This is a genomic window from Arthrobacter sp. E44 (genome assembly GCF_041877125.1).
Lineage (GTDB): Bacteria > Actinomycetota > Actinomycetes > Actinomycetales > Micrococcaceae > Arthrobacter.
This window is the reverse complement of sequence record NZ_JBHDJA010000001.1, coordinates 228,767-286,437: the sequence shown is the minus strand read 5'-3', so window position 1 is coordinate 286,437 and position 57,671 is coordinate 228,767. Positions and strand designations below refer to the sequence as shown.

At 62.4% G+C, this 57,671-nt stretch carries 46 protein-coding genes and 1 other RNA gene (2 of these 47 running past the window's edge); 17 read left to right on the top strand and 30 right to left on the bottom strand.

Annotated elements, in window-relative coordinates; all coding sequences use genetic code 11:
- On the bottom strand, window positions 1-26 hold the 5' end (the start) of the coding sequence (locus ACETK3_RS01250) for a S1C family serine protease (protein WP_373992388.1). 958 nt of this gene lie to the left of the window's left edge; 26 of the gene's 984 nt are visible here — the first part of the coding sequence; the start codon lies at window positions 24-26; its stop codon lies off the left edge, out of view.
- A 190-nt stretch (window positions 27-216) separates the two neighbouring features.
- On the opposite strand from ACETK3_RS01250, the gene ACETK3_RS01245 reads away from it, so the two are divergent.
- Entirely contained in the window at window positions 217-681 is a 465-nt protein-coding gene (locus tag ACETK3_RS01245) for a pyridoxamine 5'-phosphate oxidase family protein (protein WP_373992387.1), read from the top strand.
- Window positions 682-738: 57 nt separating this feature from the next.
- On the opposite strand, the gene ACETK3_RS01240 is transcribed toward ACETK3_RS01245, so the two are convergent.
- A complete protein-coding gene (locus tag ACETK3_RS01240; RefSeq protein WP_373992386.1) occupies window positions 739-1,794 on the bottom strand; it encodes a zinc-dependent alcohol dehydrogenase family protein in 1,056 nt (351 codons plus the stop codon).
- 11 nt (window positions 1,795-1,805) lie between these two features.
- Window positions 1,806-2,741 carry a hypothetical protein gene (locus tag ACETK3_RS01235; protein WP_373992385.1) on the bottom strand — a complete coding sequence of 312 codons (936 nt, stop codon included), beginning with the start codon at window positions 2,739-2,741 and terminating at the stop codon, window positions 1,806-1,808.
- 150 nt (window positions 2,742-2,891) lie between these two features.
- Here ACETK3_RS01235 and ACETK3_RS01230 point away from each other — a divergent pair, with 150 nt between their 5' ends.
- Window positions 2,892-3,362 carry a pyridoxamine 5'-phosphate oxidase family protein gene (locus tag ACETK3_RS01230; RefSeq protein ID WP_237428508.1) on the top strand — a complete coding sequence of 157 codons (471 nt, stop codon included), beginning with the start codon at window positions 2,892-2,894 and terminating at the stop codon, window positions 3,360-3,362.
- Between the two features lie 49 nt (window positions 3,363-3,411).
- The gene (locus tag ACETK3_RS01225; RefSeq protein ID WP_373992384.1) at window positions 3,412-4,431 is read left to right on the top strand and encodes a zinc-dependent alcohol dehydrogenase family protein; all 1,020 of its coding nucleotides are present in this window, start codon (window positions 3,412-3,414) and stop codon (window positions 4,429-4,431) included.
- 37 nt (window positions 4,432-4,468) lie between these two features.
- On the opposite strand, the gene ACETK3_RS01220 is transcribed toward ACETK3_RS01225, so the two are convergent.
- The 3 genes from ACETK3_RS01220 to ACETK3_RS01210 are packed head-to-tail and all read right to left on the bottom strand — an operon-like array spanning window position 4,469 to window position 9,198.
- A complete protein-coding gene (locus ACETK3_RS01220) occupies window positions 4,469-5,494 on the bottom strand; it encodes an ATP-dependent 6-phosphofructokinase (protein WP_236798857.1) in 1,026 nt (341 codons plus the stop codon).
- On the bottom strand, window positions 5,491-8,676 hold the full coding sequence (locus tag ACETK3_RS01215; protein ID WP_237428509.1) for an HAD-IA family hydrolase: 3,186 nt from the start codon (window positions 8,674-8,676) through the stop codon (window positions 5,491-5,493). The genes ACETK3_RS01220 and ACETK3_RS01215 overlap by 4 nt, the downstream gene beginning before the upstream one ends.
- 57 nt (window positions 8,677-8,733) lie before the next feature.
- Window positions 8,734-9,198, bottom strand: a complete 465-nt coding sequence (locus ACETK3_RS01210; RefSeq protein ID WP_237428510.1) for a pyridoxamine 5'-phosphate oxidase family protein — start codon at window positions 9,196-9,198, stop codon at window positions 8,734-8,736.
- A 292-nt stretch (window positions 9,199-9,490) separates the two neighbouring features.
- On the opposite strand from ACETK3_RS01210, the gene ACETK3_RS01205 reads away from it, so the two are divergent.
- Together ACETK3_RS01205 and ACETK3_RS01200 are read left to right on the top strand one after the other, a co-directional pair.
- Window positions 9,491-11,638 (top strand): acyltransferase family protein, encoded by a 2,148-nt coding sequence (locus ACETK3_RS01205; protein WP_373992383.1) that lies wholly within the window; start codon window positions 9,491-9,493, stop codon window positions 11,636-11,638.
- Between the two features lie 83 nt (window positions 11,639-11,721).
- Window positions 11,722-11,871: a hypothetical protein gene (locus ACETK3_RS01200; protein ID WP_237428512.1), complete on the top strand. Its 150-nt coding sequence runs from the start codon at window positions 11,722-11,724 to the stop codon at window positions 11,869-11,871.
- Between the two features lie 37 nt (window positions 11,872-11,908).
- Here the strand turns inward: ACETK3_RS01200 and ssrA are convergent.
- The 13 genes from ssrA to ACETK3_RS01135 all read right to left on the bottom strand — a co-directional run bounded on the left by ssrA (window position 11,909) and on the right by ACETK3_RS01135 (window position 22,289).
- Window positions 11,909-12,277, bottom strand: a transfer-messenger RNA (tmRNA) gene (gene ssrA / locus ACETK3_RS01195).
- A gap of 73 nt (window positions 12,278-12,350) precedes the next feature.
- Window positions 12,351-12,824, bottom strand: coding sequence for an SsrA-binding protein SmpB (smpB, locus tag ACETK3_RS01190; RefSeq protein WP_373992382.1), 474 nt, complete (start codon window positions 12,822-12,824; stop codon window positions 12,351-12,353).
- 82 nt (window positions 12,825-12,906) lie between these two features.
- Window positions 12,907-14,346, bottom strand: coding sequence for a M23 family metallopeptidase (locus tag ACETK3_RS01185; protein WP_236798862.1), 1,440 nt, complete (start codon window positions 14,344-14,346; stop codon window positions 12,907-12,909).
- A 27-nt stretch (window positions 14,347-14,373) separates the two neighbouring features.
- On the bottom strand, window positions 14,374-15,288 hold the full coding sequence (gene ftsX / locus ACETK3_RS01180; protein WP_236798863.1) for a permease-like cell division protein FtsX: 915 nt from the start codon (window positions 15,286-15,288) through the stop codon (window positions 14,374-14,376).
- Window positions 15,285-16,073 carry a cell division ATP-binding protein FtsE gene (gene ftsE / locus ACETK3_RS01175; protein WP_236798864.1) on the bottom strand — a complete coding sequence of 263 codons (789 nt, stop codon included), beginning with the start codon at window positions 16,071-16,073 and terminating at the stop codon, window positions 15,285-15,287. Before ftsE ends, ftsX begins: the two co-directional genes overlap by 4 nt.
- Window positions 16,074-16,260: 187 nt before the next feature.
- Window positions 16,261-17,376, bottom strand: a complete 1,116-nt coding sequence (prfB, locus tag ACETK3_RS01170; protein WP_236798865.1) for a peptide chain release factor 2 — start codon at window positions 17,374-17,376, stop codon at window positions 16,261-16,263.
- A gap of 95 nt (window positions 17,377-17,471) precedes the next feature.
- Window positions 17,472-17,918: a pilus assembly protein TadG-related protein gene (locus ACETK3_RS01165; protein WP_236820040.1), complete on the bottom strand. Its 447-nt coding sequence runs from the start codon at window positions 17,916-17,918 to the stop codon at window positions 17,472-17,474.
- Complete coding sequence (locus tag ACETK3_RS01160) at window positions 17,915-18,340, bottom strand: hypothetical protein (protein ID WP_236820042.1); 426 nt, start codon at window positions 18,338-18,340, stop codon at window positions 17,915-17,917. The genes ACETK3_RS01165 and ACETK3_RS01160 overlap by 4 nt, the downstream gene beginning before the upstream one ends.
- A gap of 142 nt (window positions 18,341-18,482) precedes the next feature.
- A complete protein-coding gene (locus ACETK3_RS01155) occupies window positions 18,483-18,899 on the bottom strand; it encodes a TadE family protein (protein ID WP_236820044.1) in 417 nt (138 codons plus the stop codon).
- Window positions 18,900-18,902: 3 nt separating this feature from the next.
- Window positions 18,903-19,199, bottom strand: a complete 297-nt coding sequence (locus ACETK3_RS01150) for a hypothetical protein (protein ID WP_236798869.1) — start codon at window positions 19,197-19,199, stop codon at window positions 18,903-18,905.
- 74 nt (window positions 19,200-19,273) lie between these two features.
- A complete protein-coding gene (locus ACETK3_RS01145; protein ID WP_236820046.1) occupies window positions 19,274-20,215 on the bottom strand; it encodes a type II secretion system F family protein in 942 nt (313 codons plus the stop codon).
- Entirely contained in the window at window positions 20,212-21,069 is an 858-nt protein-coding gene (locus ACETK3_RS01140) for a type II secretion system F family protein (protein WP_236798871.1), read from the bottom strand. The genes ACETK3_RS01145 and ACETK3_RS01140 overlap by 4 nt, the downstream gene beginning before the upstream one ends.
- Entirely contained in the window at window positions 21,066-22,289 is a 1,224-nt protein-coding gene (locus tag ACETK3_RS01135; RefSeq protein WP_236820048.1) for a CpaF family protein, read from the bottom strand. The genes ACETK3_RS01140 and ACETK3_RS01135 overlap by 4 nt, the downstream gene beginning before the upstream one ends.
- Window positions 22,290-22,812: 523 nt before the next feature.
- Between ACETK3_RS01135 and ACETK3_RS01130 the strand changes: the two genes are divergently transcribed.
- Window positions 22,813-25,044 carry a hypothetical protein gene (locus tag ACETK3_RS01130; RefSeq protein ID WP_236798881.1) on the top strand — a complete coding sequence of 744 codons (2,232 nt, stop codon included), beginning with the start codon at window positions 22,813-22,815 and terminating at the stop codon, window positions 25,042-25,044.
- A 585-nt stretch (window positions 25,045-25,629) separates the two neighbouring features.
- Window positions 25,630-27,813, top strand: coding sequence for a GH25 family lysozyme (locus tag ACETK3_RS01125; protein WP_373992381.1), 2,184 nt, complete (start codon window positions 25,630-25,632; stop codon window positions 27,811-27,813).
- Between the two features lie 54 nt (window positions 27,814-27,867).
- Here the strand turns inward: ACETK3_RS01125 and rfbA are convergent, their stop codons facing one another.
- A complete protein-coding gene (rfbA, locus tag ACETK3_RS01120) occupies window positions 27,868-28,734 on the bottom strand; it encodes a glucose-1-phosphate thymidylyltransferase RfbA (protein ID WP_236798883.1) in 867 nt (288 codons plus the stop codon).
- A 55-nt stretch (window positions 28,735-28,789) separates the two neighbouring features.
- On the opposite strand from rfbA, the gene rfbB reads away from it, so the two are divergent.
- From rfbB to ACETK3_RS01100, 4 genes are read left to right on the top strand one after another with little or no spacing between them, the layout of a single operon-like run.
- Entirely contained in the window at window positions 28,790-29,788 is a 999-nt protein-coding gene (gene rfbB / locus ACETK3_RS01115; RefSeq protein ID WP_236798884.1) for a dTDP-glucose 4,6-dehydratase, read from the top strand.
- A gap of 3 nt (window positions 29,789-29,791) precedes the next feature.
- Entirely contained in the window at window positions 29,792-31,216 is a 1,425-nt protein-coding gene (locus tag ACETK3_RS01110; protein WP_237428513.1) for a bifunctional dTDP-4-dehydrorhamnose 3,5-epimerase family protein/NAD(P)-dependent oxidoreductase, read from the top strand.
- Window positions 31,213-31,944 carry a glycosyltransferase family 2 protein gene (locus tag ACETK3_RS01105; protein WP_236798886.1) on the top strand — a complete coding sequence of 244 codons (732 nt, stop codon included), beginning with the start codon at window positions 31,213-31,215 and terminating at the stop codon, window positions 31,942-31,944. The genes ACETK3_RS01110 and ACETK3_RS01105 overlap by 4 nt, the downstream gene beginning before the upstream one ends.
- Before the next feature lie 8 nt (window positions 31,945-31,952).
- Window positions 31,953-32,366 (top strand): DUF2304 domain-containing protein, encoded by a 414-nt coding sequence (locus ACETK3_RS01100; protein WP_236798887.1) that lies wholly within the window; start codon window positions 31,953-31,955, stop codon window positions 32,364-32,366.
- A gap of 59 nt (window positions 32,367-32,425) precedes the next feature.
- Here ACETK3_RS01100 and ACETK3_RS01095 read toward each other — a convergent pair whose 3' ends face one another.
- Window positions 32,426-33,307, bottom strand: coding sequence for a glycosyltransferase (locus ACETK3_RS01095; RefSeq protein WP_236798888.1), 882 nt, complete (start codon window positions 33,305-33,307; stop codon window positions 32,426-32,428).
- Between the two features lie 238 nt (window positions 33,308-33,545).
- Here ACETK3_RS01095 and ACETK3_RS01090 point away from each other — a divergent pair, with 238 nt between their 5' ends.
- The 4 genes from ACETK3_RS01090 to ACETK3_RS01075 all read left to right on the top strand — a co-directional run bounded on the left by ACETK3_RS01090 (window position 33,546) and on the right by ACETK3_RS01075 (window position 37,614).
- Window positions 33,546-34,475, top strand: coding sequence for a glycosyltransferase (locus tag ACETK3_RS01090; RefSeq protein WP_236820053.1), 930 nt, complete (start codon window positions 33,546-33,548; stop codon window positions 34,473-34,475).
- A complete protein-coding gene (locus ACETK3_RS01085; RefSeq protein ID WP_236820055.1) occupies window positions 34,472-35,215 on the top strand; it encodes a glycosyltransferase in 744 nt (247 codons plus the stop codon). Before ACETK3_RS01090 ends, ACETK3_RS01085 begins: the two co-directional genes overlap by 4 nt.
- Window positions 35,212-36,261, top strand: a complete 1,050-nt coding sequence (locus tag ACETK3_RS01080) for a glycosyltransferase (protein WP_236820057.1) — start codon at window positions 35,212-35,214, stop codon at window positions 36,259-36,261. The genes ACETK3_RS01085 and ACETK3_RS01080 overlap by 4 nt, the downstream gene beginning before the upstream one ends.
- Window positions 36,262-36,402: 141 nt before the next feature.
- Window positions 36,403-37,614, top strand: coding sequence for a lipopolysaccharide biosynthesis protein (locus ACETK3_RS01075; protein ID WP_236798892.1), 1,212 nt, complete (start codon window positions 36,403-36,405; stop codon window positions 37,612-37,614).
- 17 nt (window positions 37,615-37,631) lie between these two features.
- On the opposite strand, the gene ACETK3_RS01070 is transcribed toward ACETK3_RS01075, so the two are convergent.
- From ACETK3_RS01070 to glf, 5 genes are all read right to left on the bottom strand, one after another.
- Window positions 37,632-39,653: a DUF6541 family protein gene (locus tag ACETK3_RS01070; protein ID WP_373992380.1), complete on the bottom strand. Its 2,022-nt coding sequence runs from the start codon at window positions 39,651-39,653 to the stop codon at window positions 37,632-37,634.
- Window positions 39,654-39,759: 106 nt separating this feature from the next.
- Window positions 39,760-40,485 (bottom strand): ABC transporter ATP-binding protein, encoded by a 726-nt coding sequence (locus ACETK3_RS01065; protein WP_236798894.1) that lies wholly within the window; start codon window positions 40,483-40,485, stop codon window positions 39,760-39,762.
- Window positions 40,486-41,367, bottom strand: a complete 882-nt coding sequence (locus ACETK3_RS01060) for an ABC transporter permease (protein WP_236798895.1) — start codon at window positions 41,365-41,367, stop codon at window positions 40,486-40,488. It lies immediately after the preceding gene.
- Window positions 41,364-43,388, bottom strand: coding sequence for a glycosyltransferase (locus ACETK3_RS01055; RefSeq protein ID WP_236798896.1), 2,025 nt, complete (start codon window positions 43,386-43,388; stop codon window positions 41,364-41,366). The genes ACETK3_RS01060 and ACETK3_RS01055 overlap by 4 nt, the downstream gene beginning before the upstream one ends.
- Window positions 43,385-44,572, bottom strand: coding sequence for a UDP-galactopyranose mutase (glf, locus tag ACETK3_RS01050; RefSeq protein WP_237428515.1), 1,188 nt, complete (start codon window positions 44,570-44,572; stop codon window positions 43,385-43,387). Before glf ends, ACETK3_RS01055 begins: the two co-directional genes overlap by 4 nt.
- 226 nt (window positions 44,573-44,798) lie before the next feature.
- On the opposite strand from glf, the gene ACETK3_RS01045 reads away from it, so the two are divergent.
- Window positions 44,799-48,875, top strand: coding sequence for an FtsK/SpoIIIE domain-containing protein (locus ACETK3_RS01045; RefSeq protein ID WP_237428516.1), 4,077 nt, complete (start codon window positions 44,799-44,801; stop codon window positions 48,873-48,875).
- A 59-nt stretch (window positions 48,876-48,934) separates the two neighbouring features.
- Here the strand turns inward: ACETK3_RS01045 and ACETK3_RS01040 are convergent, their stop codons facing one another.
- Complete coding sequence (locus ACETK3_RS01040; RefSeq protein WP_236822042.1) at window positions 48,935-49,327, bottom strand: hypothetical protein; 393 nt, start codon at window positions 49,325-49,327, stop codon at window positions 48,935-48,937.
- 322 nt (window positions 49,328-49,649) lie between these two features.
- On the opposite strand from ACETK3_RS01040, the gene ACETK3_RS01035 reads away from it, so the two are divergent.
- Window positions 49,650-49,898 carry a WhiB family transcriptional regulator gene (locus tag ACETK3_RS01035; RefSeq protein WP_003804966.1) on the top strand — a complete coding sequence of 83 codons (249 nt, stop codon included), beginning with the start codon at window positions 49,650-49,652 and terminating at the stop codon, window positions 49,896-49,898.
- Window positions 49,899-50,065: 167 nt separating this feature from the next.
- Here ACETK3_RS01035 and ACETK3_RS01030 read toward each other — a convergent pair whose 3' ends face one another.
- The 3 genes in view from ACETK3_RS01030 to ACETK3_RS01020 are tightly spaced (at most 55 nt apart) and all read right to left on the bottom strand, a layout consistent with a single transcriptional unit that may run on beyond the window.
- On the bottom strand, window positions 50,066-51,532 hold the full coding sequence (locus ACETK3_RS01030; RefSeq protein ID WP_237428517.1) for a sensor histidine kinase: 1,467 nt from the start codon (window positions 51,530-51,532) through the stop codon (window positions 50,066-50,068).
- Window positions 51,533-51,559: 27 nt separating this feature from the next.
- Complete coding sequence (locus tag ACETK3_RS01025; RefSeq protein WP_237428518.1) at window positions 51,560-56,413, bottom strand: NAD-glutamate dehydrogenase; 4,854 nt, start codon at window positions 56,411-56,413, stop codon at window positions 51,560-51,562.
- Between the two features lie 55 nt (window positions 56,414-56,468).
- Window positions 56,469-57,671: the 3' portion of a P-loop NTPase gene (locus ACETK3_RS01020; protein ID WP_237428519.1), read on the bottom strand. The gene runs 102 nt beyond the window's last position; the window shows 1,203 of its 1,305 coding nt (coding positions 103-1,305); its start codon lies off the right edge, out of view; it ends in the stop codon at window positions 56,469-56,471.

Genomic DNA, 57,671 nt, shown 5'->3' with positions numbered 1-57,671 from the left:
TGCTGGGGTTCCGGCGCCTGCTCCACGGCGCACCTCCTGCCTGCGTTTCCGCCCTGATCCGCCATCGTCCGTTTTATACGCTTGTGGCGGTGGTTTGCCCTGTTGGGGCCTTATAGAAGAAAACGACGGCCGGCGCATCTCCAGTCCCGGCTTCGCTACGCCTTGGGTGAACCGCCACCCGTGCGCGGCTGCTGTCCAGGCCCTAGGATCGGTACCATGACTGATTCCCCTGCAGGATCTCAAACAGAAATCCTGCCCGCCGATGAGTGCTGGAAGTATCTTCGGTCGTCCTACATCGGCAGGCTGGCGGTCATCAACGGTGACGTTCCGGAGATCTTTCCCGTGAATTTCTCCGTGACTGGGGAAACGCTGGTCTTCCGCACCGCACCGGGCACGAAGCTCCGCGCGCTGCTCAGCGGTGCAGTTGCCGCCTTCGAGGTGGACGGGCTCAATCCCTATGCCACGGAAGTCTGGAGCGTGGTGGCGAAGGGCAGGCCGGAACCCTTCGACGAAACCCGGATGTCCCTCCCGGACGGTGACGCCGACCGGGAACCGTGGCAGCCCGGTATCAAGGACCACCTGGTGGCCCTCACGCCCACGGACCTCACCGGGCGCAGGTTCGCGGTAAGGTCACGGACGCGGTGGTGGCCTCCAGTGGATTTTTCCGCCGACTGGTTGTAGGAACTGGCTTTCGGTTCGGCCCGCTTTGGACCGGATGCTCCCGTTTAGCTGGACGCTTCAGGGCTTGAGGACCACTTTGAGCGCTTTGGTTTCGGCAGCGCGGGAGAAGGTGTCGTAGGCATCGAGGAACTGATCGAAGCCAAAATGATGGGTGGCGAACTTTTCCGCACGGATCTTTCCCTGTGACACCAGCTTGAGCAGCATGGGCGTGGTGTTGGTATTCACCAGGCCCATGCTGATGTTGATGTTCTGGATCCAAAGATCCTCGAGGTGCAGTTCCACCGGTTTTCCGTGCACCCCCACGTTGGCCACCGAACCGCCCGGCCGGACAATCTCGGTGCACATAGCGAACGTTGCGGGCACGCCCACCGCTTCGATGGCCACGTCGACGCCGTAGCCGCCTGTGAGGGCAAGGACCTGTTCCTTCCAATCAGCGCTGCCGGAGAGGACCGTGTCCGTCGCCCCGAACTCCTTTGCTTTGTGGAGGCGGTTGGCGTCCAGGTCAATGGCCACCACGGTGGCGGCGCCATACAGTCCTGCCGTGGTGATCGCCGCCAGGCCCACCGGCCCTGCACCCACCACAGCCACGCTGTCCCCGGGCTTGACCCGGCCGTACTGGACACCTATTTCGAATCCGGTGGGAAGGATGTCCGAGAGCATGACTGCTTGTTCGTCGCTGACGCCGGGAGGCAACAGGTGCAGCGAGTTCTCGGCGTAGGGCACGCGGACGTACTCGGCCTGGGTACCGTCGATCAGGTGGCCAAAGATCCATCCGGTGCCTTGCTGGCCTTCTGCTCCCAGGCAGTGCGAGTACAGGCCTGTCTTGCAGTTGATGCAGTGGCCGCAGGACTTGATGCACGAGATGATGACGCGATCGTTGGCTTTCAGGCCCGTCACGGAGGGGCCGGTTTCCACGACGGTCCCCACTCCCTCGTGGCCCAGGATCCGGCCCTTCTGCACGGCGGGTACGTCACCTTTGAGGATGTGCAAGTCGGTACCGCAGATGGTGGTGGTATCGATTTTGACGATGGCGTCGCCGGGTTGCTGGATGCGGGGATCGGGGACGTCGGTCCAGGACTTTTCGCCGGGTCCGCCGTAGACGAGGGCTTTCATGGGCTAATTCCTTAATGTGAGGGCCGGCTTTGCGGCCGCCTGCCGGTTTGGGATGGCTGGCGATGCGGTGGCTGCGTTGAGGCGGGTGGCGTTTGTGTGTGTTGGCTTTCGGCGGGATGCGTTTCGCCGGGCTTGCGGCCCGCAAGGCGTTCCCCCGGTGTCCATACGGTCCGGAGTTTGGCCAGGTGCACGGTTGCCAGCACCAGGAACAGCGCCGAGAGTGCAAGCGCCTGCAGGAGTGCGGCCCCGTCCGGTGCTGCCCCGAACAGGGGCTTGACCAGTTCGCCCACCGCCAGGGAGAAGATGAGCGTGAAGCCCAGAACCTGCAGGGCCGGCAGGAGCAGCAACCCTGTCCGGTGGTTCCGGTATGCCAGGAAGGACAGGATCAGGAACCCGGGCATGATGAAGCAAAGGTCCAGGATGAAGATTGAGTAGAGGGAGTCGATTTGATCGCCCGTCGCCATGAGGGGCAGGAGCATCCCGATCCAGAGGGGATAGAAAATCAGGGGCTGAAGAATGGCACCCGAAGCCGACGTAATCCTCACCGCGCGGGGCAGGGATACCGACGGGTTTGCGCGGTCCAGGCTGGCTCCGGCCGTGGCCAGCGCCCAAAAAGACAGTGCGAAGACGGCCATGTACAGCAGGTAGAAGCCGTTGTAAGTCCGCTCGATGACGTAGATTCCGTAGGCGTAGAAGAGGTAGCCGAGGAGCCCAAGGGCCACAATTTGGTGCTTGGTCCTTTGCGGCCCGGCTGCATATGCCAGGTACAGCAGACCGAGCCCCGCCCCCAGGGAGAGCAGGTCCTGGGAGTACGCCCCGGGCACAAGCCTTGGGGCGACCACGCCGTCATAGATTTCCATTCGCAATATTCCTGTTGCTGCAGCGCCCAGCGCCAGCAGTCCGGCAACAGCCCAGAGCAGGCGGTTGAGGAACAGATGCGTCAGCATGGCCACCTTTCGCAGGAAGAGTCAGGTTCCCGGGGGTCTCCCACAGCGTCGCATTCGCCCTGGCCGGCCTCCAAGGGCCATAGGTCCTTCCTTCCATGCCAGGCCTTTATGCCCTTTCCGCAAGCAGGAGAGTTGCCTACGCTGTGGCCTATGACTGACAACACGAACGTACCGGCGCCGGAAATCCTTGACGCGGCGGAATGCTGGACACTCCTCTCCCAAACCGGGGTGGGGCGGCTCGCCGTCATCGCCGACGGCCACCCCGACGTCTTCCCCGTCAACTACAAGGTGGACGGCCAAACGCTGGTGTTCCGCACCGGCAGCGGCACCAAGCAGCAGGCAATCCAGTCGGATGCCGCGGTTGCACTGGAAGCCGATGCTGTCAGCCCGCAGTTCGGCCTTGCCTGGAGCGTCGTTATCAAGGGCAAGGCACAGGAGACCACGCCCACGGGCCCCGACCTCGACGACATCCGCCGTGCCCTGTTTCCCTGGCAGGGCGTAGGGCAGGAGCACTTCATCCGCATCACGCCGGAGTCCATCACGGGGAGGCGTTTTACAGTAAACGCGCCGCTGCTGTGGCAAACCCCGCTGGACGACGCAACCCGCGCCGGCTTCGAATAGGCGGCCGCCGGGCAGGAGACGCCGGCAGGACAACGGACAGGAGAACGCTGTGCGGGCATGGTGGGTAAACCAGCCGGGGCCCATATCCACCCATCCACTGCTGCTGGGTGAGCGGCCCACCCCCAGACCGGCCGCCGGCGAACTCCTGGTGGAAGTGAGCGTTTGCGGCGTCTGCCGGACAGACCTCCACCTCGCTGAAGGAGACCTGGCACCGCGGCATCCGCACGTGGTGCCAGGCCACGAAGCAGTCGGCGTCGTTATTGAAACGGGGGCGGATTGCACGCGGTTCACGGTAGGTGACAGGGTTGGCGTGGCGTGGCTCGGCGGGACCTGCGGCCGGTGCCCCTACTGCCGCCGAAGTGAAGAGAACCTTTGCTCGTCACCCGTCTTTACCGGCTGGGACAGGGATGGGGGCTACGCAGAGCACCTGACGGTAGCGGAGGACTTTGCCTACCCTCTGCCTGCCTCATTTACCGACGAACAAGCTGCGCCGTTGCTGTGTTCCGGAATTATCGGGTACCGCGCCCTGAAACGTGCAGCCCTGCCGGTCGGCGGGCGCCTGGGCATCTACGGCTTTGGCAGTTCAGCCCACATCACCGCGCAACTGGCACTCAAACAGGGCGCCTCTGTGTTCGTCATGACCCGGTCCCCGGGCGCACGGTCACTGGCGTTGGACCTGGGAGCGGAGTATGCAGGGGACGCGTACGCCGAACCGCCGGTACCGCTCGATTCCGCCATCCTGTTTGCACCGGCAGGTGACCTCGTTCCCGTCGCCCTGCGTGCCCTCGACCGCGGCGGGACGCTGGCAATCGCGGGCATCCACCTGAGCGACATCCCGGCCCTGGATTACGCCAGGGAGCTCTTTTTTGAACGGCAGGTGCGCAGCGTGACAGCCAACACCAGGAGGGACGGGCAGGAGTTCCTGACCCTCGCAGCCCGGCTTTCCCTGGCCCTCACCACCACGGTGTACCCGTTTGCCGCTGCCGATAAGGCCCTGGAAGACCTGGCGGCGGACAGGATAACCGGGTCGGCGGTCCTGCGGGTCCGCCCCGAACAGGCTGTGCAATAGTTTCTGCAGGCCGCCCGATTCCCGTCACTGCGCCACCTCAGCCGAACAGGACGGCGGCCTCCTTGTAGCGCGCCTCGGGCACCACTTTCAGTTGTCCCAGCGCCTCGTCCAGGCCGACATTCACGATGTCCGTGCCACGCAGCGACACCATGGTGCCCCACCGTCCCGCTGCTGCGGATTCGACCGCGGCCAGGCCCAGGCGGGTGGCAAGGACACGGTCGAAGGCCGTTGGCTCGCCGCCGCGCTGAATGTGGCCCAGGACCGTGGCCCGGGTTTCGATGCCGGTCCTCATCTGTAGTTCCCCTTCAAGCAGCAGCCCGATGCCTCCCAGTCGTGGCCTGCCGAAAGTATCCAGGCCGCGGGGGGCGTAAGGCGCAGGGTGCCCCTCGGGTGCGAAGGCTTCGGCCACCACCACAAGGGGAGCCCTGCCGCGGTCGCGGGCGGATACCACCCATGAACAGACCTGGTCCAGGGATACGGGATGCTCCGGTATGAGGATGGCGTGCGCGCCGGAGGCCATCCCGGAATGCAGGGCTATCCACCCTGCGTTGCGGCCCATGACTTCCGCCACCATGCAGCGGTGATGGGATTCGCCTGTGGTCCGCAGGCGGTCCATGGCTTCCGTGGCAGTCTGGACTGCGGTGTCAAAGCCAAAGGTGTAGTCCGTAGCGCCAAGGTCGTTGTCGATGGTCTTGGGCACCCCCACCACGTTGATGTCCTGCGCGCACAGTTCCCGGGCGGCCGCCAGCGTCCCCTCTCCCCCGATGGCGATCAGGCCTTCCAGGCCGTTGCGCCGAAAACAGCTCCGCACGCCATCGATTCCCTTCCCTACCAGCGGGTTGGTTCGCGACGTGCCCAGGATGGTTCCGCCCAGGCGCGAGATCCCACGGACGCTCGTCCGGGGCAAAGGAACGGCGTCCTGTTCAAGGACACCCCGCCATCCGTCCCTGAACCCCAGGAATTCGTATCCGTGCGCCACGTCCCCGCCCAGTACGGCTCCGCGGATGACCGCATTGACCCCCGGGCAGTCACCACCACTGGTGAGGATTCCCAGCCGTTTCACGACGCCGCCAGTCCGGGGGCCCGGGCAGGCAACGGGAAGTGCCGGGTCCGGCCGGGAGGCAGGACAACGTCGGTGCCGTACACATGCACCTTGATGGGGCCGGCGTCGCCAGGGGCGGAGGCGATGCTCATCCGCCCATCCTTGAGATGCACCCGAAGCCGGTGCCCCCGGTACAGGACTTCGAAGGCCACGCCGCGAAGACCCGTGGGCAGGTTGGGGGCGAACACGATGGTCTCCCCGCTGAACCGCAGGCCCGCGAAGCTGCGCTGCACCACGTCGATCGTGCCGCCCATTGCGCCTAAATGGATCCCCGCGCGGGTGGTGCCGTGCTGGGTGTCGTCCAAATCGGCGTCGAGCGCTTCCCGGAAGCTGTCCCAGGCCCTGTCCGCGTCCAGGCCTGCCAGGACGGATGCGTGTGCAACCCTGCTTAGCGTGGAGCCATGGGCCGTCCTGGCGAGGTAGTACTCAATGGTCCGGTTGAGTTGTTCCTGCCCGAACCCGTAATGCAGCCGCTGAAGCATGCTGACCAGTCCTTCGTGGCCCAGCAGGTACGGCAGCATCAGGACATCCGCCTGTTTTGCCAGTTTGTAGCAGTTGGTCGCGTCGTTCTCGGCTTCCAGGATCAGGTCCAGGCGTTCAATGTCACCGTACTCGTCCCGGTAATGCTCCCAATCAAGCTCCTTCAGATCCCCGTAGCCTTCGAACTGGCTGATGACGCCGTCACTGTGAAAGGGGACGTACATCGCGCTTCCCATGTGCGCCCACCCGGCTGTTTCCTCATCGGTGACACCGAGGCGTTCCATGAGCCCGGCACGCTCGCTGCCATGGAGGAAGGACATGATGCCCGCCGCCTGGGCGCAGACCCACGCGGCCATGACGTTGGTGTAGGCATTATCGTCCAGGCCTGGTTTGTCCCGGCCAGGGTACCCCGTGTGGTATTCGTCCGGTCCCACCACGCCGCGCAGGTGGTACCGGCCGCCCTGCTCGTCGTAGCAGGCCAGGGATCGGAAGAACCTGGCAACCTCGATCACCAGCTCGGCCCCCTTTTGGAGGAGCCAAATCTTGTTCCCAGTGGCCTGGAAGTACTGCCAGGCGTTGAAGGCAACGGCCAGCCCCGAGTGGACCTGCAGATGCGAGTGGTCCTTCACCCACCTTCCGGACCTTTCGTTGTACAGCCATTTTGGCGTCTCCTCGGTCCCGTCACTGCCGCTCTGCCATGGGAACTTGGCTCCTTCCAGTCCCGCCATCACTGCAGCATGCCGGGCAGCGGGAAGCCGCCGCCACCGGTAATCGAGCACGGAGCGGGCAATGTCGGGCGTCCTTGAGGTGAGCACCGGCAGGACGAACAGCTCATCCCAAAAGACGTGGCCGCGGTAGCCTTCGCCATGCAGGCCGCGCGCGGTGACGCCGGCGTCGAGTTCGGCCGTGTGGTGGGTCAATGTCTGCAACAAATGGAAGATGTGCAGGTTAAGAACCAGTTTCACCTGGACCGGAGCATCGATGTCCACCAAAAACGGCCGGACTTCGCGCCGCCAGGCATCCTCGTGCGCCGCCAGCAACGCATCATAGTCACCGCCTGCGCGCCCGAGCACGGCCCTGGCCTCAGTCGCCGGGGAGGAGATAGCACGGTCGCGGGACGTCACCACGGCCACTGTCTTGGTGATCCGCGCCGTCGCGCCTGCCTCAAGGGAAAGCAGCAGGGTATGGAAATGGAACGCGCCTTTCCTGCCGCCCTCGCTTCCTTTCGCCGCCTGGGACAGGGATGTCCGATAGGCTGCGGCGATGCGGATCAGGCTTTGCGTGGTTTCCACTTCGACGACGGAGGTTCCGTCGGAAGGCAGCTCCAGGCTGGAGCCACGCGGGGCAGTCATGTCAGCGAGATGGGTGTCGGAGCCCTGGGCGTGTTCAGGCAGGTTGGCGTTGCGCACGGCGGCATTTATGCCGCTGCGGACTTCCAGGTCACCTCTCCAGCCCAGCGCAGTAATCACCGTTTCAAGGACAAGCAGGTGGGGTTCTGCCATGGATGCAAAGCGGGTCTGCACCACTTCCAGGCGCCGGTGGTCTGCGCCCTCCAACAGCAGCCTCCGTTCGAGCAACGCCTTTCTAAGGTCCAGGACACGGCGCTCGCGGATGACGGTCATTCCGCCTTCCGACCACCACGGCTGGCCGGACAGGCGCAAATCAAGCGGCAGGCAATCGGGTGCGTTAACCATGTGTTCTTCCAGCAGCGTCTCGCCGGCGGCCTTGGCGAGGACCCGGTTGTAAACGCCCGCAAGATACATCCCCGCGTAGCTGAAGGGTCCGCCCTCGGGTGCCGCTCCCCGCACGCCCATGTAACCGTTGCCCATCGTGGTCAGCGCTTCCCGGTGCCCCTCGTGCGCGGCGTCGAAACCTTCGTAGACGAGGTGCCATGCGTTGCCGATGACTTGTCCCAGGTCCAGCTCTCCCACGTCGTTGAGGACGATTCCGGCACCGGCCGCTTCGAGCTGGCGGCGGTTCCCGGTGCGGTCGATTCCCACCACGAGGCCGAAGCCGCCGCGCCGGCCGGCCTCGACCCCCGCCGCCGAATCCTCCACCACCACGGCGTGTGCCGGAGCCACCCCCAGCCGTGATGCGGCCTCAAGAAAAACGTCCGGTGCCGGCTTTCCGCGCAGACCCAGCCCGGCCGCCGTCGTTCCGTCCATCACTGCCTGGAACAAATCATGGATGCCTGCCGCTTGCAGGACCAGCGAGGCGTTCCGGCTTGAGGTGACCACGGCGGTTGGCACCGCCGCGCCCGCAAGCCGTTGCAGCAGTTCCAGTGTTCCGGGGTAGCTCTGGACGCCGTCATCGCGGAGGTGCTGCAGGAAGTATTCGTTCTTCCAGGCCCCCAGGCCGAATCCGGTCCAGGCTCCGGCCTCGTCGGTCTCTTTCCCCTTTTCAACCTTGACTCCGCGGGCGGCGAGGAACCGCACCACCCCTTCCTCACGCGGCATCCCGTCAATGAAGGTGAGGTAGTCAGCCCTGCTGAGGGGGGCACGGTTGGCGTCCGCCGGAACCCTGGGGTCATGCAGGATCCGCTCAAACGCGTCTTTCCATGCTGCCTGGTGGACCAGCGCCGTGTTGGTGACCACCCCGTCGAGGTCGAAAATGACGGCGTCGAATGGTGGTTTGGCGGCAGCGGCGGTGGGCGACCCGATCATAGGTAAGTGGTACCAGCAAGCCCGGGTTCCGGAAAGGGCCGATGGGCCCGGCGCCGACTAAGCAGTGTCCCTGCGTGCCGCGTGTCCCACATGGTTCCACCACGTAAGCGGGGATGTGATGGTGAAGCGCCGTCCGCTGACGGAGGTGGGGACGATTCGGACGAAGTGATCCTTTTCGCCAGCCTGCCAAGGGAAAAGTGTCAGCCCGGCCCCCGCCAGGAGTTCCTCTGAGGGCTCCAGGGTGACCGCTCTGCCCTTGACCAGCACGCTCCATGCCTTGGATGCGTCATGGCCGTCGGCTTCAAGCGCGACGGCTAGCGGTCCCCCGGCTGCGCGCAGTTTGGTACCTTCCCCGGTGCGGAAAACAACTGACTGTTGATCCACCTTGTAATTGACCGGGAAGACTTCCGGATACCCGTCCACCAGTACGGCCAGGTGTCCGACGGACACGCCCCGGAGGAGGTCCCAGCACGTTCCTGCATCCAGGACTTCGGTAGGCGTTTGCAGCGCGTCGTTGTGCATGCTCCGAAGATAGCGGGGCGGCGGCCCGGAGTACTAGAGCATTTCGGCCCGGCCCGGGTGCAGGCCACATTTCGGCGCGGACTCCCGGTGCATATAGCCAGCAGCAATTCGCGCCATGCCCGGTGCTAAAGTACAACCGGGTAATTCTCTTCCCTTACCTGGTCAAAATCGGGCCCTTTTCTTGGCTTTATCGACTGCACGTCGCGCGTGAAACGAGCACCGGTCGTAAACAGGTGTCGGCGTCGAGGGGGCAGGGCTTGCATTCACTTGACAGAAAAATTGAGGAGTACGTGTGACCGGACAGGTCTTGCTATCCAGGGCTGACGTGCGGCGGACAGAAGCGGCCAGCGCTACCCGCAAGGACATTCAGGCCCTTCGCGCCTTGGCCGTCGGACTCGTGGTGCTCAATCACCTGTGGCCACTAAGACTTCCAGGTGGTTATGTCGGCGTCGACGTCTTCTTCGTGATTTCGGGATACCTGATTACCAAGCACTTGCTTGGGGAACTGGAGCGCTCGAACCGGATCGACCTCGGGAAGTTCTATTCACGGCGGATCAGGAGATTGCTTCCGGCCGCAACCCTTGTCGCCGTAATTTCGCTATTGGCCGCGTGGGCCCTGCTGCCTTTCTCTCGCTGGGTCTCAATCGCACAGGAAACAATGGCGTCCGTTCTCTACGTTGAAAACTGGGTCCTGGCGGCCAAGTCCGTGGATTACTCTGCGCATAACGAAGTCGCGTCGACCGTGCAGCACTTTTGGTCCTTGTCAGTGGAGGAGCAGTTCTATCTGCTCTGGCCGCTGCTCCTTCTTGGGCTGTTCTTCGCTGCGGCCCGGCTCCGTGTCCGCCGGCGGGTGTTTCTCGCGCTGGGTGTTACTGTCGTCAGCGCCCTGGCCTGGGCTTTTTGTATCTGGTTCACATACACAAACAAGAGCCCGGCCTACTTTGTCACGCCTGCCCGTGTATGGGAGTTCGGCGCGGGAGCCCTGATTGCGATCGGTGGCCCCCAAGCATTGGCGGCTTTACGTCTGCGGCTGCCGAGTTATCATCTGTCTGTGTCCGGCGCGGCACAATGGCTCGGATACTGTTTGATAGCGTATTCCGCGTTTTCCTACAACGAGCAGACGTATTTCCCTGGTATCGCTGCGGCAGTCCCCGTCGTCGGCACTGCGCTCGTGATCGCCTCCGGACCCAACAGCCCGTTCTGGTCCCCTAACCGGATTTTCGCCGTCAAGCCCATCCAGCTGGTGGGTGACGTGTCCTATTCCCTTTATCTGTGGCACTGGCCACTGATCGTTTTGGCCCCGGCACTTTTGGGCCACTCCCTGTGGACCAAGGACAAAATACTTGTACTGGTCCTCGCCATTGCGCTGGCCTATGTTTCCAAGAAACTTGTTGAAGACCCGGGCCGCACTAAACTCCTGCGCGCGGCCAAACCAGTTCACGTCGTCCGATATATGGCAGCGACTATGGCATTTGTCTGCGCCCTTGGCGGCGGTCTCCTGCTGAGCTTTGGCAAGGCCCAGGAAGCCGAAACTGCGAAGCTTCAGTCACTCTCCGGAGGGCCCTGTTACGGGGCGCGCAGCCTGGACCCGAAAAACAATTGCAGCGATCCGTTCGGGGCTGCCCAAGTCGCAAATGTGGGTCCGAATGAAGCACCACGTTTTGACGCTCCCGAATGTCACCCTGCAGCTGACCCCATAGTCTTCGAAGACCAGAAGATCCTGACGGACTGCGATTTCACCGGGGGCGCGCAATCCGCAGCAACCGTATGGCTGATCGGTGACTCGCACGCGGAGCAATGGAAAGGCGCGTTATACGAGCTTGCAAAGCTTCACAAGTGGAAGCTAAAGGAGTCCATGGTCGGCGGCTGTCCATTTGTGGATGTAAAGCGAGTCGCCTTCATGGGAGACCCAGCCACCGATCCTCACTCGCAACTGCGATGCTTGTCGTGGAGTCAGCAGGTTACGGACCGAATTGTCCGGGAAAAGCCCGACATGGTTTTCGTTTCATCATTTGGAGCCGGCGAAAGCATAGATGACGGCACCGGCCGCTCCCAGCTTGACCAGTACAACGATGCGGTAACCAAGCGATTCAGAGAATGGACTGACGCCGGTTCACGGGTCTTCGTCTTCCGGGATCCCCCGCTGACCCTGCGGCACAGCAGCCCGGACTGCGTCGCGCTCAACCAGCAACACCCGATTAGCTGCGCAAACGCGCGGGCCGAGGCTTTGCTGCCGGACCCTGTCGCTGATGCCGCCCACCGCATCGGCAAACCTAATGTGAAAGTCCTCGACCTGTCCGATCAGTTCTGTGACGACCGCAGCTGCTATGCAGTGATAGGTGGCCTCCAGGTTTACGCCGATTATGACCATGCGGCACGCAGCTACATCCGCTCCCTCGTGCCCGTGCTGGCTCAGAGGTTTAACGAGGCCCAGCAATAAGTCCTCCTACGGCACCCCGGCCAGTTGACCGGGGTGCTCGCCACATCGGCATCGGTTGCGCCGACGCCCGCAAACATGTGCGGATGCTCGTCCACAACGACGTCACCATCAGCGACGCCACCACCGGCGGGATCATCCGCGAACTCACCATCGACCGCGCCAAGGAACCGCCAGCCCAGAAAAACAGGGCAAAGAAAAACACCCCGGTCCGAAGACCGGGGTGCTACCGATGACTCGACTCATCCGTGAAGGATGGCTCGAGTCACCATTGGGTGGAGATGGGGGGAATTGAACCCCCGTCCGATGTCGTGTTGTCAGGGCTTCTCCGGGCGCAGTTTGCGTCGGATTTTCTCGGCCCCAGCCATGCTGCAAACAGCTGGCTGATCCGGGCCCAGTCATCTAAAAGTCCCGTTTACTCCGATGACGGGAGCAAACAGCAGTGGCTATCTAAATGACGCCAGGATCCGGGGCGATAGCAACCCCGGGCTGACGGACTGTCTTACTGCTTAGGCAGCGAGAGCGAAGTCAGTGCGCTTAGATTCGGCACTTATTGGTTTGCAGAAAGCGTTTACGAGATAATTCTGCATCCTCGGCCCGCTTCACCTGTCGCGACTAACACCGTCGAAACCGATCATCCCCGTATTTTGTTACCAAACCGGCTGGCAAGCCTGCCGGACTATCCATACTAACGCATACCCCGGCGAAATAATTCCTACCGGCGACGGTTGCGTTCGCGCATCTCACGCTGCGCCTCGCGATTGTCCTGCTGCTCCCGCAGCGTCTGCCGCTTGTCGTACTCGCGTTTACCGCGGGCCACGGCGATTTCCACCTTGGCGCGGCCGTCCACAAAGTAGAGCTGCAGCGGAACGATGGTGTAGCCGGCTTCCTGGACCTTGCGGGAGATCTTGATGAGCTCCTCGCGGTGCAGCAGCAGCTTACGGCGGCGGCGTGCAGCGTGATTGGTCCAGCTGCCCTGGTTGTACTCCGGAATGTGGATGGCTTCCATCCACAGCTCGTTGTTATAGAACGTGCAGAATCCGTCCACCATGGAGGCATGGCCCTCGCGCAGGGACTTCACTTCGGTGCCCATCAACGCGATGCCGGCCTCGTAGGTGTCCAGCACATGGTAATCGTGCCGGGCCTTGCGGTTGGTGGCCACCACCTTACGGCCACTTTCTTTAGGCACGGGAAAACTCCTCAAGTTCAAGTTGGCAGCTCCCCGCCTGGCGGCGCAGAGCTATCCCAGTCTACGGCAGGGGTGTTCTCCCCTACAGCAGCCCCATGGGATCTACAGCCTTGCCGTTGAGCCATGTTTCGAAGTGGGCGTGGCAGCCGGTGGAGTTACCGGTGCTGCCGGAGTAGGCAATGAGCTGGCCTTGGGAGACGCGCTGCCCATTCGAGACGACGATGCTGGAGTTGTGGTAATAGATGGTGGTCAGGGTGTTCCCCTGCACCAGGCCATGATCAATCTTGACGCGCCACCCGCCACCGTCGGCGGAGTTCCAGCCGGAGCTAAAGACTTCCCCGGCCGCCGCCGCGTACACGGGGGTGCCACAGGCGGCACCGAAGTCGATTCCCGTGTGCATATAGCCGCCGGTGCCGTAGAAGTCGATCGTTCCCGGCGGAGTTGTGCGGTAGCCAAAGCCTGAGGTGATGGGGATGCTGCCGTCGAACGGGTGGCGGAGGCCAAAGGCCGACGGCGACCCTACCGCGGGCGGTACATACGGCTGAACGGGCGGCGCCGGGCGGTTCGCTGCCGCGGCTGCGGCTGCTGCAGCGGCGGCAGCTGCAGCAGCAGCCTCTGCCTGCCGGCGCTGCTCCGCTTCCCACGCCTCCCGGGCTTTTCGGTCACGTTCTGCGATTTCGTTGGCAACTTGGTTCTGGTTGGCTTGGACACCGGCAAGTTTGGCCTGAATTCCGGGCTTGGCGGCCTGGAGCTCAGCGTCAAGGCGCGTGGTATCCGCAATTAGTTGGTCTACCTGCGCCTTCTTCGCCGCAGCTTCGTCACGCGCCGCCTTTTCCCGTTCCAGAGCGGCGTCGGCTTTGGCCTTGAGGTCCTTGATTTCCACTTCCACGGCCTGAAGGCGGGCTTCAGAGTTTACGTTGGTGGCGTTCTGCTGGTTGAGCTTGTCCATGGCCGCGTTCTGGCTGCGCATGGCCTGGTCAGCCAGGTCCATGGTTTCAGTCAGGCTGCTGCCGCTGTTGGAGCCGAAGAACAGCGACAGGTTGGAGGGAACGCCGCCGGATTTGTAGGCTTGCGTGGCAATCTGGCCGATCAGTTTCTTGGTATCGGCGATCTTCTGCTTGTCCGTTTCAAGCTGCTGGGTGATCTTCGCCTTGTTCTGCTGGGCCATGTCCACACGCGCGGCCAGTGCCTCCGATTCCTTCACCGCGCTGGCCACGCGACCCTGCGCGTCGAGCAGCGCCTGCTGGGCACCCGGAAGCTGGCCCTGGTAAATCACCAGGTCCCCGGCGGCCTTTGCAATCCGGGAATCGACAAATTCGAGGGAAGCCTGCACGCGTGCGGCTTCTGCTTCGAGCGCAGCTTTGCGGTCCTCGAGGTCGTCGGCGAAGGCGACGGGCGTCGCAACGGCCATCCCCGCGGACAGCAGAATGGTGAGCACACCGCTGATGACCCCCAAACGGCGTCCGGCGGTCCGCCCTCGGCTGTGCCGAGGACGGGGCAAGGGTTGATCAATCAGGTTCATGGGCATTCCTTGGTCGGTGTGCACAGCCTAAACGCGCAAATATCTACGTAAGGTCAAGAGAGACGAAATTCCTGCCAAGGATCCGCCAAGGACCAGCAGCGCCGGAGCGAGGATCAGGGTCTGGCCGGATGAGATGAAGGCCGTATCGGGGTATTGCCGCGACATGTAGTCGCCGAGGAAGAACTGCGCCACCGCCCACAGGGTGCCCGAGGCCAGGGCAGCACCGATCACTGCTGCGATGACGCCTTCCAGGATGAACGGCAGCTGGATCACCGTTTTTGAGGCTCCCACGAGCCGCATGATTCCGGTTTCCCGGCGTCGGCTGAAGGCGGAGAGCCTGATGGTGGTGGCGATCAGCAGGATGGCGCAGACGATCATGACACCTGCGATGCCCACTGCCACCAAGGAGGCGCCGTTCATCACCGAGAACAGGCGTTCGAGCAGCTGGCGCTGGTCAATGACCGTTTCCACGCCCGGCTGGGACGAGAACGTCTCGCTGATGATCTGGTACTTCTGTGGATCCTTCATGTTGATCCGGAACGATGCCGGCAGCTGGTCCGGCGTCACGGAATCGACGATGGGCGAATTGGAGAACTGGTCCTTGAAGTGCTTGTAGGCCTCATCCTTGGACTCAAACTGGAAGTCGTTGATGTACTGCGCCACAGCCGGGGACTCCAGGAGAGCGTTGAGGCCCTGTTGCTGCTCAGGGGTGACAGGCCCGGACGCGCAGCCCGGCGCCGTCGAACCTTCACTGCACAGGAAGATGGCCACCTGGACTTTGTCGTACCAGTAGCCTTTCATCTGGTTGATCTGCATCTGCAGCATGCCGGCGGCGCCCACGAAGGTAAGGGACACGAACGTCACCAGGATGACCGAGACCACCATGGAAAGGTTGCGGCGCAGACCGCTGCCGATCTCGGACAGGATGAACGCGAGCCTCATCGCTGGGCCTCGCCTTCGGCACCGTTACCCGGCAGGCCGCCGTCGGGCGTTTCCCTGCCGCTGGCGTCCTTCAGGCGGCGGGACTGGCCGACGACCGGAATCATCGATGTGTACAGGGCCTTGGCTTCGTCGCGGATCACAACGCCGTTTTTGAGCTCGACCACCCGCTTGCGCATCTCGTTGACGATGTCGTCATCGTGCGTGGCCATCACCACGGTGGTTCCGTTCTGGTTGATCTTGTCCAGCACGCCCATAATGCCCATGGAGGTGGTGGGGTCCAGGTTTCCGGTGGGTTCGTCAGCGAGGAGGATCCCGGGCCGGTTGACCACGGCTCGGGCGATGGCGACGCGCTGCTGCTCGCCGCCGGAAAGCTCGTGCGGCATGCGGTGTTCCTTGCCCTCAAGCCCTACCGTTTTGAGGACCTCGGGGACGGTGTCGCGGATAACGCTGCGGCTCTTGCCGATGACCTGCATGGCGAACGCTACGTTGGCGAACACATTCTTCTGCGGCAGGAGGCGGAAGTCCTGGAAGACGACGCCGATGCCCCGGCGAAGGCGCGGAACGCGCCAGCTGGAAATCTTGGCCACGTTCTGGCCGGCGACATAGACAGCACCGGAGGTGGCGCGGTCTTCCTTCAGAACGAGCCGGAGGAACGTCGACTTTCCGGAACCGGAGGCGCCGACAAGGAAGGCGAATTCGCCGCGGTCAATCTCAAGGGTGACCGAATCCAGCGCCGGACGGGCTTTCTGGTCGTATACCTTGGTGACATTTTCGAATCGGATCATGGCCCTAAGTACCCTGCAGGGCATGGCTGATTCTTCAGATGCAGCCCAGTTCTGCAGCCGGTGCACGGGTTTTCGTTTGGGGAAAGTAGGGCCCCGGCCCCTTGACTATACGCAAAACGTCCGGCGGTTGGCCGGGCTTCCAGGGGCGTGTCGCCGGATCAGCGGTCCCCGGACCTTGGAGTGAGGGCTACTTTTCGGCGTTCCGGTTGTCTGTTCGCCAGCGGATGCCGGCGTCGATGAAGTCATCAATTTCACCGTCGAACACTGCCGCGGTATTGCCCACCTCGTGCTCGGTCCGCAGGTCCTTCACCATTTGGTACGGGTTCAGGACGTAGGAGCGCATCTGGTCACCCCAGGATGCCTTGACGTCCCCGGCCAGCGCCTTCTTTTCCGCATCCTCCTGCTCCTTCTTCAAAAGCAGGAGGCGGGACTGCAGCACGCGCATGGCAGCTGCACGGTTCTGCAGCTGGGACTTTTCATTCTGCATGGACACCACGGTGCCCGTCGGGATATGGGTAAGGCGGACAGCGGAGTCGGTCGTGTTCACCGACTGGCCGCCAGGGCCGGATGAACGGAAGACGTCCACCCTGATTTCGTTGTCGGGGATGTCGATCGAGTCGGTCTGTTCGATCAGCGGAATGACTTCAACAGCAGCGAAGGAGGTCTGCCGGCGGCCCTGGTTATCAAAGGGGCTGATCCTGACGAGGCGGTGGGTCCCGGCTTCCACGCTCAGGGTCCCGTACGCGTAGGGCGCCTTCACCTCGAAAGTGGCGGACTTGAGTCCAGCCTCTTCCGCGTAGGAAGTATCCATGACGGTTGTGGGGTAGCCGTGCCGTTCCGCCCAGCGGAGGTACATGCGCATGAGCATCTCGGCAAAGTCTGCGGCATCAACGCCTCCTGCGCCCGCGCGAATGGAAACCACGGCTTCGCGCTCGTCGTACTCACCCGAGAGCAGTGTCACGACTTCCAGGTCCTTGAGGGCCTTCTTAATGGACTCAAGTTCGGCCGCGGCCTCCCCCATCGAGTCGGCGTCGTCCTCGTCCTGCCCGAGCTCAACCAGTACTTCCAGATCGTCGATCCGGGCCGCAAGATTGGTGAGGCGTTCCAGTTCCGACTGTCGGTGGGAGAGCCGCGAGGTGATTTTCTGTGCGGCCGCGGGATCGTCCCAAAGGTCGGGCTCCCCTGCCCGCTCGCTGAGTTCTGCGATGTCCTCCTTGAGTGCCTCCACGTCGGAAACGCGTTCAATGGACTCGTAGGTGGCGCGGAGCGCGCGGATTTCAGCGGAAAAATCAATATTGGCCATGGTGGTTTAAGCCTACGCTATCGGGGCATACCGCCCGGCCCGGCCCGTGAGCCGGTTCAGTGGCCCGTCGTCGCGACGGCCAGCCGGCCAACGCGTCAGCGGGTCAGCCGCGAACGCGCGGTTGATGTCGCCTCGATGCGGATGCCGTCAGGAACCAGGAAGTTCACTACGGGCGGGTGGACGGAGGCAGTGAGGACCACGACGGCAGTGGAACCGTCCGGCGTGCCCGTTGCCCCGGTGACAGCAAGGCTGGAAAACCGCTGCGAGGCGGGGCTCCTGGCGACGAAATCGGCGGCCACATTTCGGACCCGGGCGGGGTTGAGGACAGCGGATGGGCTTCCCCCCTCTGCTGAGACTTCCCCCAGTGTGTAGCTGTCGGCCGCAGCCAGGGACGCCGCATCCGCCAAGGACAGGAGACGCTTGTGCTCCAGGTACACCGCGGTTATGCCGATGACCACGGTCGCCACTAAAAGCGCCAGGAGCACGTAGCCGAGGATCATCACCATCAGCTGTCCGCTTTCATCCGGTTCCCTGCGTTTCACCGGTACCGACCGACGAGCTGGGTAGAAGATGCTTCTACCTCCGTTGCGGACAACCCTTCGGCAAACGGCACGAACGGCAGGGGCACGCCCAGCCTGACGGTCACGGTTACCGCAGTGCCCGCCGCCTGGCAGTCGGCGGGATTGCAGGTGGTGGTCATGGTGGCGCGGTCCGGCTGGTGCCCGAAGTCGGAAAGGGCAAGAGCCACCGCCCGCTCCGCTGTTGCCTGGGCCGTGGAGGAATCGGGCTGGGCGACAAACACCTTCGCTGCCTGGTCTGCGGCGCCCACCACCGCAAACGATCCTCCCTGGATTTGGCCAACCGTGATTACGAAGTACACGAGCGGGACCATCAGCAGGAGTGCAAGGAAGGTGAACTCGACTACCGCGCTTCCCTGTTCACTGGAACGCCGCTGCCGGTACACAGGCCCTTTGGATGTTTGATCCGACTCACAGTCCCGGTCGCTTTTGAAGCAGAGTGTCTCAGCCAGGCGCGCCTGGAGGCGCAGGCGGAGACTGGAACCAAACTGTACGTTGGCCCCGTCCAGTGACGTAGAGCGGGACCGATCAGGGCTGGATGGCGGCATGACCTTTCACCTCCAGCATGTCCCGCGGTCCTATCAGGCCGATGACGGGCATTGGAGACCTGACCGTCACCTCCAGTGTCCGCATACCTTGCACGCTTACTTCCTCGCTACTGACCTGCTCTGCAAAACCTTTGTTCAAGGCCATGCTTATGAGGCTGCGGGTTCGTTCCTCGGCGTCCGAGGCGGTGCGGTCAGCAAGGGTTCCATACCGTGCCCCTGATGCAGCCGCATCTATGAGCGTATTCCGGACATGCAGTACCAGGGTCAACTGGACGATCGCCAGAAAGAACATTGTCAGCAGCCCGCCTACCAGGACAAAGTCCACCACGGCCGAACCCCGCTCCCCGGGGCGGGACAAGTCCGGCTGCACCGCCGGACCGGGAGCGGACACCTCCATGGTTCAGTTTCCCACCTTGTCCATTGCCTGGTTGAACATCGCCTCCAGTGCTGGGCCTGCAAGCGCCAGCAGGGCGGCAACCAGGACAGCGGACATCAGGGTTATCATCACCCAGCCCGGAACGTCGCCGCGTTCAGGATCATCGCTGGGGTTCGCTACGGACAATTCGTCGTTATCCTGTCCGTGGCGGCCCTGCGCGGCGCGAAGCGGCTGCGGGCGGCCCCTCCGGGTCACCTGCAACTGGAGCAAAGCCGCAAGGCCAAGAAGCAGCATCACGAAGCGGGTTTCCATGGTTTTCATCTTGGTCCTATTCCTGTTTCCTTGACGGGGCATGCAGTTGTTGCTGAAGTGCGGGCCTTTGGTTTTGGCAGCCATCAGAAGCCCAGGTTGATGGCGGCGAGGCCGGGAAATACCGCGAATACGACGGTTAGGGGAAGCACCCCGAAAACCAAGGGCACCATCATTGCGATCTCCTTTTTCCCGGCAGCTTCCATCAGATCGCGCTTGGCTGAGTCGCGTACGTCCTGCGCCTGTGCGCGAAGCACGTCGGCCAAAGGTGTTCCTCTTTCCACCGCCACGATGATCCCGTCGACGAACCTGACCAGCGGTGCAAGGTCGGTGCGTGCAGAAAACTCCTGCAGGGCCACAACCAAGGGCTTGCCGGCTCTTGTCTCTGCGAGGATTTTCGAGAACTCTTTGGACAGCTCACCGTTGGCACTCCTGCACACACGATCCAAAGCGCCTGTTGCGCTCTCCCCCGCGCCAACAGCAAGGGCCATCAATTCGGCCAGGCTGGGAAACTCTGCCATCATCCGTGTTTCCCGCCGGCGGACTTGGGCGCCCAGCCAGTAGTCCCGCAGTACGAAACCTGCTGCGGCACTGCCGATAACCACTGCGGCCGCAAAGACCGGGCTGAACCTACCGGCGGCTGCTCCGACCAGGACGACGATCAGAGAGACGCCAAACCCGGCCGCCGCCCACAGCAATTGTTCTGCACGGAAATCAAGCGGCGATTTGTCCAATCCCGCCTGCGCGAGCCGACGTCCCGTGGCCCCGGGTGCGGGATTGAGCTTCCCCAAGGTGGTGAGCCAGTCCCGGAAAACCGGCCGGAGAATCCGTTCAAGCGGTCCGAACGGCGTTAGATTCTGCTCCCCACTGCGCAGAAGCCGCGATTCCAGGTTCTGGGACTTCAGCTGGGGCTCAATCCGCTCAGACAACGTTATGGGGCGCATGGGAGGAGACCGGAAGATAACGAGCCACAAGCCGAAGCCCAGGGCAATTCCGCAGATTACGGCGGCGGGGGAAAGACTCGTCAACGCAGCACCCTTTCGTCCTGCGGCAGGGCCCCGATCTTCAACATCACGGTGTAGCAAACCAGCGAGACCACCAGCCCACCAAGCAGCACGGCGGCGCCCAGGGGCGTGTTGTAGGCCTGTATCGCTTCCGGTCTGGTCGCCAGCAGAATCATGACGATCCAGGGCGCAGCAACTGCGAGGCGGGCGGCATTTATGGTCCACGACTGGCGTGCCTCAAGTTCACTGCGGGTCCGGGCATTTTCCCTCAGGAACTCTGCCAGGGTCCCCAGGAGTTTTCCCAGGTCTGAGCCGCCCACTTCCCGCGTCAGCCGGAGTGCTTCGATAATCCGGTCAGCCACGGGGTCGGCGAGCCGCTGTTTCAGCTTGTTCAGCGAACCATCGAATTGGCCACCGGCCCGGTAGTCAGCCCCAAACTCCCGGAAGAGCGGCCGCAGTTCCTCGGGCCCTTTGTCTCCAAGCTGGATAAGCGCCTCAGGCAGCGGCAGGCCTGCACGGATTGCGGATCGGAGGTGGTCAACAACGTCAGGCCACAGTTGACGCAGCATGGCCGTCCTCTTTTTAGCGCGCCACCGCAGAAGGGTGATTGGCAGCCACCCGCCGAAAAGGCCGAAGCAGCAGGCGATGGGCCAGGAACGGCTGAGACCATAGAAGACCAGGGCCACAAATGCCCCGAGCCCAAGGCAAGTCCCAACCAAACCGCGGGGTGAGACTTTATCCACTCCGGCGCCGACGAGCAGGTCTGCCAGCCGGCCCGGCTTGCGCTCCCGCTTTGCAGAGTCAGGCGTTTGCCAACAGGACCACCAAATGAGGAAGAAGCCAACCCCCGCCGTAGTTCCCACCAGGGCCGCGATCATCGCGGATCCAGCAGCGCGGCGACGTCGTACCCTGCCTTCGAAAGCTTCTCCGCTGCAGGCATAGCGTTTGCCCGGGGCTGCAGGACCCCGTTTTCCATGGCGAAGACCAATGAGGATTCGATAATGCCGTTTTCCACGCGGCGTCCCAATGACAGGACTTGGGTTACTTGCCGCCGCCCATCGGCGTGCCGGCTGCAGTGCACCACTAGGTCTATGCACGATGCAACGGTGGGGACCACGAACGCACTGGATATGTTCTCCCCCGCGAGCAAAGGAAGGGTGCAGATTTTGGTTACTGCATCGTGTGCCGAGTTGGCGTGGACAGTACACATACCGGGAAGTCCGCTATTGAGTGCGATCAGCATGTCCAGGCTCTCAGCTTCCCGCACCTCCCCCACCACCAAACGGTCCGGGCGCATGCGCAGAGCCTCCTTCACTAGTCGGCGAAGTGGAATTTCGCCCTCACCTTCGAGGTTCGGCTGCCTGCACTGCAGGCCTACGACGTCCCTGAGGGGGAACTGAAGCTCGAAGATTTCCTCGACGGTGATGACGCGCTCCCGACTTCCGATGCTGGCCGCCAAGCAGTTCAGCATGGTTGTCTTGCCTGCCTGCGTTGCCCCGGAAACGAGGATGTTGAGGCCGCTGGAAACTGCCGCGCCAAGAAAGCGCGCAGCTTGTGGGGTCAGGGTTCCCAACTCCACAAGATGTTCAAGACGGCTGGCTTTTACGACAAATTTACGAATGTTCACGGCCCAGTGGCGGCGCGTGACGTCCGGAATGACAACATGGAGCCTGGAGCCGTCGGGCAGCGCTGCATCCACAAAGGGCGACGACATATCCAGCCTTCTGCCGGAGCTTTTGAGCATGCGTTCCACCAGATCCCGCACCTGCTGCTCGGAAAGGCTGAGCGACGTCAGCTCTGACTCGCCGTTGCGTGCGACATAGATTTCATTGGGGGCGTTGAGCCAGATCTCTTCAATCGATGGATCATCGAGGAGGGGTTGAAGTACGCCGAACCCTGCGACGGCGTCGAAAAGGAACCGACGCGCTGCGTCAAGAGGGCCAAGGGGCGGAAGAGGTCCCATGAGGGCCCGTTCGTCGTAGTCAGTGACTGCGGCTTCGACCAATCGACGGACCTCGCCTGCCTGCCTGAGCGGGTCCAGCCCGCGGCGGCGAATGAGCTCGCGGACTTCGTCCTCGACTATTCCCAGCGCGTCCATATGTTCCCCCATACAACTGCCGCCCCCGGCGGAGGCAGTGCGACTGAGGTCCAGCCTAAGGAGCCGGTCCTGCCACAACAAGTCAAATGACAAGGCTGTGGACAAACCGAACAATGCAGAACGATCAGTACCCTGAGTACCTTGGCCCCGTGGACCGGTAGGCAGCCCTCTCCAAGTGGAGTACTCACTACCCGTGTGCCAAGTGTTGCAGGAGGGATTAATGGTGAGCGGGGGCACCAGCTTCCTTAGGGACCTGGACGCAGCAGCGTTGGGGCTGATTGTTAGGAGAATCGTGAAGAGACGCATGACGCGCGCCCTGGGCCAAGGACTGGCAACAGTTCTTGTTGTCTCTGGGCTGGCAACAGTATTTGGGGCGCCAGCCGGCGCGGCAGCCCCAACAGTGGCTGCGCCGGCCCCAACGTATGGTTTTCCCAGCGTGACATATACCGGGTCTGGGCAGGCAGCCACGGAAGAGAAGCCTCAGAGCAAGCTCTGGTGGAACGATGGCTCCTGGTGGGCTGACATGTGGACCACTGGAAGCGGATGGCGAATCTACAAGCTTGATCGCACCGCAGAAAAGTGGGTTGACACCGGGGTTGCCATAGACAGCCGAACCAACACACTTGCAGACACCCTATGGGACGGCACGCACCTGTACGTCGCCTCCCATGTCGTCACAACATCAACCGAGAACGCTCCAGTTGCTTCTCTACCCAACCAACCTGCCAGGCTCTACCGGTACAGCTATGCAAACGGGAAGTACACGCTGGACTCCGGGTTCCCCACTACCATCACCACTGACAGCAGTGAAACGATGACCATCGACAAGGACAGCACGGGGGCCATTTGGGCTACGTGGACCCACGTCACAGGTGACGCAACTGCGGGATACACCAACAGCGTGATGGTCAACAGTTCCGCGGCCGGTGGCACGAACTGGGGCACGCCCGCGGTCCTCCCTGTTAACAACGTGCACCCCACGCCGGATGATATTTCCGCCGTTGTGGCGTTTGGCAAGAAGCAGATCGGGGTGATGTGGTCCGACCAGTCCACAGGTTCTGTTTGGTGGGCTACCCACACGGATGGCCAGTCGGCCGGCTCCTGGAAGGCCCAGCCCGCAGTGCAGGGGAAGGGCATCGCAGACGACCACCTCAACCTCAAGTCCCTGCAAGCGGACAGCGCTGGCCGGGTATTCGCCGCCGTTAAGACAAGCCTCGATGAAACTGCCACGGACAAGACGCTTCCGCAGCTGCAGCTTCTGGTTTTCAAGCCTGGTACAGGGTCCTTCTCACGGTCCACCATCTCCACGCTGGCTGACTGCGAAACCCGGCCACAAATCGTGCTTGATCCTGAAAACAACAAGGTGCACGCGTTCCAGACGGGGCCGGCGACGTCAGCCAGTGGCTGCCCGTACACCGGCGTTTCGGGCGCCATCTACCAAAAGACCGCCGACATGGACAATCCTGTCTTTGCATCCGGCCGTGGGACTCCTGTTATCCAGGATGGCTCTTCACTGAACATGAACAACGTGAGCACCAGTAAGCAACCGGTCAACAGCACCACGGGCATCGTGGCTCTGGCCACCGATGACGTGGCCAAGCGCTACTGGTTCGCCGATCTGCCTGTTGCTGGCGGCAAGACGGCCACGGCACCGGGAACATTCGTTCCGGTCACGCCAAAGCGGTTCCTGGATACGAGGACATCCTCAAAAGTGGGACCTGGAGGTACCGTGTCCTTCCAGGTGGCCGGTGCCTCAGGGATTCCGGCGAACGTCTCGTCAGTCGTGTTCAACCTGACCGTGACAGAACCGGAGGCGAACGGATTCATTTCGGCCTACCCCTCACTCACAAGCGCTCCTGCGACGTCGAATGTGAACTATGGGAAAGGCCAGACTGTGCCGAACCTGGTAACTGTGCCAGTGGGTAGCGACGGCAAGGTAACGCTCAAGAACTCCTCCACCGGTGCAACCCAGTTGGTAGCTGACGTCAGCGGGTACTACCTCGGAGGTACCCCGGCTGTACCCGGCGCACTTGTCCCGGTCGGACCCTCGCGGTTGCTGGATACCCGGTCCTCCTCCCCTGTTGCGGCCCATGCCACGATGTCCTTCCAGGTAGGCGGCAGCTCCGGCATCCCGGACAAGGTTTCCGCGGTGGTGTTCAACCTGACGGTCACCCAGCCGCAATCCGATGGGTTCATCACCGCCTATCCTTCCGGCGGCGCTGCACCCAATGCCTCGAACGTCAACTATGCGCCGAACCAGACCGTACCCAACCTGGTCACCGTGCCAGTGGGCGCTGACGGCAAAGTGAACCTCACAAACAACTCCAACGGCTCAGCACAACTTGTGGCTGACGTCTTTGGCTACTACATTGCCGGGACACCCACCGCGGCTGGAGCTTTTGTGCCGGTAGGACCGTCCCGGTTCCTCGACACACGCCTTTCCACCGGGCCCGTTGCGACCAACACCTCGGCTACGTTCCAGGTAGCCGGCGCCTCGGGCATTCCTGCCTCTGTTGCAGGTGTGGTCTTCAACCTGACGGTGACAGAACCTACCTCCAACGGTTTCATCACCGCATACCCGTCCGGGCAGGCTGTACCGAACGCCTCCAACGTCAACTTCGGCAAGAGCCAAACAGTGCCGAACTTGGTGGTGGTTCCGGTGGGTTCCGACGGCAAGGTGAGCCTTAGGAACAGCTCCACCGGGGGGACTGTGCAGCTGGTGAGCGATGTCAGCGGCTACTTCCTCGGGGGTTAGCACGAAACCTCCTGCCTTGGCAGGATAGGGCATGAAATAAGACGTCGGGGGAAGGGCAGGACGCCTTTCCCCCGACGTCTTTGTGCTCCTGCTTTAGACAACTTGTAGCCGGCGGCCTACCCCCGGGACTTCCGCGGTCTTCACAGCTGCAACCTGCACAACACTGGTCCCAGTAGTAACAGGATGCTATGGTGAGCGCGTTATTTAACGAAATAGCACTATCAGGGGACTTCCTGGGGGAAATCGCCTGAGCAGTATCCAAAGGGCGCTCGGGGGAGCGTCGCAATTTCTCCGGAGCAAAAAATGAAGCGGAACCTGTCTCAGTCCCGTCGCCTGGCCCTGAAACCCTTAGGGGTGCTCGTCCTTGCCTGCTCGCTGACGCTGGGTCCCGGCATTAGCGGTGCAGCTTTCGCGGTGGACTCCAATCCTTCGCCTACTCCTTCACCATCAATAAGCGGGACAGCTGCTGGGACCGCCCCTTCGTCGTCTCCCGCCCCGTCACCCGAGGCCTCAGTCCCCGCCTCTTCGCCCGCAGCCAGCGCGGCCCCGGCGCCGACGGCGCCGACGGCGCCACCGGCGCAGTCCATGGCTGAGGCCGTCGGGAAGGGCGCTCAGATGGGCCAGCGGTCAGCCCGGGTAACATCGTCGTCCAGCACCTCCGCTGTCCAGCGACTCAGTACCGAGTCGCTGGCGACCCAAGGGACATGGACGCCCACCTTTGGAATCCAGGGACTTGACGTCAGCGGTTACCAGCCCAACGTCGACTGGCAGCAGCAGTGGAACATGGGTGCACGATTTGCTTATGTAAAGGCCAGCGAGGGCAATTACATGACGAATGACCAGTTCAGCCCGCAGTACCAGGGCTCCAGGAACGTCGGAATGATCCGCGGTGCCTACCACTTTGCCATCCCAAACTGGTCATCAGGCGCCGACCAGGCCCGGTACTTTGTAGCAAACGGCGGCGGATGGTCCGCCGACGGGTACACCATGCCGCCGGTCCTCGATTTCGAGTTCAATCCCTATGAGGGCCGGACCATCAACGGTTTCTACTTTGGAAACACCTGCTACAACATGACTCCCGGGCAGCTGGCGTCCTGGGTACAGGACTTTGGAAACACCATGAGGTCCTTGACCGGCCGGCTTCCGGCGATCTACACGAACACAATCTGGTGGAACCAGTGCCTTGGAAACCCTGCGGGCTTCGGTGACTACCCCCTGTGGGTGGCAGCCTACCCCGGAGCGCCCACCAACGATGCCGGGGCAGTCCCGACAGGCAGTTGGAGCACCTACAGCATGTGGCAATACAGCAGCACAGGGCCATTTGCGGGCGACTCCAACGTATGGAACGGCGACTATCCATCCCTGCAGCGGTTTGCAGGTGCGGCGCTTCCAACAGGAAGCTTCGACTCCCTGTCCGTGACAGGCAGCGGCACCCAATTTGCGCTGCGCGCGCGGGGCTGGTCGGTTGATCTTGCCAACACCGCCGCCTCGAACCAAACACACGTCTACGTCACGTCACCGGACGGCAGCACCACGGGTTACGCCTGGACAGCCAATGCCTCAAGACCTGATGTTGACCAGGCCCTGGGCTACGGGCCCAACCACGGTTTCGACGGATCTGTGCCTATCACCCGCTCAGGAACATACACTGCATGTGCCTACTCGATCGGCACGTATGGCAACACGCCCCTGGGCTGCAAGAGCGTAAGCGCTACAGGAATTGGCGTGCCTGTAGGCAGCTTCGACAGCCTCACGCAAAACCGAACCGTGGACAAGGTCACACTGCAGCTCAAAGGGTGGGCGGCTGACCAGGCCAATCCCTCAACGTCCTCGTATACAGACGCCTACGTGACAGCTCCGAACGGAACCACCACCGGCTACCGCATGACCGCAAACACTTCCAGGCCAGACGTGCAGTCAGCGACAGGCCTGGGTTCCAACCACGGTTTCGACTATCAGGTCCCCGTGACAGCTCCGGGATCTTACAAGGTCTGCACGTATGCGATAGGCCAGAATGCAAACACTCCCTTGGGTTGCAGGACTATAAGCGTCGATGCGAATCCGTCCCCCATTGGCAGTTACGACACCCTGACCATCACCCAAGCCACCAACTCGGCGGCCCTTCAGGTCACCGGTTGGGCCCTGGATCCCACCCAGCCCGCCACCAGCATTCCCGTCAACGTGTACATTTCCGCCAAAGACGGAACCGCGGTGACGAGCCCTACACCTGTGAACGTCACGGCCAACCTGAAAAGGCCAGATGTGAACTCCGCACTGGGGACAGTGGGTGACCATGGTTTCCAGGCCGCACTTCCCATCAACTCGACCGGCACCTATTCGGTCTGCGTCCAGGCTGCTGGCGTGGCACCTGTCTCCAACGGGCCCACCCTACTTGGATGCAGGAACTTCTCCGTTTCCTCTACGCCGCCCACCATGGGATTCCTCGACAGCGCCGGCATCCAGGTGTCCAATGGGCAGGCTGCGGTCGTAACCCAGGGCTGGACACTGGACCCTGCATTGCCCGGCATTTCCAATCCTGTTCACGTCTACGTCACGTACCCGGACGGGAGCACCAGAGGATATCCCTTCACTGCCAATCTCAAGCGGCCGGATGTCAACAGCGCCCTGCAGACGGTGGGTGACCACGGCTACTCGACATCTGTCCCAATCACCGCCCGCGGCCAATACCGCGTCTGCACTTACGGGGTTGCGGTCTCAATGTTTGCTGCGTACAACTCCCAGTTGGGATGCCGCTCGTTGACTTACTAGGACACGATTAAGGGGGGTGAAGCCGCGGCTTCACCCCCCTTAATCGTGTCCAGGCTACTTTTCAGCCAGGAGCTCCAACAGGTAAGCCCCGTAACCGCTCTTGACCAAGGGCTCGGCCCGTTCGCGGAGTTCGTCGTCGCTCAGGAACCCGAGCCGCCACGAAATCTCCTCGGGGGCACCAATTTTCAGGCCCTGCCTGTTCTCGACGGTTCGGATGAAGTTCGAGGCATCATTGAGGTCATTGAAGGTGCCCGTATCAAGCCAAGCGGTTCCACGCGGCAAAATTTCGACCTGCAGCTTACCGGCCTCCAGATAGATCCGGTTTACGTCGGTGATTTCCAGTTCCCCACGGGCAGAGGGCTTCAGGTTCTTGGCGATATCAACAACATTGTTGTCATAGAAATACAGCCCTGGAACCGCATAATGGCTCTTCGGAGCCGCTGGCTTCTCCTCCAGCGACAGGGCCTTGCCATTGTCGTCGAACTCCACCACACCGTAGGCGGAGGGATCCTTGACCCAGTACCCAAAGACCGCTCCGCCGTCGATGGTCTTGAAACGGCGCAGCTGGGTCCCCATGCCCTGGCCGTAGAAGATGTTGTCGCCCAGCACCAGTGCGACGCTGTCATCGCCGATGTGGTCGGCGCCGAGGACAAAGGCCTGGGCCAATCCATCGGGCGAAGGCTGCTGCTTATAGGTGATGGAAACACCGAAACGGGACCCGTCTCCCAGCAAGCGTTCAAACTGCTCCGCGTCGTGGGGCGTCGTGATGATGAGGATGTCCCGGATACCTGCAAGGATCAACGTTGACAGCGGGTAGTAGATCATCGGCTTGTCGTAGACCGGTACCAACTGCTTGCTGACACCCAGCGTGATGGGATGAAGCCTGGAGCCGGTTCCGCCGGCAAGTATTATTCCGCGCATGCCCCCATCTTTCCCTTCGCTTAGGGCAGCGGCAAATCCGGTAGTCTAGGGAATTATGCAGCGACTTCTAGTGACCGGCGGAGCCGGCTTTATCGGCTCGAACTTTGTCCACTACGTTATCGAAAACACCGAAGACCACGTCACTGTTCTGGACAAGCTGACCTACGCGGGCAACCTTGAGTCGTTGCAGGGCCTTCCGCAGGAACGCTTCAACTTCGTTCAGGGAGACATTGCAGACGCCGGGCTTGTAGATGCCCTTGTGGCCGACACCGATGTAGTTGTCCATTACGCTGCGGAGTCCCACAACGACAACTCCCTCCACGACCCCCGCCCGTTCCTGGACACCAACATCATCGGCACCTACACACTGATCGAAGCAGCCCGCAAGCACAACAAGCGCTTCCACCACATTTCGACTGACGAGGTCTACGGAGACCTGGAACTGGATGACCCGGAGCGCTTCACGGAGCAAACTCCCTACAACCCGTCCAGCCCGTACTCCTCCACCAAGGCCGGATCCGACCTTCTGGTCAGGGCATGGGTACGATCCTTCGGCCTGCAGGCCACCATCAGCAACTGCTCCAATAACTACGGGCCGTACCAGCACGTGGAAAAGTTCATTCCCCGGCAAATCACCAACGTGATCGACGGGATCCGTCCCAAGCTCTACGGCAAGGGCGAAAATGTCAGGGACTGGATCCACGCCAATGACCATTCCTCAGCTGTGCTGGCCATCATCGCCAAGGGAACCATCGGCGAAACGTACTTGATCGGGGCTGACGGAGAGAAGAACAACAAAGAAGTTGTCGAACTGATCCTTAAGCACATGGGGCAGTCCGCTGACGCGTACGACCACGTGGTTGACCGCCCCGGCCACGACCTGCGGTACGCCATTGACTCCACCAAGCTTCGCAATGAGCTCGGGTGGGAGCCCAGGTTCTCCAATTTCGATGAGGGGATCGAAAACACCATCGCGTGGTACCGGGAAAACGAGGCTTGGTGGCGTCCGCAGAAAGCCGCCACCGAGGCCAAGTACAAGGAACAGGGCCAGTAACAAATGTCCCTGGAGTTCTCGAAAAAGCTTGCCGCCCACCAAACCCCCATTCCCGGCGTCGTCCTCTATGACCTTCCGGTCCATGGTGACAACCGGGGCTGGTTCAAGGAGAACTGGCAGCGGGAAAAAATGGTGGCCCTTGGGCTGCCCGACTTCCGGCCGGTCCAGAACAACATCTCCTACAACGAAAAGGCCGGCACCACCCGCGGGATCCACGCGGAGCCTTGGGACAAGTTCATCTCGGTTGCTACCGGCCGTATTTTCGGGGCATGGGTGGACCTGCGTGAAGGGCCCTCCTTTGGGGCCGTCTTCACGGCGGAGCTTGATCCAAGCCAGGCCATCTTCATTCCACGGGGTGTTGGCAACGCCTTCCAGACACTCGAGGACAACACGGCCTACACGTATCTGGTGAATGACCACTGGTCCGCGGACGCCCAGGGTCAGTACACTTTCCTCAACCTGGCGGATGAGACAGCGGCGATACAGTGGCCCATTCCCCTTGCCCAGGCCGAGCTCTCCGATAAGGACAAGGCGCACCCACGGATGGCGGACGTCGCGCCGATGCCCGCCAAGAAGATCCTTGTAGTGGGCGCGGACGGACAACTGGGCAAAGCACTGCGCAGGACGTACGACGGCGACACAACAGTTGAGTTCGCAAGCCGGGCGGAGTTTGACCTCACCAGCGAGGCAAGCTTCGCGGGCAGGAACTGGAAGAACTACTCCGCCATCATCAACGCTGCCGCCTACACCGCCGTCGACGCCGCAGAAACGGCAGAAGGCCGGAGCGCCTCCTGGTCCATCAACGTTGCCGCGGTGGCGCACCTGGCGCGCACCGCCGTCGAACATAACCTCACTTTGGTCCATGTCTCTTCGGACTATGTCTATGACGGAACTTTGGACAGCCACGACGAGGACGAGTCCTTCACGCCCCTGGGCGTCTATGGGCAAACCAAGGCGGCCGGGGATGCGGTGGTCAGCGTCGTTCCCCGCCATTACATCGTCAGGACGAGCTGGGTTATCGGGGAAGGCAACAACTTTGTCCGCACCATGGCAAGCCTCGCGCGCCAAGGCGTCAAACCCTCAGTCGTCAACGACCAAAAGGGCCGGCTGAGTTTCACCGAAGACATCGCGGCCTTCATCCGACACCTGCTGGGTGGGGACGCGGCCTACGGGACCTACAACTTCAGCAATGAAGGTCCGGTGAAAAGCTGGGCGGATATCGCTGGAGACGTTTATGAGCAATCCGGGGCAGCCCGGAGTGACGTAACGGGCGTCACGACCGCCGAGTACTTCAAGGACAAAGCAGCGGCTCCCCGGCCGCTCAACAGCTACCTGAAGCTGGTGAAGGCGCAGTCGACAGGGTTTGAGATCCCCGACGCCGAGTCGAGGCTAAGCGCCTACCTGAAGGCGGAAAACGATAAAGCATGACTCCCGCAGAGCAAGCCCACCGCACCCTGGTGATCATGCCGGCCTGGAATGAATCGGAGTCCATCGGCAACACCATCCGGGAAGTGTTCGAGTTTGGCCCCGACTGCAGCGTCCTCGTAGTGGACGACGGTTCACGCGACAACACTGCGCAGGTCGCCCGTGCGGCGGGTGCGCTGGTCGTGCAGCTCCCTTTCAACATGGGTGTGGGCGGCGCCATGAGGACCGGTTTTAAGTACGCCAAGATGCACGGCTACTCGCAAGTCATTCAGGTCGACTCCGATGGCCAGCACGATCCACGCGATATCAAGGCCGTGCTCGACGGGCTCCAGGAAGCCGACATCGTCATTGGTGCCCGCTTCGCGGAAAAAGGAAATTACACTGTCCGGGGGCCCCGCAAGTGGGCCATGAATGTTCTGGCCTGGACCATTTCCCGGATCGCGGGCACCCGGCTCACAGACGTGACGTCGGGTTTTCGCGCTGCCAATGCCAAGGCCATTCGACAGTACGTGGACCACTACCCGGCCGAATACCTGGGTGACACGATCGATTCACTGGTCGTAGCCATCCGGTCAGGATGTACGGTGCGCCAGGTTGGGGTTTCGATGCGGGAACGCCAAGGCGGCACTCCCAGCCACGATCCGGTCAAGGCCGCCATCTATCTGGGCCGGTCAGCATTCGCCCTCCTCTTCGCTTTGACGCGCAAGAGGAATGAACCGTCGTCCAACTAGGAGTTTCCATGGCCACCCTCGTTGGCTTCATTTTTGTGCTCGTTATTTTGCTTATCATCTTCGAGATGCTGCGGCGCCGTCACCTGCGGGAGAAGTACGCCGTCATCTGGATCATCATCGGCGTCGGCGTGCTGGTGCTGGTGGCATTTCCCCAGCTTCTCTTCTGGTCCAGCAGCGTGCTCGGAGTCAAAGTTCCATCGAACCTTCTGTTCGCGATTGCACTCGTACTGCTGGTGTCGGTCTGCCTGCACCTCTCCTTCGAGCAGTCACAGGCGGAGGATGAAATCCGGGTTCTGGCGGAAGAGGTAGGCATTCTCCGCCTCAAAGTGGAGGAACTCGAAACGGGCCGGCTGCAGGGTGGCAATGCCGCCGGCGGTGGGCAGCTTCCGCCGGAAGTTCGCCCCCAGGAGCCAACGCCTTAAAAGGACCAGGTGGCTGCTCGGTATCACCGGGCAGCCACCTGGCCGTTAAACGAAACTTTCTACGAGACCACGTGTTTCAACAGCCTCGGCAGCGAGTCTGTTTTCCCGATCATCAAAGACCGGGCCACCAAAGTAGCGGCGTTCAAGCGTGATGTTGTGTGGAAGGCCGCTGCCCGTGCTGTGGCGTTCCACCCAAGTTCGCGGAAGCGGCGCGCCTGGCCCTCAAAGAAGGCACGTTCTTCATCGAACCGTCGCCCGTCGAGGGCCTTGACCGACGAGTCCGACGCCGAGTGCCGGCGGTAGAGGAATGACAGGGTGGGGTCTACCACCATGGAACCGCCTTCGGCCGCGATATCAAGCAGCAAAGCGAGGTCCTGGACCACATGCAGGCCTTCGGTAAACCCGATACGACGGATTACGTCCGTTCGCCACGCCAGAGACGGGAAGTAAGCCCAGTCCGCACGGACAAGGCTAGTGGCCATTCTTTCACCCTGGAGCAGCACCGTCTCTTTGGTGGACGGAGCGTATACCTTCTTGACGATGTCCACGAGAGGGGAGCAAGCGCGGCCCTGCTCATCGATGACCTGCACACCCGGCTGCACAACGCTCGCCTCGGGATAGGCGTCAAACGCGCGGGAGACAACGTCGAGATAGTTGGGCAACATAATGTCGTCCGCGCCCATCACGACGACAATCGGCGCTTCAGCCAGTTCGAGCGCCTTGCGGTAGTTGCCATTGGCGCCGAGGTTTGTTTCGTTCTTCCGGTACGTTACCCGGGGGTCGGTCATTGATTCGAACCAGCGCTGGGGTTCCGGGCTGGGGTACCCGTCGTCGACCACGATGAGACGCCAATCCTCGAACTGCTGGCTCATGACGCTCTGGGCCGCAAGTTTCATCAGGTCGACGTCCCCATAGTAGGGAAGCAATACATCAATGGCCATGTGCCAGGTAGGTCCTTTTCTTGAAGATACAGAGTGTTGGATCTGTCTGCCCGGAGATGAGCACCTCGACAATGCTACCGCGTCGCCACTGGCCGCCCCTTTCCGGAAGCCTGTTCGACTTGCTGGAAGAGGCAAATGGAGGCCCCTCTGAACCGACGATAGACTGGAGCCTGCTGTCTGACAGTTCCCTGACGCATTGGAACGGTCTATTTGATGAAGCGAGAAGGAACGATAAGACGTGACGCACCGGAGTGACCCGCGTGTGGCGGCTGTTATTTCAGCCTTCCACCCTCCCCAGGACCTTCCCCAGAGGGTGAGAGACCTCAGCAAGCAAGTCATTCACACGGTTGTGGTCGACGACGGATCGGACCTCGAGCGGAACAGCAGCGTGTTGCGGGAATTGGAAGACCTCGGTTGCACCGTAATTCGGATGCCGGGCAACGTTGGAATTGCGGCAGCACTGAATGCAGGTATAGAGGCCGCGATTGAGTCCTGGTCCCCCGACTTCGTGGTGACCCTCGACCAGGACTCTGCCCTTGATCCTGGCTACATCGCAGCAGCTCTGGACACGTATGCGGAAGCCCGGGCCAACGGCATCAACGCCGGCCTGGTGAGCGCCCAGTCGCATAATGGCCTGAACGTCCCGCTGCTCACCAAAAGGGCTCGTTTTCCCGAAGCGTTCGATCCCCTCCAGTCGGGAGCCGTTATCCCGGTGTCCACTTTCAAGACTGCCGGAATGCTTGACGAGAGGCTTTTCATCGACTGTGTCGACTCCGAGTTCAATCTTCGTGTGAGGTCCCACGGGCTGGCCACCCTGGTCGGAAAGGGATGCAATATGACGCATGCGTTGGGCCACGCACAGCCTATGATGCTTTTCGGCTGGCACGTGACAGTGTTGGGCGTCAAGCGCCACGTGCATTCGCATGCCCCTTTCCGGGTGTACTACATGACCAGGAACAGCATCTACCTCTGGCGGCAGTATGGTGCGAGATTCCCTGTGTGGCTGATCCGCAGACTCCGCTTCCAGGCCGAAAGCGACGTATTCAGGTTGCTTTACGGAGCCAACCGAAAAGGACAGTACCAGGCATTTATCCGGGGCTGTTTGGACGGGTGGCTCGGACGCCTTGGAAAGATTGACGCCGCCTTCCAGCGGAAGATCAGCGCATGAACGCGAATGCGCCCGTGCGGGTCTCCGTTTGCATGGCAACGTACAACGGCCAGGAATTTGTTGCGGAACAAGTGGAATCCATCCTTGCGCAGTTAACTTCCATGGACGAACTCATCATTGTTGACGATGCGTCCACTGACGGCACGCTCGACGTCGTCCGTGGCTTCGACGATCCCCGCATCGTCTTCCTGCCCAGCAAGGAAAACAGGGGGTACGTCGCCAGTTTTGAAAAGGCGATAACCGCCAGCAGGGGCGAATACATCATGCTGTCGGACCAGGACGACGTGTGGCCTGCCGGACGCGTGGAAACTCTGGTCAACGCCCTTCAAGAGAAGAACTTTGCCGCAAGCAACTTCACCGTTTTCGGAGGCCCGGCAAACAGGTACCACAAGATTCAGCTGAAAGAATCCGACAGCCGGCGGTGGGTGGCAAACATCATCACCACCTGGATTGGGGTGCGGCCATACTACGGGTGCACCATGGCTTTCCGTGCTGCCGCGAAAAAACTGATACTTCCTTTTCCGGACTTCCTGACCGAGACGCACGATCAGTGGATCGCCATCGTGGCCAACCTTAACCAAGACATGATCCATGTTGAGGCGCCGACTGTTGCACGCCGCCTGCATGACGAGAACACGACCCCCAAGTCACGCCGGCCCACCGCGGTGATTCTGCGTGCGAGAATCATGCTTCTTCGCGCGTTCTTCGTGGCCCTGGGCAGGAGGGTCCGGACCAGATGACCTCCGGGCACAATGCAGACTCGATACTCCCCTCCCCGGACAGCTACGCGGGCAGCTTCGGTGCGGTGGCACTTGCCGCCTACCAGCCGGACGAGCCAATGTTCGCCCGCCAGCTCAAATCCATCCAGGCGCAGACCCACAAGGACTTTGTTTGCCTCATTTCCGTGGATGGCGATTACCAGCCTGTTGAGGCCATGGTGCGCCGGGCATGCGGCGACGATGCGCGCTTCCAGGTGCTCGGCTACGAAAGCCGGCTCGGATTCCACCACAACTTCGAGCGTGCCCTGGAAGCAGTCCCGGAAGCAGCGCGCTGGGTTGCCCTCAGCGACCAGGACGACTATTGGTACCCGGGCAAACTCGAAGCATTGCTCCCCCATCTGGATGATTCCGCACTGGTGACAGGCCAGGCACGGGTAGTGACACCGGAGATTTCGACAGCCGATCAGGATCCTGCGAAAGGAACCCTGACCGACAGGCGCAACGTCGGTGCCGCCGACCTCATTGCCAACAACCAGGTGACGGGGTCTCTGTGTGTGTTCCGCCGCGAACTTCTTGACGTAGCCCTCCCCTTTCCATCGCTCGCTGCGCCGTCCCAATATCACGATCACTGGATCGGACTCTGTGCGCTTGCTTTCGGGGGAATCAGCATCCAGAACGACGTGTTGCAGGACTACATCCAGCACAGCGGCAATGTGGTGGGCGAGTCGCGGCAGAGCCTGCCCACGTCGATCCGCAACACCCTTCGGTTCGTCAAGCGCTATGAAGGAAGCACGAGGCCCCGCAGTATCTGCAGCATCATCTATAAGACAGGACTTGGTTGGCGCACGCTCATGGCCCGGACCCTGCTGGAACGGTCCGGGACCGTGGACCAATCTTCCTGCCCCGGCTTGCAGGAAGCGCTGAGGACCTATGGGCAGCCCCGAGCTTGGCGCCTGCTTCGTTGCCTTTTAGGTGGCGTGCTCCGTAAGAACGTGGCACCGATCCGCGCGTTGGAGATTTACCTCGGTGTGATTCTCCCGCGGATGCCGCTCGGCACGGCCACTTAGTCAAAGCCGGCCCCTGCCCCTGCTGCGGGTTTCACCGTTCCGCGGCAGCGGGTGTCCGGGCGACGTTCCGGCTCCCTCTTGGAAAAATACGGTCACGCCACGCAGCAGGCTTGCAGTACTAATCGAAGGAAGTGCTTGAGTATGAAAGCCGTGTTGTTGAGGCTTGCCGGTTTTACGGGCTTACCCCTGTTATCGCTCGTAACGCCGTTCCTACTCCTGCCCATTTTGTCCCGAGTTGCCGGAGAAGGAGGTTGGTCGAGCCTTGTATCCGGGCAGGCCATCGGCGCCTTTGGTGGTGCTGTGATTGCCTGGGGATGGACTACAGTCGGTCCGGTCGAAATAGCCCAGAACCCCTCTCCTCTCCACAGAGCAGAGGTTTACAGGGAGAGCATCAGAACCCGTCTGGTCCTCTCAGCGGTGGTATTTCCCGCGGTCTTCGCTTTGGCGTGGCAGTTGGCTGCCCCCGAGCATCGCTATGACGGCGCAGCAATGTCCCTAACGACTGCAGTGGTTGGCCTGTCACCGGCATGGTTTTGCATAGGGGTTGGAAAGCCAACGCTGCTTGCGACCTTTGATACTCTGCCCCGGGTGGCGGCAACCCTTGTTGCGGTCCCAACAATACTGGTGACCAAGGAGATCTGGCTCTATCCAGTCATACTGCTGGCTGCTGTTGGGATAAGTCTTGTGGTCTTCCACAGACTCGTTGTTACGGAGAGGGGCAAAACGTTCACCTCTTGGCGTGGAACCACTAAGCATCTGCGCGGCCAATTCGGGCCGGCAGCGATCAGTCTCTCCGGTACCACGTACGCTGCAACACCTGTTCCGATCGCCCAGGCCTTCATTCCCAGCACGGTAGTGGCAGGGTTCGGCTCTGCCGATACCATCTACCGCTTTGGCCTCTTCTCGGTGATGGCTTTAGGCAATACCTTCCAGGGCTGGACTCTCGAACCGCAGGCCTCCAGCGCCAGGAAACGCCATACAGCCGCCGTCGCAGCCCACTTTGCGCTGGGCCTGGCTGGAGCTGTCTTCCTTGCCGCACTCGGTCCATTGACGTCGGAAATCCTGTTTGGTTCCGCTAACAAGGCCAGCCAGGCAACATGCGCACTCTACGGAGCCTCGTTTTTGTTTATTTCGGCCAGTTCTCCGTTTATTCGCAATCTCCTGTTGCCGCATGGCCGCCAGCGGCTGATTCTGACTTGGACGGTTATTTCGGCCGTCATCGGCGTAAGCCTAATGTTCTCAACTGCAATCGCGGGGTGGATAGATGGGGTCGCGATGTCAATGGCAATCAGTGAAGCAGTCCTTTTCCTTGGCTTACTGCTCCCTGGTCTCAGGACGCTTAGGGCTATATAAATTCCAGGCTGCGCACGTCAGCTATCACACAGGTGCAGCTTGTAGAGCTTCGCTTCGCCTTCCGAGTCTTCCAACGTCGCCAGGCCGGAGGCGATGAGGTTGTCCAGCCCCTTGTATCCGTTGTCCCTGCCATGCACTTCACGGTGACCAAAATCCAGGATGTAGTCGATGTTCAGCTTCCGGACCGCTGGGCAGGTGGCGGGATCATCTTTCGCAGGAGTAGGGCCGTTCAGGAGTGCTGCAGTCCCTTCTGGAACGGCACTGAGGATGTGCAGTTGGATCAGTTTGCGGTCGGCAAGCGCGTAGGCGAGTGAGCTGCCGTTCCATGGGTTTCCAACCAGGACGGCATCCTTCGGCACTTCGTTCGGCAGCCGGTCAATCAGCTTCAGCTCATCCTGGGAGACCAGAGGCGAATCCGCGGCCAGCCGGTAGGAGCCTGCCATCGCATCCTGCGCCTGGCGCACATTCGCCCGCTGCGTGGCCGCACCCAGGGCCAGCACCATGAGGAGGCCGGCAACGGTCGAGTACGTCGCTACCTGACGAACGCCGGCGCGATCAGTTGCAGCTCCTTCAGGCCTTGCCAACCGCTTCCGCTGCAAAGCCTCCATACCCCTCACGCTGCTCTTGAAGAACAGATCCCAGATGCAAACTGCCCCGCGGGAGGCAAGCGGGATTGTCACCAGTGGCAAGAGCGCAGCAAGCCTCGGCGGGTCGTTGTACCAGATACCGGTCCAGTACATCCTGAACTGGTCGGCGGGAAACGAACTGACAACCACGAACAGGAAACCCACCACAGCGTATGTACCCAGCCACCACAGCTGCCGGCGGGACCTAATTGTCACGTAGATGCCGATAAGGGTCAGCGCCAGGACGGCCCAGCCGACCGGGCGTCCGATCGCCGAACTCGCGATCACCTCGCCGATGGCCTGTCCCGTGGTCTCCACGGGGGGCCAGAATGCCGCCTCGGCTGGAGGACGAACAAGGTTCCACAGAAGGCGGACAACCATTACGGTGCCCACCAGGACGGCGACCAGCGCGGCGAGATTCAGTGCGCCCCTGCGGCCGCGCGACGACGCAAGCGTCCGCGCCACCAGACGGACATAGACGTAGGCGGCGGCCGGCGTCATCATCGCTATCCAGGCCATGGCGGCGCTGGGGTGGGCAAGGGAAAGACCCGGGAGCACAGCGAGCAGGACCAGCACCCCAATGAACCTGGAGCGAATCGGTGCTGGCGACAAACCCAGTACCTCCACCGATATGCCCACGACCAGCGGCAAGAGTGCAACCGCGAGAAAGTTTGGGTAGAGCACCCCAAAGTCGAGGAGCGAGATTGGGAAGGCGCCAAAGGCTGCCGAGAGCACGCCGGCGGAGATGCATATTGCTGGACGGTTCCCCCAAATAGCCTGCGCAAGGTAGATGCAGCCAAGCGGCCAAACCAAAGCGGCCAGCACAATATTGACGACGTTGACGGACGCGGGTATTCCTCCTCCACCGACGCTGACAAGCAGCGAGACAAGGTCGTGCCAGGCAGCAGGATATGACGAGGCGCCCGTCATCGCATTAAGGGTCAAGGACGAGCCGGAACCCGTATCGAGGATGTACCGGATGGCGTTCAGGTGAAAAACATTGTCGAATGTCTGGGAAAAGGACTCCGGTTGCCCAATGGCTTTGATTAGTCGGCGCGAGACGAGCACCGCGGCCAGAATAACCGAGACCGCCGAAACAGCAAGGACACTCCACTGCGGTCTGCCACTGTGTCTGGCCCCAACTTTGTTGCTTTTCCGCGCAACCAAGAATGATGCAGCAAGAGCGAGTCCGGTCATGACAGCCGTTGTGCCCAGCACGGGAAGCAACGACCAGGAGAGCCCCAGGAAGGGAGCTGCAACAGCCGAAATTGCGACTATGGAGACGCTGATTCCCGGGGCCAGGGCGAAGATGCGGAGTCCTTCGAGGCGGGCTGCAACGGCCACGGCGAGCCCCGGAATGAACAGCAGAACCAGTGCGAGGAGAAACTGCGGTACTTGGTCAAACCAGGACAAGAATCCTCCGAAAAGTTACCGGCACGCGGGCCGAAGCGGCACCTCGTACCGCTGATTGTCAAACAAAATCTGCAAGCAGCTGATGACCTGCTGCGAATTGCGCCCGTCAGGCTCTCAGGATCGAGACAGCCTCGTGAATGGGTCCATCAAATTTCACGTTACCGTGCTCCATCAGGATTCCCCGGTCACAGATGCGGGAAACCAGATCCAGGTCGTGGCTCACCACAACGAGTGTCTTTCCCTCGTGCGCCAGTTCCTGGATCTTGTCGATGCACTTACGCTGGAAAGGCTCGTCACCGACCGCGAGGATCTCATCGATCAGGAAGACTTCCGGGTCTGTATGCACTGCGACCGAAAAAGCCAGGCGAAGGTACATCCCGGAAGAGTAGAACTTAACCTCGGTGTCGATGAACTGGCCGATTTCGGAAAATTCGACAATATCGTCGAATCTCTCGTTGATCTGCTGTTCCGTCATTCCCAGAATGGCACCGTTGAGGAACACGTTGTCCCGCCCGGAGAGGTCGGGGTGGAACCCGGCGCCTACTTCGATGAGTCCCGCAACCCGGCCCCTCGTCTTTACCGTCCCCGTGTCTGGAAGCATGACGCCCGAAATATGCTTGAGCAGAGTGGACTTGCCTGAACCGTTCAGGCCCAGGAGCGCCACCGTTTCCCCCGCTTCGATGTCAACAGAAACGTTTTTGAGGGCGTGGAACTTCTCGGACAAATCCCCCTTGCGGCCCTTCAAAAGCCAAACGACGGCTTCCTTGATGGACCGGGTATGGCGCAGGACAAACTGCTTGCTGATATCGGAAACTTCGATTGCCTTAACCACTTAGAGCTCCTGCGCGAAACGGCCCTCAAGGCGCCGGAAGGTGAATTGGCCCAGCAGGAGGATGGCAAGGGCCACGCCGAGCCCAACGAAGAGCCAGAGACTGAAGAGATTCGGCGGCATGGCGACCGATCCGTCCGTTGTGGGGAACCAAAAGGCGTAGTGGAACAGTTCCACTCCAATCGTGATCGGGTTTGCCTGGTAGACGGCGAACCACCCTGGGCCAAGCTTCTCCTGGACCATGGACCACGCATACATCACAGGGGAAGCCCAAGTGGCAATCATCAGGAGCATGTCCACCAGGTTCTCGGAGTCGCGGAAGTAGACGTTGGCCGCCCCGAACAGCAGACCGAGTCCCGTTGCGAGCAGAGCAACGATAACGAAACCCGCAACCGCAGCCAGCAATTGAACGAGGTTGGGATGCCAGCCGGCCAGGACACACCCTATGACCAGCACCACCAGCTGCGGGAAGAAGTGCACGGCCGACACCCAGACGGAAGCAACGGGAAAGAGCTCGCGCGGAAGATAGATCTTCTTGATGAGGTTTCCGTTATTGACTATCGACCGTGCGGCGTTGCCCAGGGCCTCGGTGAAGAAGTTAATCAGGACGATGCCAGAGAACAGGTAGACCGCATAGTTGGAAAGCCCTTCCGGGTTCCGCGCACTCCGTTCAAGGCCGAGGAAAACCCCCAGGGCCACGTAGAAGACAATGAACTGCACTCCCGGCTTCACGTATGACCAGAGGAGTCCCAGCACAGATCCCCGGTAACGCACCTTGAGTTCCTTGCGGACCAGCAGCTTCAGCAGGAAGCCGGACTGCCTGATGTCCCGCAGGCCACCGCCCAGTCCGGGAGTAGTTAGCTCACCGGACGCAATTGCGCTCACTTGATCTCGTTCTGGGTGTGTTGCTCGAACGTCTTCCTCCAAGACTCCATGGAGGTCAGCTCCGAAACGGCGGCTTTGTACTTCTTACTGAGGGCAGGCCACTCCTTCAGCAGTGCAGAGTGGAGCTTGGCACTTTCGGCCAGCATCTTCCTCAGCTGCTTGGGATCACGCCGGTACCAGGAAGCTCCTGTGCCTTCGGCGTTGGACACAACAGCGCTGTCATACTGCGCCATCCGCCACCACCGGTTGTCCTGGTGCGCAACTGTGGTCTGCGGCCGTTCGGCGTTGGTGCCCTTGACCGGGCTCGCGAGTTGCCGAACGACAGTCTTGGCCGCCCATGGCAAGAGAGTCAGCTTCCGTGGCTGTGACGGTCCGTGGCCCCGGCGTGGAGGTTTGTCCATTTTGGGTGCGGGGAAGTCATCAGGATCGGGCCGGAAGACCGCGTCAGAGTGTGCAGACATCATGCTGCGGATCTGCGGCAGCTTGGCGGACAGCAGCCCTGGCAAGGCATCCGGGCCCTTCAGCACATCTTCCAATGCCCACTGCCGGCCCTGCGCTGTGGCGTACTGCATCGATACGAGGTGCTTAACGTCGGCGTACTGCGACTCCTTGATGACCCTGCCGCCGAACTCGTAGGGGCTGTGCAGGAGCGCGGCCACTACCCGGTTGCGGGCGTGGAAGTAGGCCTGCCAGCCGACAAGGTCGTCCTTGTCGATCCACGAAACATGCCAAACGGCTGAACCAGGCAGGGACACCGTCGGGTAGCCGGCGGCCTTGGCCCGCAACCCGTATTCGGAATCGTCCCATTTGATGAACAGCGGGAGTGACAGCCCGATTTCACGGATTACCTGGGTGGGGATGAGGCACATCCACCAGCCGTTGTAATCGACGTCGCACCGCCGGTGCAGCCAGGGGGTCTGGCGAAGGTTGGACGACAGGAAGTCGTGGCCCAGGATCATGTCCTCGCTGGGGAGCGACGGCTGGAACCGGTAAGGATTGACCACCTCGCCGAAGGTATGCAGCACGGTGCGGTTGTACAGGTCGAACATATGGCCGCCGACGAGGGTCGGCGTCTTGCACCGGTCCGCGAAAGTCAGCAGGCGAATGATGCTCTCCGGTTCGACAACCACGTCATCGTCCATCAGCAGGGCGTAGTCGCTGCCGTTCTCTACAGCTTCAAACATGCCGCGGGCGAACCCGCCTGAGCCACCCAGGTTGGACTGGTTGATGATGCGCAGCTTGCCGTTCAGGGACCGCTTAACCTCATCGAAGCCCGCTGCGTCGGCAAGCTTCTGCGTCCCTTGGTCCACAATCAGGATTTCCTGCACGTGGGCAAGTGCTTCTTCGCTTTCGGCAAGGAGGCGCAGGTTGTTCAGGCAGAAGTCCGTCTTGTTCAGGGTGGTGATTTGGAGCGTAACTGACCCCGGCGTCGTTTCGACCGCCGCTCCCTGCCACTCGGCGTCGAGCATAATCAACGGCTCTGTACCCGCAAGCAGGTCAAACCAGTACCATCCGCCATCACCGAAAGGCGCGAGCGAAAGCTCAAAGGTGCTTTCCGCCGTGCCTTCAACTCTCCGGGTGTCCACCCGCTGCAGGGACCCGCGCGCATTCGACTTGTAGACGATGACGGAGCCGGCCCCTTGGGTCCGGACCTGCAACCGGACCTTGTCCACCGTGGTCCACCGCCGCCAGTAACTGGCCGGGAAGGCGTTGAAGTAGGAACCGAAGGACACCCGCTCGCCTGAGCGGACAGACGTTGAGTGGCGTGAAAGGAAGTCTTCCACGTGCGCTTCCTTGGTGGGGCTGCTGATGGTCCGGGCCTTGTTCGCCTTCCCGTCCCGGTCCCCGGCAGTAGGCAGTTGGATACCGGTAGCGGTGCCCATATCCATGTACAGGGGCACCGTATCCATCTGGCTCGCGCTGGGCAGGATCACGCGCTGAAGCGTCTGCCACGCCTGCTGGGTTTTGGCCGTATCAGTCTTCACGGACTTCTTCGTCTTGTTGTCGGTAGGCACGCTCATGCGTCAACTCCCCCGCTTTCAAGCTGTACGCCGCTTTCGAAGTGCGGCCTGATCTTGTTATCGAACATGCTCAGCGCGGACCCGATGGCCATGTGCATGTCCAGGTACTTGTAGGTGCCCAGCCGGCCGCCGAACAGGACGTCCTTCTCGGCCGCTGCCAGGTCGCGGTACTTGAGCAGGCGCTCCCTGTCCGCGGAGGTGTTGACCGGGTAGTAGGGCTCGTCGCCCTTTTCGGCGAAGCGGGAGAACTCGCGCATGATGACCGTTTTTTCGGTCTGGTAGTCGCGCTCCGGGTGGAAGTGCCGGGGCTCGATGATGCGGGTGTAAGGAACGTCGGCGTCGTTGTAGTTCACGACGGACGTGCCCTGGAAGTCGCCCATCTCCAGGACTTCTTCCTCGAAGTCGATGGTGCGCCAGGACAGGTCTCCCTCCGCGTAGTCGAAGTACCGGTCCACCGGCCCTGTGTATACGACCGGGATATTGCCGACTACCTTGTTTTTGCTGTACTCGTGGGACTCGTCGAAGAAGTCCGTGTTGAGCCGCACCTCGATGTTGGGGTGCTCCGCCATCTTTTCGATCCATGCGGTGTAGCCGTTGGTCGGCAGGCCCTCGTACTTGTCGTTGAAGTACCGGTTGTCGTAGTTGTAGCGCACGGGCAACCGGGAGATGATGCCCGCCGGCAGGTCCTTGGGGTCGGTCTGCCACTGCTTGCCCGTGTAGTGCTTAATGAATGCTTCGTAGAGCGGGCGCCCGATGAGCTGGATACCCTTGTCGTTCAGGTTTTGCGGGTCCGTTCCTGCCAGTTCGCCGGCCTGCTCCTGGATCAGGTCCCTGGCCTTGCCGGGGGTGAGGTTGGCCCGGAAGAACTGGTTGATGGTGGCCAGGTTAATGGGCAGCGAATAAACCTCCCCCTTGTGGACGCCGTAGACCTTGTGGACGTAGTCCGTGAAGGTGGTGAACCTGTTGACGTACTCCCACACCCGCTCGTTGGAGGTGTGGAAAAGGTGGGCGCCGTACCGGTGGATTTCAATCCCGGTCTGCTCTTCCTTTTCGCTGTACGCGTTTCCGCCGATGTGGTGGCGACGGTCGATGACGACGACCTTCAGGCCGAGCTCAGTGGCGGCCTGTTCTGCGATTGTCAGGCCAAAAAAGCCGGACCCTACGATGACGAGGTCAGCGGTCACAAAATCTCCTGGTTCGAATGCGGGCAGCGCAATCGTGCGCATTGTCTGCTGCTCTAGCCTACCCGAGGGACCGCACGGGCCGTCGAATCAGCCCATCGCTGTGAGCCGGTACACAGGCCGCATCAGGCAGGCGCAACCACTCTTTTATCCACATAGAGCGTGAACTGCCTGCCCGGTACTGACGGCCGTGACTAGCGTGTGGGTAAATACGCGAAGGATCCCAACCATGACATTCAACTGCACGCTGGTTGGCGGCCCGGGATCACCGAAGGTCGAGCCACCTGTGGAATTATCCATCGATGCGCCGCTTGGCACGTCCGGCTCCGTGATTCACCAGCAGTTGGTACGGAAGTTCGGCGCAGGCGCTGTCAGCGTGGACGGGGAAGATTTGTGTTCCCTGGTGCTCGGTATTCCTCCGCTGGTGGAGGCGGCGATCTTTGTCGATGGCGGCACCGCGCCTCTAAGGCGGCGGCCGAAACGTCGGCCGGTCGAGGGTCCTGCGGCTCCGCTGGCCCTCATGATTGACAGTGGCCCGGCAGCGGGAACGGTTGTCCGGCTCCAACGTGGCAGCTACAGCATTGGCCGCAGCGGCACGCGGATTGTCATTCCGGATCCGGAGCTTTCCCGCGAACACGCCCGGGTGATCGTTACGGAGACGGACATTATGTTGGTTGACCTGGACAGTGCCAACGGGTCTTACGTCAACGGGGAGCGGATCCGCAGCGCGGTCATCTCCACGGACTCCAACATCAGGTGCGGGCAGTCGAACTTGTCCCTCGTTTTTGCCGAACTGCCTGTACGGGTCCTGGCAGATGCAGGAAAGTCGGTGGCTGACCCCATCGTGGTGGCCGGCCGGGTCGAGGCCGGAAACCGTCCTGCGCTCCTCCTGGCCGCGGTTCTGCCGCTGGTAATCGGGGTGCTGCTGGCCATGCTCACAGGCATGTGGATGTTCCTCGTCTTTTCCCTGGGCTCCGCGTTCCCGGTCCTGGTTACTGCGCTCAGCGGGAGGCGTCAAAAGCAGAAATTGTCCGCTGCGGTGCACGCGGCTGCCGAGGAAGACAGAAAACGCCGACGGCGGTGCGCCCCTCCCCTGTCTCTCGTGGCGTTGGCAGCGGAAACAGGTAAGGAGACGGCCCGTGATTGTTCGGGTGCCGATGGCATCTGGCTGCGGGTGGGCCAGGCGGAACAGGCGCCGAACGTACGGGTAGAACCGGCTGGCGCAGCCCATGTGATTCCACCGTCCGAAATGGCCCCTGTCCTGCTGGACCCGGACCGCCCGCTCACCACGGTGGGCGGACCGCGGTTTGCAACCGACGGCCTTATCCGCTCCCTTCTCATGCAACTGGCGGGGTACCCGCGCGGGCGTACCACGCACGTCGTCGTCCACGGGACGCCGGGAACCCTGCCACTCGCTGCCCGGTACCTTTGCAGGGTGACGCTCACGGCAACAGTCGATGCCGGACTTAGTGTCCTAAACGGCGTCCATCCCGGGGGCTGCGAGCGCGGAGTGCTGTTGATTCGGGGTGAACCCTCCACCGCCGAAGCTGAAAAGGGCGTCCGCGAAGCCGCACTACGGTGTGGGTGGCAGGTCCTTCACTTTCTTCCGGACGAAGGGGAATGGCCTCCGCCCGATGTCCTCCTGGCCGAACGACGCTCAGTCGCGCTGTTGGATCTCCGCGAGACCGTCTTCGTTCCCGATTTGGTGCCGGAAGATGTGTTCACTCGTTTTTGCCGGCGCCGGGCAGGCCAACTCCCGGAGGGCAAGGGACCGGGCTCAGGTGTTCCGGCTGTCTGCAGCCTCGGCCAGGTCCTGCCCCTTACTCCGGAGGCCACGGCTGACCGATGGGGCGTCAGTGCGGAGGATGATGGACTGGCGGCACCACTGGGACTGAGCTCAGCCGGAACCAAGTTCATCGATCTTCATGCTGACGGCCCCCACCTTCTGGTGGCAGGCACCACCGGCTCGGGAAAATCCGAACTCCTCCGGAGCCTCACGCTTGCCCTCGCCCTGAGCCATCCGCCGGAGCGGGTCAACTTCTTTTTCGTCGATTTCAAGGGCGGTTCAGGACTTGGCCCGCTGGCGGGCCTGGTGCACTGCGTCGGATTGCAGACAGACCTTTCCAACGGCGAAATGGATCGAACGCTGACCTCACTCCGCGCCGAAGTGCGGCTTCGGGAGAGTTGCCTTTCGGCCGCGCGCGTCCCGGACATCTCCGCCTACCGCTCCACACCTGCCGCCAGGGACTTCGTCCTCCCTCATCTGGTCATCGTCATCGACGAGTTCAGGATGCTGGTTGACGATGCACCCGAAGTACTTCGGGAGCTGCTGCGGATCGCAGCTATCGGCCGATCGCTGGGTATCCACCTGGTGATGGCAACGCAGAGGCCGCAGGGTGCCTTGACGGCAGACATCCGCGCCAACGTCACCTCCAGTATTGCCCTTCGAGTGCAGTCAGAAATGGAGTCGGTGGATATCGTCAACTCCAAGGACGCCGCGGCCATCAGTGTCGACTCGCCAGGCCGCGCCTTTTTGGCCCGCGGGGCCCAGACGGCAGAGGAGTTCCAGGGAGCCTCCCTGGCCTCACCTTCCGGAGTGGGACGTCCCGCTGCCGTTGACGTCCACCGGACAACCGACTACCTCGCCGCCCAAGGCATCGACGTCGGCCACGGGGCAGCCACTGTCTCAACCCCCGCGCAAGCGGTGGAGCCGCTGACAGCCATGGTGCGGAACCTGTGCGCTGCCCAGGAAAAGGAACTGCCACGCAGGCCTGTGGCTCCTCCCCTTCCGGAGCAACTGGAAGAACCCACTCCGGCTAACCCCACCTGCGACCCATGCCAGGCAGAGCCAATGCGCCCGGTCGGCGGGGTACGGCTGGGCTTGATGGATGTACCCGAAAAACAAAGGGTAGAGGCCTTGGTGTGGGACCTTGCCCACCACGGCCACGCAGCATTCATCGGCAGTCCGGCCTCCGGTGCCGCAGAGGGACTCCAACTGGCTGTCTCCAAACTGATGCTCGGCCCTGCTGAAACCCACTTCTACCTGTTGGATGGCTTAGGAGGCTTCCTGCCGCTGGCCCGGGCAGGCAGGACGGGCGCCTATGCCGGACTGCACGAGCTTCGGCGGGGCGTACGCATCCTGGAGCGGCTTGTCCGGGAACTTGGGCAGCGGTTGGCCAGCCAAGCCACCGGCCGGATACCTCTCGTCCTCGCCATCTCCGGCTGGGGATCCTGGGTCTCGGCCTTCCGCTCGGGACCGTTGGCCTGGGCTGAGGACTTGGTCAACGACCTCGTCCGTGACGGCGCCAGGGTGGGCATCACCCTGCTGCTCTCCGGCGAGCGCGAGCTGGTGACGGCCCGATTCTTCGGTGCCCTCCCCAACCGCTTCTACTTTCCATCCGGTTCCACGGAGGAAAGCCGGGCCATGTGGCCGCGGCTGCCTTCCGTCCCGGCTATCGAGGGGCGGGCGGCAGCCTTTGGCCCTGTCTCCGGCGGCGGGCCCGCACTTTGCCAGTTCTACCGGCCCTCTGCCCCAGACAGTATCGGTAACCCCGGTTATCCACGCGCCGGTTCGCCTCCATTCCGCGTGGAACCCCTTCCGGCGACAATCACGGTCCGGCAAATTGCAGCGATGGCAGGGCAAACGGGAGCCGGTCATGTCCCCGAACCGTCGTTACCAGGCCGGGCATTGGTTGAAGAAGGGCCCTTTTCCCGGCGGCCTGGAACAGTACTGCCCTCGAAAGCGGGACGACGCCAACGCGAAATCCTTCTGGGCGTGTCCGGGGACGAGCTTGCCCCAGTGACATTTCGGTTGCCCGGCGCTGGCGTCATCGGAATCCTTGGCGGGCCCGGAAGCGGCAAGACCAATACCTTGCACGCACTGCAGGAACTAAACCCGGAGCAGTCCTGGTGCACCTGTCCCGGACCTTCCGAGGCGGCCGGAAATGCCTGGGGTGAGCTGCTGGTGCAGGCTGAGGCAGGGAAGCTTCCCCTCGAGTCAATTCTCCTTGTCGATGATGTGGATCTGCTCGCCCCGCCCGCGGTAAGGGACCTGGGCCAGCTGAATGCACTTGGCTACGCTGCCGTCGTCACCGCCGCTTTCAGCCCGGCGCTCCTCCAGCGCGTTCCGTTGATCATGAACGCCAGGGCATCGGGCCTGGGGCTGCTGCTCTGTCCCCGTTCAGCAGCTGACGGCGACCTGTTCGGGGGCCGGTTCGAAACCGAGGCCAGCCCGCCGCCCGGCCGCGGCGTGTTGATCTCCGGCGGCCGATCCTGCCCCCTTCAGGTGGCTTGGGCGGGAAAATGAGAGCTGGCTGCACCGTCGCCTAAGCCTTTCCGTTACGGACTGGAAGACACAGGCACGGGTCAGAGGGTCGGCGGCGCGGCCCCTGTGCGCGAGGCATGGTTTATCACCCTGTTGGAAAACAGCAGAACGATAGCGATGACCGCCGGAACCACCATTGCGAGGCCCACGAGGACCAGGCCGCTGGTCATTGCCGGCACCCCGATGGTTAGAACGAACAGTTGGGCCACCAGCGCAGCCGCTCTGGTCCACCGGAGGCCCCGGTAGAGAAAGACGGCCACGGCATAAAGCCATGCGGAAAAGGCAAGCAGGAGGCCCATGGTGAAGACTGCGCCCCAGAAGGACAGGACGGGACTCCCGGACAGCAATTCGAAGGCATACCATCCGGCTGCCACCAGGAGGGCGGAGGCCTCGGCAGCTGCCACGAGCGCTACCACCTTGGCCCCGGCAGGCACCGTGGTCGGCCGGGCCGTTGGGCGGTCAGCGCCACTACCGGAGTCATCGGGAGAAGATGGGGTACCTGCTGGGTTCACCGGGGGTCTTGACACACTGGCACCCTACCGGACATAGTCGGACACTGGTGAGGGCGCCGGCCGTCACTGTGATGCATCGCTCAGGTTTCGTGGGATTTCGGGCGTTATTACCCCTTGTTTACACAGCGTTAACATGACAGGCTTGATGCAGATGACCAAGGGGGCCCAAAGGGCCCTTTTCCTTTGTAGCCACTAGTGAATAATTTCACAAAGGCAATTCCCAGAAATGGAGCAACTGATCAGCATGGATTGGCGTAATCGCGCAGCGTGCCTCGACAAGGACCCGGAACTGTTCTTCCCCGTCGGGAATACCGGACCGGCCCTCCTGCAGATCGAGGAAGCCAAGAGCGTCTGCCGGCGGTGCCCCGTCGTGGACACGTGCCTGCAGTGGGCCCTGGAGTCCGGCCAGGATGCCGGTGTGTGGGGCGGCATGAGCGAAGACGAGCGCCGCGCCCTGAAACGTCGCGCTGCCCGTGCACGCCGCGCCTCCTAGTTAGAGTCCGCAACGGCAGGGCAGGAGCACAGGTCGACTAAAACAGAGGCCCTGGGACAATCCAGATGGATTGTCCCAGGGCCTCTGTTTGTTCTCGTTGCCAGCGTTGGCCTTCCTGCCTTCCTGCGGGCGCACGCCCGGAGGAAGGCAGTCTGGAAGGCTGCGCCTTACTTGCCCGCCAGGCTCAGCCGGATCTTGACTTCGGTGCCGCCGCCCTCGCGCCGCTGCCACGTGATGGTGCCGCCCAGTTCGCTGGTGACCAGGGTCCGCACGATCTGCAGGCCCAGTCCCTCGACGTGCGGGGTTTCGGGAAGTCCCACGCCGTCGTCGGCAATAGTGACCGTCAACTCCTCGCCGTCCTCACCTTCGGACCGGTCGGCAATAAGCCATACTGTTCCCGCCCTGCCCTCAAGCCCATGTTCAACGGCATTGGTCACCAGTTCGTTGATGACCAGGGCAAGCGGGGTTGCGAGATCACTGGGGAGTTCACCAAATGTGCCCGCCCGCTCGGTCCTGACCTGCTGGGAGGGGGACGCCACCTCCGCGGACAACCGGAACTGGCGCCCGATCAGCTCGTCAAAATCCACACTCTGGGTGAGGCCCTGCGACAAAGTCTCGTGAACCAGTGCAATAGTGGCAACACGTCGCATCGCCTGTTCCAGGCCCTGCTTTGCCTCGTCGCTCACCATGCGGCGGGACTGCATCCGCAGGAGTGCAGCCACGGTCTGGAGATTGTTCTTGACCCGGTGGTGTATCTCCCGGATAGTGGCGTCCTTCGTCACCAGTTCCATCTCACGCCGGCGCAGTTCGGAGACGTCGCGGCAGAGCACCAGCGCGCCAAACCGCTGCTGCTCGTCGCGCAGCGGAATGGCCCGGAGGGACAGGCTTACCCCGCGGGACTCGATTTCGCTGCGCCAGGGCATGCGCCCCGTCACCACCAGCGGCAGGGTCTCATCGACCATCCGACGGTCTTTCAGCAGGCCGGCCGTAACCTCAGCCAGCGAACGGCCCTCCAGGGACTCGCCGTCACCCAGCCGACGGAAGGCCGACACGCCGTTGGGGCTTGCATACTGCACCACGCCATCGGCGTCCAGCCTGATCAGGCCGTCCCCCACGCGGGGAGCGCCCCGGCGGGATCCGGTGGGCGAGGCGAAATCGGGCCACAGCCCCAGGGTGCCCATCCGCAGGAGGTCGTAAGCGCACTGACGGTAGGTCAGTTCCAGCCGGGACGGCATCCGGGAGCTGGACAGATCCATGTGCGTGGTGACCACCGCGAGGGTGCGGCCGTTGCGGACCATGGGAACGGCCTCCACCCGCAGGGCCATCTCGCTGTTCCAGTTCGTCTCGCTGGAACGCTCGATGGTCCTGCTGTTCCACGCTTTGTCCACAAGTTGTTGCAGATCGGACCTGATGCCTTCGCCCACAAAGTCACTGTGGAACGCGGTGTGGGTGGTAGAGGGGCGCACGTGTGCCAGGGCAATGTAGCCAAGCTCCGGGTGGGGGAACCACAGCGCGAGGTCGGCGAACGCCAGGTCCGCCACCATCTGCCAGTCCCCCACCAGGAGGTGCAGCCATTCGGCATCGCCCGGCCCGAAATCAGCGTGTTCCCTGATGGGGTCCGTAAAGATTGCCACTGCACCTCCATTTTCGACGCCGGCTTGCTAGCGTCGGACGATTGACCTCAAGAGCCTCAATGCTACCGACAGTGAGGCCATGTCGTCGGTCTCCAGGGCGTTCACCTCATCGAACATGCTCTTGGCCCTGCCCAGCTGCTCGGCATTCTGGGCCTCCCAGTCCTTGAGCCGCGCGTCGGGTGACTCGGCGGCGGACGTGGCGTCCAGCACCGCCGTCGTCATGTCCGACACTGTCGAGTAGAGGTCGTCTCGCAACGCCGCACGGGCCAGCGCCTGCCACCGGTCCTGCCGGGGCAGGCTGCTGATCCGTTCCAGCAGCGAGTCCGCGTGGAAACGGTTAAACACCGTGTAATAAACGGCCGCAATCTCCTCGACGGGGTCCTTCCGGGAGCGGCCGATTTTGGCGATATCCAGCAGGACGAAGCTTTCGAACAGCTCGGCCCAGCGCAGGGCCAGGTCTTCGGGCAGCTGCCACTCGCGGCCCTTGGCCAGCCACGCCGCCACCCGCTCGCGGTCATCACCGCGCAGATAGTCGAGCAGCCGGGCCCGCATCGGATCCATCAGCGGCTTGAATTCGGACACCACCTCGGCGATGGGGCGCGAAACACTTTCCTGGCTGAGCAGCCAGCGGACTGCCCGGTCCAGGAGCCGGCGGATGTCCAAGTGGACCGCGCTCCAGTGCTCGGTGGGGAACGAAGCAGGCAGGCTGTTCAGTTCCGACACCATGGCGTCGAGTTCGTACACCTCGCGCAGCGCTACGAAAGCCTTGGCAACCGCCACTTCGCTGGCCGACGTTTCCTCCATGACCCGGAAGGCGAAGGTGATACCGCCCAGGTTGATCATGTCGTTCGCCACCACGGTGGCGATAATTTCGCGGCGCAGCGGATGGGTGTCCAGCTCCGCGTCAAAGCGTTCCCGCAACTGGTGTGGGAAGTAGGAACGCAACGTCCCACGGAACCACGGATCGTCCGCGAGTTCACTGTCGCGCAGGGCCGATGCCAGTTCGATCTTGGCATAAGCGGCCAGCACCGACAGCTCCGGGGAAGTCAGCCCCTGCCCCTGCTGCAGCCGCTCCCGAAGAGCTTCAGTGCTGGGCAGCGCTTCCAGGTCCCGGTTCAGATCTGCGGTCTTCTCCAGCCAGTCCATGAGCCGTTCGTAGCTGGGGCTCCACTCCGCCACCCTGGTGCGGTCATTCAGGAGCAGGATGTTCTGGTCGATGTTGTCTTCCAGGACCAGACGGCCCACCTCGTCTGTCATCGACGCGAGGAAGTCTGCGCGATCATCGGCAGGCAGCTTGCCGGCGGCAACCATCCGGTCCACGAAGATCTTGATGTTGACCTCGTGGTCGGAGCAGTCCACGCCAGCGGAGTTGTCAATGGCGTCCGTGTTGAGGATGACACCCTGCAGGGCTGCTTCAATGCGGCCGCGCTGTGTCATGCCCAGGTTTCCGCCCTCGCCGACCACCTTGACACGCAGGTCCCGGCCGTTGACGCGGATCGCGTCGTTGGCTTTATCACCCACAGAGGCGTTGGACTCTGAGCTTGCCTTGACGTAGGTCCCGATTCCGCCGTTGTACAGCAGGTCGGCAGGTGCCAGCAGAATGGCGCGCAGGAGTTCCGGCGGGCTGAGTTCGGTGGTGTCGGCCGGCAGCCCCAGCGCGGTGCGTACCTGCGCGGACACCGGAATCGACTTGGCTTGACGGGCAAAGACCCCGCCGCCTTCGCTGATCAACGACTTGTTGTAGTCGTCCCACGAGGACCTGGGCAGCTCGAACAGCCGTTGCCGCTCCGCGAACGAGGATTCCTCATCCGGATTGGGATCCAGGAAGATGTGCCGGTGATCGAAGGCGGCAAGCAGGCGGATGTGCCGGGACAGGAGCATTCCGTTTCCGAACACGTCCCCGGACATGTCCCCCACGCCCACCACGGTGAACGGTTCGGTCTGTGTATCCAGGTCCAGCTCGCTGAAGTGCCGCTTCACCGATTCCCAGGCGCCGCGGGCCGTGATGCCCATCGCCTTGTGGTCGTAGCCCACGGATCCGCCGGAGGCGAAGGCGTCGCCCAGCCAGAAACCATACTCGGCGGACAATCCGTTGGCGATATCGGAGAAAGTAGCCGTGCCCTTGTCCGCCGCGACCACAAGGTAGGAGTCGTCGTCGTCATGCCTGACAACGTTCGACGGCGGCACGAGCCGCTGGCCGTCACCTTCGGTCACCAGGTTGTCAGTAAGGTCCAGCAGCCCCCTGATAAAGGTCTTGTAGCTTTCGACGCCTTCCGCCATCCAGGCGGCACGGTCCGCGGACGGGTCCGGGAGCTGCTTGGCGAAGAAGCCACCCTTTGCCCCCGTAGGCACGATCACGGCGTTCTTGACTGTCTGTGCCTTGACCAGGCCCAGGATTTCGGTCCGGAAATCCTCCCGCCGGTCGGACCAGCGGAGCCCGCCGCGCGCCACCTTGCCGAACCGAAGATGCACACCCTCAACCCGGGGAGCGTACACCCAGATTTCAAACATTGGCCGCGGGAACGGCAACCCTTCGATCTGCGCCGGATCCAGCTTGAAGCTGAGGTGGGGCTTGTCCTGGTAGAAGTTGGTGCGGAGGGTCGACTCGATCAGGTTGACGAAAGTCCGCAGCACCCGATCGGCGTCGAGCGTTGCCACCTTCTCGATGGCCGCTGCCAGTTCCTGCCGCACGGACGCCTGGGCCTCGGCCCGGCTGTCTTCCCCGAGTGCGGGGTCAAAGCGGGCGGCGAAGAGCGCGGTCAGGCCCCTGGTCACGTCCGGATTGGCAAGGAGGGTGTCCGCCATGAAGCCGAAGGAACTGCTGTTGCCCATTTGGCGCATGTAACGGGCATATGCCCGCAGCATGGTGATCTGCCGCCAGTGCAGCCCTTCCCGGAGTACCAGCCGGTCAAAGCTGTCCGATTCCGCGGCGCCGGTGACGGCCGCACCAAAGGACTCGGCCAGCAGCCCGCCCGTGGACATCGGGTCCACTGCCGCCGGATATTTCAGCCCCAGGTCGTACAGGAAGAAGTCCCGGTGGTCCGCCGTTTCGATTTCGAACGGCCGCTCATCCAGGACCTCCAGTCCAAGGTTGTGGAAGTACGGCAGGATCTGGCTCAGGCTCTTGGGCTCCAGCATGTAGAGCTTCACCCGGGCATCTTCCTCAAGCGTGGCTCCGGCGCCTTCGGGAAGGTACACGTGCACGCCGGGCCGGTCCTGCTGCGCGCCGGTGCTCCGCTCGGCCGCAGCACCGTACTTCTCGAAGCGAGCAATGTCCTCAAGCGCGTCCTCTACTTCGTAGTCCACCCGGTAGCTGGCCGGAAACGCCTCGGCCCAAATGGCGGCAAGTTCCTTGGCCTCGGCCGGATCCCGGCCCTCGCGGAGGACTTCCGCGATGCCTTCGCTCCATGACCGGGCGGCCCGGACCAGCCGCTTTTCCAGCTCATCGCTGTTCACGTGGCTAACGTCGGCGTCCTTGGGCAGGCGGATGCGGAAGAAAAGCCGCGCAAGGGCAGATTCCGTCATGCGGGCTTCGTAGTCGATCGAGACTGCCTGGAACGTTTCCCGCAGTTCCTGCTCGATGCGGAGCCTGACGTTGGTGGTGTAGCGGTCACGGGGCAGGTAGACAACAGCGGACATGAAACGGCCATAGATGTCCGGCCTCAGGAACAGGCGGGTGCGCCGCCGTTCCTGCAGCTTCTGGATTCCCAGCGCGGTGGCGGCAAGGTCGGGGACTTCGATCTGGAACAGCTCGTCGCGGGGGTAGGTTTCCAGGATTCCCAGCAGGTCCTTCCCGGAGTGCGAGTCCGGCGGGAAGCCTGCATTCTGCAGCACGGCGTCCACCTTTTCCCGGACAATGGGAATGTCGCGGACGGAACCGGCATAGGCGCTGGTGGCGAAAAGTCCAATGAAGCGCCGCTCCCCGTTGACGTTCCCCGCAGCGTCAAAGCTTTTGATGCCGATGTAGTCCAGGTAGGCGGAGCGGTGAACGGTGGAACGCGAATTGGCTTTGGTGATGACGAGCGCACGTTTTTCCCGTGCCTTTTTGCGGCCGGTGTCGGTCAGGTGCTGGATGTGCGGGGAGTCTGCGGCCGCGCGCAGCAGCCCGAGCCCGCTGTCCTCGCGCAATTCGAGGACGTCTTCCCCGTCCACGTTGAGGAGGTCGTATTCACGGTAGCCGAGGAACGTGAAGTTCCCGTCGTCCAGCCACCGCAGCAGGTCCTTCGCCTGCCGGAGTTCGGCGATCTGCGCTGAGTTTGCCACGCGGTCCAGGCTCTCGGCGATTTCCAGCGCCTTCTGGCGCATCCTGGGCCAGTCCTCCACGGCGGCCCGGACATCGTTCAGCACGCGGGTCAGGCCCTCAAGCAACGATGTCTTCGTTTCGTCCGGGACGCGCTGGATTTCGACGGCGATCCACGACTCCATGTGGGAGGCGTTCTCCCCCTGCGCGATCAGGTGGGAAAGGTTGGGCATCGCAGCGGTGTCCCCGCTGGATATCCCGAGGTGCGCCGGCACCCTGTTGACCTTGACCAGCTCACCGCTCTCCCGGTTGCGGGTGGCCACGAAAAGCGGGTGGACGACAAGCTTGATGGCGGCGTGCTGCCGGACAAGTTCGGCGTTTACCGAATCGACCAGGAATGGCATGTCGTCAGTGACGACGAAGATGACGCTGCTGTCTTCTTCGTCGACAATCGAGATCCTGGCCTGACCTGGCTGCCTTACGGAAGCTGCACGGCGGTGCTCTTCAGCCCGGGCTTCCAGCACGTCGCGCGGGTAGCTGCGCGCATCCTCCTCAGCCAGGTGCTGGTAGTAGTCCCCCATGAAACCCTCAAGGCCTTCAATAGAGAGGGGCTGGTCCTCCACACTGGATCCAGACGACATCGACAACGCCTCCATCAGAGATATTCGCCGCACCTTTGCAGCTCTTATGGCGAGCCTAGTCCTTCGCCCTTCGCCATGGTGTGGAAGAAATTACAGAGGATCTGCGCTTTCGCTGGTCTGGTGCACAAACGAGTTCGCGGATTGCCCGGCGCAGGTCCGAATCCGGGGCAGCCTCCAGCAGCAGGGATCCTGACAGGAGGGCGGCGTCGGCGGCACGGCGATCATGGGGCAGGAATGCCGTCAGTTCCGAGGCCGGCGCGTACCTGTCCCAAGCATCGCGCAATTGGCGCTCCGGATCCCTCCCGACGGAGGAGGAACGCACTTTATTCATCAGGACGGTGGGTGACGCCTGCGGAACTGCGTCTCCAAGCTCGGCAAGCGCACGCACCATCCGGGGTACGCCCACGGGATCAGCGGCGCCGATGGCATAGACGGTGTCAGCCAGCTCCAGCGGGCGCAGTGTGGCCGCGTTGCGGCGCGGCGCCATGGTATCGAAACTCAGTTCCTCGTCGGCTTCCAGGCAGAAGCCGGTATCGACCACTACCACATCGGCGATTTCCCGGGCCCGCTCAAGAACCAGCGCCAGGGCCGTGGCACGGATTTCTGTCCATCGATCCGCCCGGGTGATGCCCGTCAGCACCCGGAACTGCCCTGATGCCGTAGCGACGGTGGCGGCGACCTTTCGGAGTGCATCCGCATCCAGCTGCCCGTGATCGGCGAGCCTGCATGCCTGGGCCAGCCCGGCCGATTCGTCCAGGAGACCGAGTACTGCGGCCACGCTGGCGCCGTATGTGTCGGCGTCGACCAGGAGGACGTCCTGGCCGTCGGCCGCCATCTCGCCCGCGATGTTCACTGCCACCGTGGTCCTTCCGGGAGATCCCGCTGGCCCCCAGACGACGACGAGCCTTCCGGTTCCGCGCCCTTCCGCCTCCTGCTCCGGCCCCACAGGAACGGTTGCCAGCGCAGCTCCGGTATCAGCGGCCGTGCTGAGGCTGACCGGACGGACCGCGCCCGTAAGCTGCGCGACGGCGTCGGCAATCTTGTCGGAAAGCTCCGCCGACTCAACCCGCGTCAACGCCGAGGCGACGCCAATTTTGCGGAGCCTCGCAGCCTCCTCCGCGTTGTCGGTCAGCGCGATGATCGCGACGCCAACTGCCCCAAGGCGGTCGACCAGGGAAGCCGTTAACCCTTCAGACCCATCGGCGATCACGGCCGCCCGGGCCAGTCCGCTCTGGCAGGCCGACAGCAGTTCGGGAAG

Coding starts and splice junctions, on each gene's coding strand:
- ACETK3_RS01080 (WP_236820057.1), top strand. CDS start 35,212: ATGACCTCCGGGCACAATGCAGACTCGATACTCCCCTCCCCGGACAGC.
- ftsX (WP_236798863.1), bottom strand. CDS start 15,288: ATGAGGCTCGCGTTCATCCTGTCCGAGATCGGCAGCGGTCTGCGCCGC.
- rfbA (WP_236798883.1), bottom strand. CDS start 28,734: ATGCGCGGAATAATACTTGCCGGCGGAACCGGCTCCAGGCTTCATCCC.
- ACETK3_RS01100 (WP_236798887.1), top strand. CDS start 31,953: ATGGCCACCCTCGTTGGCTTCATTTTTGTGCTCGTTATTTTGCTTATC.
- ACETK3_RS01045 (WP_237428516.1), top strand. CDS start 44,799: ATGACATTCAACTGCACGCTGGTTGGCGGCCCGGGATCACCGAAGGTC.
- ACETK3_RS01240 (WP_373992386.1), bottom strand. CDS start 1,794: ATGAAAGCCCTCGTCTACGGCGGACCCGGCGAAAAGTCCTGGACCGAC.
- ACETK3_RS01025 (WP_237428518.1), bottom strand. CDS start 56,413: ATGTCGTCTGGATCCAGTGTGGAGGACCAGCCCCTCTCTATTGAAGGC.
- rfbB (WP_236798884.1), top strand. CDS start 28,790: ATGCAGCGACTTCTAGTGACCGGCGGAGCCGGCTTTATCGGCTCGAAC.
- ACETK3_RS01185 (WP_236798862.1), bottom strand. CDS start 14,346: ATGAACCTGATTGATCAACCCTTGCCCCGTCCTCGGCACAGCCGAGGG.
- ACETK3_RS01095 (WP_236798888.1), bottom strand. CDS start 33,307: ATGGCCATTGATGTATTGCTTCCCTACTATGGGGACGTCGACCTGATG.
- ACETK3_RS01155 (WP_236820044.1), bottom strand. CDS start 18,899: ATGGAGGTGTCCGCTCCCGGTCCGGCGGTGCAGCCGGACTTGTCCCGC.
- ACETK3_RS01215 (WP_237428509.1), bottom strand. CDS start 8,676: ATGATCGGGTCGCCCACCGCCGCTGCCGCCAAACCACCATTCGACGCC.
- ACETK3_RS01055 (WP_236798896.1), bottom strand. CDS start 43,388: ATGAGCGTGCCTACCGACAACAAGACGAAGAAGTCCGTGAAGACTGAT.
- prfB (WP_236798865.1), bottom strand. CDS start 17,376: ATGGCCAATATTGATTTTTCCGCTGAAATCCGCGCGCTCCGCGCCACC.
- ACETK3_RS01110 (WP_237428513.1), top strand. CDS start 29,792: ATGTCCCTGGAGTTCTCGAAAAAGCTTGCCGCCCACCAAACCCCCATT.
- ACETK3_RS01230 (WP_237428508.1), top strand. CDS start 2,892: ATGACTGACAACACGAACGTACCGGCGCCGGAAATCCTTGACGCGGCG.
- ACETK3_RS01150 (WP_236798869.1), bottom strand. CDS start 19,199: ATGAAAACCATGGAAACCCGCTTCGTGATGCTGCTTCTTGGCCTTGCG.
- ACETK3_RS01035 (WP_003804966.1), top strand. CDS start 49,650: ATGGATTGGCGTAATCGCGCAGCGTGCCTCGACAAGGACCCGGAACTG.
- ACETK3_RS01075 (WP_236798892.1), top strand. CDS start 36,403: ATGAAAGCCGTGTTGTTGAGGCTTGCCGGTTTTACGGGCTTACCCCTG.
- ACETK3_RS01130 (WP_236798881.1), top strand. CDS start 22,813: ATGTGGACCACTGGAAGCGGATGGCGAATCTACAAGCTTGATCGCACC.
- ACETK3_RS01085 (WP_236820055.1), top strand. CDS start 34,472: ATGAACGCGAATGCGCCCGTGCGGGTCTCCGTTTGCATGGCAACGTAC.
- ACETK3_RS01135 (WP_236820048.1), bottom strand. CDS start 22,289: ATGGACGCGCTGGGAATAGTCGAGGACGAAGTCCGCGAGCTCATTCGC.
- ACETK3_RS01200 (WP_237428512.1), top strand. CDS start 11,722: ATGCTCGTCCACAACGACGTCACCATCAGCGACGCCACCACCGGCGGG.
- ACETK3_RS01140 (WP_236798871.1), bottom strand. CDS start 21,069: ATGATCGCGGCCCTGGTGGGAACTACGGCGGGGGTTGGCTTCTTCCTC.
- ACETK3_RS01245 (WP_373992387.1), top strand. CDS start 217: ATGACTGATTCCCCTGCAGGATCTCAAACAGAAATCCTGCCCGCCGAT.
- ACETK3_RS01210 (WP_237428510.1), bottom strand. CDS start 9,198: ATGCACAACGACGCGCTGCAAACGCCTACCGAAGTCCTGGATGCAGGA.
- ftsE (WP_236798864.1), bottom strand. CDS start 16,073: ATGATCCGATTCGAAAATGTCACCAAGGTATACGACCAGAAAGCCCGT.
- ACETK3_RS01125 (WP_373992381.1), top strand. CDS start 25,630: ATGGCTGAGGCCGTCGGGAAGGGCGCTCAGATGGGCCAGCGGTCAGCC.
- ACETK3_RS01105 (WP_236798886.1), top strand. CDS start 31,213: ATGACTCCCGCAGAGCAAGCCCACCGCACCCTGGTGATCATGCCGGCC.
- ACETK3_RS01235 (WP_373992385.1), bottom strand. CDS start 2,741: ATGCTGACGCATCTGTTCCTCAACCGCCTGCTCTGGGCTGTTGCCGGA.